At 38.8% G+C, this 57,671-nt stretch carries 51 protein-coding genes (2 of these 51 only partly in view); 15 read left to right on the plus strand and 36 right to left on the minus strand.

What is annotated here, in order from left to right:
* From addA to ACAN53_RS11455, 10 genes are all read right to left on the minus strand, one after another.
* A protein-coding gene (addA, locus tag ACAN53_RS11410; protein WP_379970032.1) for a helicase-exonuclease AddAB subunit AddA crosses the window boundary here: on the minus strand, positions 1–591 show its 5' end (the start). It extends 3,099 nt beyond the left edge of the window; the window shows 591 of its 3,690 coding nt (coding positions 1–591); it begins with the start codon at positions 589–591; its stop codon lies beyond the left edge, outside the window.
* Entirely contained in the window at positions 588–4,067 is a 3,480-nt protein-coding gene (gene addB / locus ACAN53_RS11415; protein ID WP_379970034.1) for a helicase-exonuclease AddAB subunit AddB, read from the minus strand. The genes addA and addB overlap by 4 nt, the downstream gene beginning before the upstream one ends.
* Positions 4,068–4,124: 57 nt before the next feature.
* The gene (lepB, locus tag ACAN53_RS11420) at positions 4,125–4,667 is read right to left on the minus strand and encodes a signal peptidase I (protein ID WP_379970036.1); all 543 of its coding nucleotides are present in this window, start codon (positions 4,665–4,667) and stop codon (positions 4,125–4,127) included.
* A 211-nt stretch (positions 4,668–4,878) separates the two neighbouring features.
* A complete protein-coding gene (locus ACAN53_RS11425) occupies positions 4,879–5,466 on the minus strand; it encodes a competence protein ComK (protein ID WP_379970038.1) in 588 nt (195 codons plus the stop codon).
* A 433-nt stretch (positions 5,467–5,899) separates the two neighbouring features.
* The gene (aceA, locus tag ACAN53_RS11430; protein ID WP_379970040.1) at positions 5,900–7,177 is read right to left on the minus strand and encodes an isocitrate lyase; all 1,278 of its coding nucleotides are present in this window, start codon (positions 7,175–7,177) and stop codon (positions 5,900–5,902) included.
* A 52-nt stretch (positions 7,178–7,229) separates the two neighbouring features.
* Positions 7,230–8,819 (minus strand): malate synthase A, encoded by a 1,590-nt coding sequence (gene aceB / locus ACAN53_RS11435; protein ID WP_379970042.1) that lies wholly within the window; start codon positions 8,817–8,819, stop codon positions 7,230–7,232.
* Positions 8,820–8,991: 172 nt separating this feature from the next.
* Positions 8,992–10,251 (minus strand): M48 family metallopeptidase, encoded by a 1,260-nt coding sequence (locus tag ACAN53_RS11440; protein ID WP_379970044.1) that lies wholly within the window; start codon positions 10,249–10,251, stop codon positions 8,992–8,994.
* A gap of 134 nt (positions 10,252–10,385) precedes the next feature.
* A complete protein-coding gene (locus ACAN53_RS11445) occupies positions 10,386–11,912 on the minus strand; it encodes a fatty acid--CoA ligase family protein (RefSeq protein WP_379970046.1) in 1,527 nt (508 codons plus the stop codon).
* A gap of 147 nt (positions 11,913–12,059) precedes the next feature.
* Positions 12,060–13,046 carry a lipoate--protein ligase gene (locus ACAN53_RS11450; protein ID WP_379970048.1) on the minus strand — a complete coding sequence of 329 codons (987 nt, stop codon included), beginning with the start codon at positions 13,044–13,046 and terminating at the stop codon, positions 12,060–12,062.
* A 9-nt stretch (positions 13,047–13,055) separates the two neighbouring features.
* Positions 13,056–13,790 carry an MBL fold metallo-hydrolase gene (locus tag ACAN53_RS11455; protein ID WP_379970050.1) on the minus strand — a complete coding sequence of 245 codons (735 nt, stop codon included), beginning with the start codon at positions 13,788–13,790 and terminating at the stop codon, positions 13,056–13,058.
* A 204-nt stretch (positions 13,791–13,994) separates the two neighbouring features.
* On the opposite strand from ACAN53_RS11455, the gene yhfH reads away from it, so the two are divergent.
* Positions 13,995–14,126, plus strand: a complete 132-nt coding sequence (yhfH, locus tag ACAN53_RS11460; RefSeq protein WP_379970052.1) for a protein YhfH — start codon at positions 13,995–13,997, stop codon at positions 14,124–14,126.
* Positions 14,127–14,239: 113 nt separating this feature from the next.
* On the opposite strand, the gene ACAN53_RS11465 is transcribed toward yhfH, so the two are convergent.
* The 4 genes from ACAN53_RS11465 to ACAN53_RS11480 all read right to left on the minus strand — a co-directional run bounded on the left by ACAN53_RS11465 (position 14,240) and on the right by ACAN53_RS11480 (position 20,026).
* A complete protein-coding gene (locus ACAN53_RS11465) occupies positions 14,240–15,541 on the minus strand; it encodes an arsenic transporter (protein ID WP_379970054.1) in 1,302 nt (433 codons plus the stop codon).
* Between the two features lie 127 nt (positions 15,542–15,668).
* A complete protein-coding gene (locus ACAN53_RS11470) occupies positions 15,669–16,685 on the minus strand; it encodes a LacI family DNA-binding transcriptional regulator (RefSeq protein WP_379970056.1) in 1,017 nt (338 codons plus the stop codon).
* Between the two features lie 201 nt (positions 16,686–16,886).
* Complete coding sequence (locus tag ACAN53_RS11475; RefSeq protein WP_379970058.1) at positions 16,887–19,373, minus strand: YhgE/Pip family protein; 2,487 nt, start codon at positions 19,371–19,373, stop codon at positions 16,887–16,889.
* An 80-nt stretch (positions 19,374–19,453) separates the two neighbouring features.
* On the minus strand, positions 19,454–20,026 hold the full coding sequence (locus ACAN53_RS11480) for a TetR/AcrR family transcriptional regulator (protein WP_379970060.1): 573 nt from the start codon (positions 20,024–20,026) through the stop codon (positions 19,454–19,456).
* A gap of 208 nt (positions 20,027–20,234) precedes the next feature.
* Here ACAN53_RS11480 and ACAN53_RS11485 point away from each other — a divergent pair, with 208 nt between their 5' ends.
* On the plus strand, positions 20,235–21,674 hold the full coding sequence (locus ACAN53_RS11485; RefSeq protein WP_379970062.1) for a cryptochrome/photolyase family protein: 1,440 nt from the start codon (positions 20,235–20,237) through the stop codon (positions 21,672–21,674).
* A 66-nt stretch (positions 21,675–21,740) separates the two neighbouring features.
* On the opposite strand, the gene hemY is transcribed toward ACAN53_RS11485, so the two are convergent.
* The 7 genes from hemY to ACAN53_RS11520 all read right to left on the minus strand — a co-directional run bounded on the left by hemY (position 21,741) and on the right by ACAN53_RS11520 (position 30,405).
* Entirely contained in the window at positions 21,741–23,159 is a 1,419-nt protein-coding gene (hemY, locus tag ACAN53_RS11490; RefSeq protein ID WP_379970064.1) for a protoporphyrinogen oxidase, read from the minus strand.
* Positions 23,160–23,187: 28 nt separating this feature from the next.
* Entirely contained in the window at positions 23,188–24,120 is a 933-nt protein-coding gene (gene hemH / locus ACAN53_RS11495) for a ferrochelatase (RefSeq protein WP_379970066.1), read from the minus strand.
* A gap of 27 nt (positions 24,121–24,147) precedes the next feature.
* On the minus strand, positions 24,148–25,194 hold the full coding sequence (gene hemE, locus ACAN53_RS11500) for a uroporphyrinogen decarboxylase (protein ID WP_379970068.1): 1,047 nt from the start codon (positions 25,192–25,194) through the stop codon (positions 24,148–24,150).
* Between the two features lie 200 nt (positions 25,195–25,394).
* Entirely contained in the window at positions 25,395–27,512 is a 2,118-nt protein-coding gene (locus ACAN53_RS11505) for a transglycosylase domain-containing protein (RefSeq protein WP_379970070.1), read from the minus strand.
* 193 nt (positions 27,513–27,705) lie between these two features.
* Positions 27,706–28,425, minus strand: coding sequence for an EcsC family protein (locus ACAN53_RS11510; RefSeq protein WP_379970072.1), 720 nt, complete (start codon positions 28,423–28,425; stop codon positions 27,706–27,708).
* Between the two features lie 23 nt (positions 28,426–28,448).
* A complete protein-coding gene (locus ACAN53_RS11515) occupies positions 28,449–29,669 on the minus strand; it encodes an ABC transporter permease (protein WP_379970074.1) in 1,221 nt (406 codons plus the stop codon).
* Positions 29,656–30,405, minus strand: a complete 750-nt coding sequence (locus ACAN53_RS11520; protein WP_379970076.1) for an ABC transporter ATP-binding protein — start codon at positions 30,403–30,405, stop codon at positions 29,656–29,658. Before ACAN53_RS11520 ends, ACAN53_RS11515 begins: the two co-directional genes overlap by 14 nt.
* 629 nt (positions 30,406–31,034) lie before the next feature.
* Here ACAN53_RS11520 and ACAN53_RS11525 point away from each other — a divergent pair.
* From ACAN53_RS11525 to ACAN53_RS11535, 3 genes are all read left to right on the plus strand, one after another.
* The gene (locus tag ACAN53_RS11525; protein ID WP_379970078.1) at positions 31,035–31,466 is read left to right on the plus strand and encodes an HIT family protein; all 432 of its coding nucleotides are present in this window, start codon (positions 31,035–31,037) and stop codon (positions 31,464–31,466) included.
* A gap of 39 nt (positions 31,467–31,505) precedes the next feature.
* Positions 31,506–31,868, plus strand: a complete 363-nt coding sequence (locus ACAN53_RS11530) for a YtxH domain-containing protein (protein WP_379970080.1) — start codon at positions 31,506–31,508, stop codon at positions 31,866–31,868.
* Positions 31,869–32,009: 141 nt separating this feature from the next.
* On the plus strand, positions 32,010–32,567 hold the full coding sequence (locus ACAN53_RS11535) for an HTH-type transcriptional regulator Hpr (protein ID WP_379970082.1): 558 nt from the start codon (positions 32,010–32,012) through the stop codon (positions 32,565–32,567).
* 274 nt (positions 32,568–32,841) lie between these two features.
* Here the strand turns inward: ACAN53_RS11535 and ACAN53_RS11540 are convergent, their stop codons facing one another.
* The gene (locus tag ACAN53_RS11540) at positions 32,842–32,931 is read right to left on the minus strand and encodes a YjcZ family sporulation protein (protein WP_379970084.1); all 90 of its coding nucleotides are present in this window, start codon (positions 32,929–32,931) and stop codon (positions 32,842–32,844) included.
* Between the two features lie 315 nt (positions 32,932–33,246).
* Between ACAN53_RS11540 and prsA the strand changes: the two genes are divergently transcribed.
* Positions 33,247–34,131 carry a peptidylprolyl isomerase PrsA gene (gene prsA / locus ACAN53_RS11545; RefSeq protein ID WP_379970086.1) on the plus strand — a complete coding sequence of 295 codons (885 nt, stop codon included), beginning with the start codon at positions 33,247–33,249 and terminating at the stop codon, positions 34,129–34,131.
* Between the two features lie 39 nt (positions 34,132–34,170).
* On the opposite strand, the gene ACAN53_RS11550 is transcribed toward prsA, so the two are convergent.
* The 7 genes from ACAN53_RS11550 to ACAN53_RS11580 form a co-directional block, all read right to left on the minus strand.
* On the minus strand, positions 34,171–35,838 hold the full coding sequence (locus ACAN53_RS11550) for a glycerol-3-phosphate dehydrogenase/oxidase (RefSeq protein WP_379970318.1): 1,668 nt from the start codon (positions 35,836–35,838) through the stop codon (positions 34,171–34,173).
* A 133-nt stretch (positions 35,839–35,971) separates the two neighbouring features.
* Positions 35,972–37,462 carry a glycerol kinase GlpK gene (glpK, locus tag ACAN53_RS11555; RefSeq protein ID WP_379970088.1) on the minus strand — a complete coding sequence of 497 codons (1,491 nt, stop codon included), beginning with the start codon at positions 37,460–37,462 and terminating at the stop codon, positions 35,972–35,974.
* Between the two features lie 49 nt (positions 37,463–37,511).
* Positions 37,512–38,066: a glycerol-3-phosphate responsive antiterminator gene (locus tag ACAN53_RS11560; protein ID WP_379970090.1), complete on the minus strand. Its 555-nt coding sequence runs from the start codon at positions 38,064–38,066 to the stop codon at positions 37,512–37,514.
* 105 nt (positions 38,067–38,171) lie between these two features.
* A complete protein-coding gene (locus ACAN53_RS11565) occupies positions 38,172–38,363 on the minus strand; it encodes a sporulation YhaL family protein (RefSeq protein ID WP_379970092.1) in 192 nt (63 codons plus the stop codon).
* A gap of 72 nt (positions 38,364–38,435) precedes the next feature.
* Positions 38,436–39,380 carry a 3'-5' exoribonuclease YhaM gene (gene yhaM, locus ACAN53_RS11570; RefSeq protein WP_379970094.1) on the minus strand — a complete coding sequence of 315 codons (945 nt, stop codon included), beginning with the start codon at positions 39,378–39,380 and terminating at the stop codon, positions 38,436–38,438.
* Positions 39,381–39,445: 65 nt separating this feature from the next.
* Positions 39,446–42,196: an ATP-binding protein gene (locus tag ACAN53_RS11575; RefSeq protein ID WP_379970096.1), complete on the minus strand. Its 2,751-nt coding sequence runs from the start codon at positions 42,194–42,196 to the stop codon at positions 39,446–39,448.
* Positions 42,193–43,425: a metallophosphoesterase family protein gene (locus ACAN53_RS11580; protein WP_379970098.1), complete on the minus strand. Its 1,233-nt coding sequence runs from the start codon at positions 43,423–43,425 to the stop codon at positions 42,193–42,195. The genes ACAN53_RS11575 and ACAN53_RS11580 overlap by 4 nt, the downstream gene beginning before the upstream one ends.
* A 137-nt stretch (positions 43,426–43,562) precedes the next feature.
* Here ACAN53_RS11580 and ACAN53_RS11585 point away from each other — a divergent pair, with 137 nt between their 5' ends.
* Positions 43,563–43,748: a YhzD family protein gene (locus tag ACAN53_RS11585; RefSeq protein WP_379970100.1), complete on the plus strand. Its 186-nt coding sequence runs from the start codon at positions 43,563–43,565 to the stop codon at positions 43,746–43,748.
* A gap of 33 nt (positions 43,749–43,781) precedes the next feature.
* Here ACAN53_RS11585 and ACAN53_RS11590 read toward each other — a convergent pair whose 3' ends face one another.
* The 3 genes from ACAN53_RS11590 to ACAN53_RS11600 form a co-directional block, all read right to left on the minus strand.
* The gene (locus ACAN53_RS11590) at positions 43,782–44,570 is read right to left on the minus strand and encodes an enoyl-CoA hydratase (protein WP_379970102.1); all 789 of its coding nucleotides are present in this window, start codon (positions 44,568–44,570) and stop codon (positions 43,782–43,784) included.
* A gap of 349 nt (positions 44,571–44,919) precedes the next feature.
* On the minus strand, positions 44,920–46,476 hold the full coding sequence (locus ACAN53_RS11595) for a fatty acid--CoA ligase (protein WP_379970104.1): 1,557 nt from the start codon (positions 46,474–46,476) through the stop codon (positions 44,920–44,922).
* Positions 46,477–46,649: 173 nt separating this feature from the next.
* On the minus strand, positions 46,650–47,522 hold the full coding sequence (locus ACAN53_RS11600; protein WP_379970106.1) for a Cof-type HAD-IIB family hydrolase: 873 nt from the start codon (positions 47,520–47,522) through the stop codon (positions 46,650–46,652).
* 96 nt (positions 47,523–47,618) lie between these two features.
* Here ACAN53_RS11600 and ACAN53_RS11605 point away from each other — a divergent pair, with 96 nt between their 5' ends.
* A complete protein-coding gene (locus tag ACAN53_RS11605) occupies positions 47,619–48,233 on the plus strand; it encodes a DNA-3-methyladenine glycosylase (protein WP_379970108.1) in 615 nt (204 codons plus the stop codon).
* A 59-nt stretch (positions 48,234–48,292) separates the two neighbouring features.
* On the opposite strand, the gene ACAN53_RS11610 is transcribed toward ACAN53_RS11605, so the two are convergent.
* Entirely contained in the window at positions 48,293–48,649 is a 357-nt protein-coding gene (locus tag ACAN53_RS11610) for a YlbF/YmcA family competence regulator (RefSeq protein WP_379970110.1), read from the minus strand.
* A gap of 164 nt (positions 48,650–48,813) precedes the next feature.
* Between ACAN53_RS11610 and ACAN53_RS11615 the strand changes: the two genes are divergently transcribed.
* The 6 genes from ACAN53_RS11615 to ACAN53_RS11640 all read left to right on the plus strand — a co-directional run bounded on the left by ACAN53_RS11615 (position 48,814) and on the right by ACAN53_RS11640 (position 55,925).
* Positions 48,814–50,175, plus strand: a complete 1,362-nt coding sequence (locus tag ACAN53_RS11615) for a YheC/YheD family endospore coat-associated protein (RefSeq protein WP_379970112.1) — start codon at positions 48,814–48,816, stop codon at positions 50,173–50,175.
* The gene (locus ACAN53_RS11620) at positions 50,175–51,242 is read left to right on the plus strand and encodes a YheC/YheD family endospore coat-associated protein (RefSeq protein ID WP_379970114.1); all 1,068 of its coding nucleotides are present in this window, start codon (positions 50,175–50,177) and stop codon (positions 51,240–51,242) included. The genes ACAN53_RS11615 and ACAN53_RS11620 overlap by 1 nt, the downstream gene beginning before the upstream one ends.
* A complete protein-coding gene (locus ACAN53_RS11625; RefSeq protein ID WP_379970116.1) occupies positions 51,239–52,597 on the plus strand; it encodes a YheC/YheD family endospore coat-associated protein in 1,359 nt (452 codons plus the stop codon). The genes ACAN53_RS11620 and ACAN53_RS11625 overlap by 4 nt, the downstream gene beginning before the upstream one ends.
* The gene (locus tag ACAN53_RS11630) at positions 52,594–53,748 is read left to right on the plus strand and encodes a YheC/YheD family endospore coat-associated protein (RefSeq protein ID WP_379970118.1); all 1,155 of its coding nucleotides are present in this window, start codon (positions 52,594–52,596) and stop codon (positions 53,746–53,748) included. Before ACAN53_RS11625 ends, ACAN53_RS11630 begins: the two co-directional genes overlap by 4 nt.
* 63 nt (positions 53,749–53,811) lie before the next feature.
* The gene (locus ACAN53_RS11635; protein WP_379970120.1) at positions 53,812–54,690 is read left to right on the plus strand and encodes a PucR family transcriptional regulator; all 879 of its coding nucleotides are present in this window, start codon (positions 53,812–53,814) and stop codon (positions 54,688–54,690) included.
* Positions 54,691–54,815: 125 nt separating this feature from the next.
* Positions 54,816–55,925, plus strand: coding sequence for an ABC transporter ATP-binding protein (locus tag ACAN53_RS11640; RefSeq protein ID WP_379970122.1), 1,110 nt, complete (start codon positions 54,816–54,818; stop codon positions 55,923–55,925).
* A gap of 51 nt (positions 55,926–55,976) precedes the next feature.
* Here the strand turns inward: ACAN53_RS11640 and ACAN53_RS11645 are convergent, their stop codons facing one another.
* Together ACAN53_RS11645 and ACAN53_RS11650 are read right to left on the minus strand one after the other, a co-directional pair.
* Complete coding sequence (locus tag ACAN53_RS11645) at positions 55,977–56,198, minus strand: hypothetical protein (RefSeq protein ID WP_379970124.1); 222 nt, start codon at positions 56,196–56,198, stop codon at positions 55,977–55,979.
* Positions 56,199–56,250: 52 nt separating this feature from the next.
* Positions 56,251–56,448, minus strand: a complete 198-nt coding sequence (locus ACAN53_RS11650; protein WP_379970126.1) for a small, acid-soluble spore protein, alpha/beta type — start codon at positions 56,446–56,448, stop codon at positions 56,251–56,253.
* A gap of 203 nt (positions 56,449–56,651) precedes the next feature.
* Between ACAN53_RS11650 and ACAN53_RS11655 the strand changes: the two genes are divergently transcribed.
* Complete coding sequence (locus ACAN53_RS11655) at positions 56,652–56,855, plus strand: small, acid-soluble spore protein, alpha/beta type (protein ID WP_379970128.1); 204 nt, start codon at positions 56,652–56,654, stop codon at positions 56,853–56,855.
* 88 nt (positions 56,856–56,943) lie between these two features.
* Here the strand turns inward: ACAN53_RS11655 and ACAN53_RS11660 are convergent, their stop codons facing one another.
* Positions 56,944–57,671, minus strand: the end of a protein-coding gene (locus ACAN53_RS11660) for an ABC transporter ATP-binding protein (RefSeq protein WP_379970130.1). The gene runs 1,276 nt beyond the window's last position; the window shows 728 of its 2,004 coding nt (coding positions 1,277–2,004); the start codon falls outside the window, past its right edge — the gene reads right to left on this strand; it ends in the stop codon at positions 56,944–56,946.

The raw sequence follows: 57,671 nt of genomic DNA on the forward strand, positions 1-57,671 counted from the left end.
CCATGCATTCGGACTTGGATGAGCTCGGGATTCCAGTAATAGACGGAGGATCATCTTTTGAATGTCGTCATCACTGCGATCATTCGTATACATATCGACTAATTCAAAAAATAGATCATTTTGCTCCGTTCCGTACTGCTCTTCCAGTAAATCGCCAAGTACTTCTTCTTTTAACAATTCAATTTCTGTTTCATTTGCAATACGAAAACCAGGATCCAGCGAAATCATAAAATAATAAGAACGAATTACCTGCAAACAAAAGGAGTGCAGCGTTGAAATAGAAGCACGATTTAACAAGGTAAGCTGTTTTCTAAGATGATATGAATCCTCATGAGAGGACAATTCCTTTTCTAACGCTTCCCCGATACGCTTTTTCATTTCCTGGGCAGAAGCATTCGTGAACGTTACAACAAGGAGACGATCTACGTCCTGCTTCCCTGTGACAATTTTTTTAATAATCCGTTCAACGAGAACAGCTGTTTTTCCAGATCCTGCCGCTGCAGCAACAAGAATATCACGATCAGCCTCGGTAATGGCCTTCCATTGTTCGTCTGTCCATTGACTGTCTTGGGGTTTACCTATTTCGGTCATCTTGATTCCTCCTCTCCCATTTTTTCTAATGCTTCTTTACTCTTGAGATGAGCAAGTAAACGATAGTCCGTTATACTTTCATCGAATTGACAAATTGAACGAAATTTACAAAAGGTACACGCTGTTTTCTTATTCATTTTGTACGGTGCTATATCAATCTTTCCATTTGATATATTATTTCCAATTGTTTCAAATGTACGGTGGACATGCTTCTTTAGTACATCGAATTCCTGCTCGCTAGCAACGGATGAATTGCTATAAAAGCTGCCATCCTTTTTTAAACCCGCAGAAACGATTTGGGACATACCCGTTTCTAGTGTTTTATCCATAACGTGCATAACCTTTGTATCTGCTAGCATTAACCCCTTCATCTTAAACTGTTTGACAATTTCACTTTCAATGTCTTCCTCCGACAAATTTGCCTTTACATCAATAATTGGATTATGAATATGAAAATAAAGAACACCAGCTGGTACGACCTGATTGCCATTTCTTACCCATTGATTCGCATTTTCTATAACTACATCCAAATACGTAAGCATTTGCAGTGATAATCCATAATACACTTCCGTCATATCTAATACTTTATTACTTGATTTATAATCAATAATCCGCAAGAATGTCCCATTTTCTCCTTCCGCACGGTCCACGCGGTCAATCCTACCAACAATATTCATATTTACTCCATTTTTCAACTGCAATTTAACAGGTGGCAAAGCAGCTTGTCCCATGCCAAACGGTACTTCTAAGCCTACGGGAACAAATCCACTCGCTCTTTCATGCTCACTTAATACAACAGAGGCACGGTACACAATGTGCTGTAATTTTCGTTTTAAATATTGATGACGGTTCGAACTAAGTAAAATTTCCTTTTGCAATAGAGGAGCTAATGTTTCAATGGATTCATCTGCTAAATGTTCACATTCCTTCTTCGTTAAATCTCCCCAGCTACGCTTATGTGATAAAAGCTGCTCGGCAATATTTTTCAAGGCAGCATGAAACAGTTCTCCAATGTCAGGTGCTTCTATTTTATATATATCCCTCTCACGAAGCCCTAATCCATATTGAATGAAGTGCGCATAAGAGCAACGCTGAAATAGCTCCATACGTGACACACTCCCCGTCATTTCATCCCCGTACAATTCCTTGCTTACGGTTGGACCTAGCTTACGGGCTTCATTTCGGTAAAATAAACTGGACAAAACACGTTTACTTCGTACCTTCCACGCATCGTTTGTCACATAAAAATTGTATACATCCCACCAAAACGATAAATCACTTTCATACTGGTATCTTTTCCACGTTTGCAGTTGTTGTGTTACATACGTTAAAGTAGCAGCTGGTGTTTCCACGAAGGAAAGTTGTTGTTCCTTCGATACATCATTTACATCATTCGTTGCAAATACTTCTTGGACGAGTGGAAGCATACCTCGTATTTTCTTAAATAAGCTCGATGCAAGCAATGTTTTTCCTTCTTCATCTGCAAAGGGACAGGAAATAAAAAGCATTCGGGAAGGCTTTGTCAAAGTTTCATAAATTAAGAACTGCTCTTCTAACAAGGATTGTCTACTCGTAGATGCCATTTCCATCCCATTTAGAAGCAACATTTCTCGTTCCTCATCTGAAAGAACTCCTTCATCTGATGGAACCGCCGGCACAACCCCTTCGTTTACCCCAATGAAAAAAAGAGCAGAGATATTCGTTACACGAGACGTATCCATATTTGCGATAAGTACTTGATCCAGCGATGGCGGGATGTTCGCAAATTGTAAAGATTCTAGTCCTGTCGACAAAACATGAGTAAACAAATCAAGAGAAAGCTTCTCATTCCCTAGCATTTCTACAAAAGTATCCAACAGATGTATAACCTCATCCCAAACTTGTTCATGATCTTTCGCGAATAATAGCTGTCCCTTTTCTTCTTCTTTTTTCCGAAGTTCTTCTAGTTTTTTCGGAACTTGTAATTCTTCTAAGAAAAGATAAAGTGCCTCGCACATACCTAGTACGGATTTTGCACGCTTCAACCTGTTTTTCAACGCTAGAATTGGCTTTGCAATCCAGTCACGAACTCTGTTAATCTTCTCTTCCATTTCTTTATCACGATCTGTTTGCCCGGCACTTATACCATCTAATGATCGATATCTACGGTATGTCCATCGTTCAGTTGATGTCCAACGACTACCTTGCACACCATATGCAAGACAGTAGTTTTCAAATTCATCAATTTCTTGCCGTATCGTTTCTATATCAGAATGAAGAGGGTATAAAAGCTCTGTTTTTACACAGCGAAAGATAGCATCATAGCGCCAATTTCCATTTATCACATCGAAAACGGAGCGAATCAATTCTATTAGCGGGTGATGTAGCATCGAACGCTTTTTATCGATAAAATAGGGAATATTATAATCTTGAAACATCGTTTGAATGATATCGTAATAGCTTTCCCCATTTCGAACTATTACCGCTATATCTCGGTACCTGTATCCATCTCGAACGAGCTGACGCATTTCCCTTGCAATGGTCTCTACTTCAGCACGACGGTTCGTAGCTGCAACTAATGTAACATCCGGTTTTTCCCCAAAATAAGGATAAGGACGTACATCATAATTTTTCTCTATATGAGCGAGCGAGCGGCTTGTTTGAAAACGTTCCTGCCTAGTTAATTTCACCGGTTCTTCTACACGTACCCCAACTTCTTTAGCAGCACGCAATAAGCGATTATAGGTATGCCATGTTCGATAAAATAGATTCAACTCATTCTTCTGTTCCTTCTCTTCATCAAGAGTTAACGCAACCGTAACGTGACAGCCACTGCGCATCAGCTGCTTTAACACATCGAGTTCTTGCGGCAAAAAGGTATGAAATCCATCCACGTACACCATAGCATCTTTAACATAATTCGATTGCGGAACTTTTTCAATTAATAGCTGGATATAATCTTCTGCATCTAAATATTTACCTACTAATGCGCGTTCAAAATCCTCATATAAAAGCTGTAAATCATGAAGTTTATTTGCAAGCAACGGTTGTTCTCCCGTATCTAGCTCCTGTGACAGTAGGTATATATCGGATGGTGTAACATTATGACGCTTCCATTCTGCAATCATCGCACTCAACTGATCAAAAAATCCATTTTGATCAGCTGCCTTATGAAAAATGGTAAGTTCATCCTTGCGTCCTTCCACAATTTTCCGAAGAAGCATATTGACACCGGCACCATCAATATGAAGACGACTTGACCCTCCTACCTCCTGAAGCACACGCCAAGCAAGCCGGGAAAAACTAAATACTTGCGCACGTATGGAGCTTCGTACCGTGCGATGCAACGCTTGTTGTGCTTGAAATGTCATTTGTTCCGGAACCAAATACAAAATCGAAACTCCCTGCGGACTAGATTGCATTTCCGTCTGTATTTCATGTAATATGGTTTTACTTTTTCCACTACCAGCTCGTCCAATTATAAAGCGAAGTGACATACAGCTTCTCACCCTTCCTTAAAGAAAAAAAGGTAACTCGATAGAATCGAATTACCATCAAAATGTAACTTGTAACTCATCAATCGGCCAATATCGTAAGTCTACTTTCCCAACAATTTGATGTATATCTACGAATCCAAACTTTCTGCTATCCCAACTCTCTAATCGATTGTCTCCGAGGACAAACAGACTATAGTTAGGAACTACAATTTGTCCAGTTACTTCCTTAAGTGTAAAGTCTTCCGTCAGTAATCCTTTCGAAAGTCGTTGTTTGTAAGATTGTAAAAACGGTTCTTGTATGAATACACCGTTAATATATAGTTTATCCTGTTTATATTCGATGCGATCTCCCGGCAAGCCGATAACACGCTTTACATAATCTTCCTCGCTGCTTGCATGAAAGACAACAACATCAAAACGATGCAGTTCTCCCACTTGGTGAAATATTTTATTGATAACGATTAAGTTTCCATCCTGAAGTGTGGGCATCATTGATTTTCCTTGAACGACATAAGTTGAGAGGAAAAAGGTTCGAATGGATACGGCTAAAAGAATAGCTACTCCTAATGTTTTCACCCAAAACAAAACTTCTTTCTTCATAACGATTCCTCCTCGTTACCATTGCCAAGGCCAAAACTGGTAAACCCTCAGTCTTTTTTCTATTGTATCATTATTTGAGATATTTTCTAAGCAGAATACGAAGATACCTGCTGCGTGAAAATCAATTCATTATATAGGAAAAAGTACCAAGAAAAATGCATATCATGCGTTTTTCTTGGTACTTTATTATCCATTCACCGTAAGATAAATCTTATTCGTCATGCTCGGCAACATATATATTTTCATCCTCCGATGCGTGTTCAAATAGTTCATCTTTGTCAGCAAATTGAAAGGACTTTAAATTTTGCCTATCTTTACGATCTTCAAAAGCTGAACGTAGCTGTGCAGTTCGATGCAGTTGATTTTCAAATGAGCCTTTTGAGATTTCAAAATTAATCACTTTACTATTACTAAATGTAATAAGTAGGGTATTGTGTGGAAGAGATTTACTAGATGTGACGTGATAGTGGGATACCCATGCACACTCTTTTCGTGTGTATGACGATGTTGGAAAAAAATAAATATTGTCTGTAGGACTAATGCAAATCGGGGCTTTGTGAGTTACGCCAATAAGTTCCTTTGTTCCTTCTTTTCGACCAGCAAAACTGCTACCAAAATAGCGACAGCTTTTTTCAATGATTTCAAATGGACTCTGTAAGACGAAAAATTCATCCTCTTCCTCAATGACGCTCGAAATAATACGCTCATCCCGAATGACTACTGGAAGAATAGCAATTGTTTTTCGGTTCAAAACATATTCTTTTAAAAACTTTATAAGCTTTACGTTCAACCTCTTCACTCCTTTTCAAATTTGTAGAAATATAAGGCTTATTGTTACATTTGGATTATACTATTTTCCATTCTATCAAAATGTTTATTTTCAATATTTTTACATTTTTATAACAAAAGAGGGTACGATTCTCCTTTGTTATAAATAGCTTTTCATACATTAGAAATCAGCGAAATCGTTCCCTTATACAAAGCGTAAACTAATTCGATTATTAAAAATCTGATTTCTATTTTTACTTGTACCAACTGTTCATAGGCATGTACTTCACGATTATCAATTACCTTGACTTGATATTGTAAATTGTATTTACAATATCACAGCTTCCTCGGTGGAATGCCAATTGAATGATTTTGATAGTTGGAATTTCCAGCACGACTTTTGGGGAACGTGCGCCAAAAAAAAAAGAAGGATAGGGGTTAGCCCCTATCCTTCTTTCATTCTCTTATTTTGTAAATTGTGCTTCTTCTGTAGAACCTTTCAATGCCGTTGTGGAAGAAGTTCCACCTGTAACAACTTGAGCAACTTGGTCAAAGTAACCTGTCCCTACTTCGCGTTGATGACGAGTTGCAGAGTAGCCAAATTCTTCTGCAGCAAATTCTCTTTGTTGCAATTCAGAATAAGCAGCCATACCGCGCTCTTTATAGCCACGTGCAAGATCAAACATGCCATAGTTTAATGCATGGAAGCCTGCAAGCGTTACGAATTGGAATTTGTATCCAAAAGATGCGATTTGTTTTTGGAACGTTGCAATCGTTTCATCATCAAGCTTTTTCTTCCAGTTAAAGGAAGGTGAGCAGTTATACGCAAGCAATTTGTTCGGGAATTTCTCATGAATCGCGTCAGCAAAGCGCTTTGCATCTTCCAAATTTGGTTCAGATGTTTCGCACCAAATTAAATCTGCATACGGCGCATAAGCAAGACCGCGAGCAATTGCTTGGTCTAAACCAGCACGAGTACGGAAGAAGCCTTCAGCTGTACGTTCGCCAGTAATAAATTCATGGTCAAGCGGATCAATATCACTTGTGATCAAATCAGCTGCGTCTGCATCTGTTCTTGCAACAATTACAGTAGGTACGCCTGAAACGTCAGCTGCAAGGCGTGCTGCAATTAGATTACGAACCGCAGTTTGCGTTGGAAGTAAAACTTTTCCGCCCAAGTGGCCGCATTTTTTCTCAGACGAAAGCTGATCTTCGAAGTGAACCCCAGCAGCTCCAGCTTCAATCATACCTTTCATCAATTCGAATACATTTAATTGCCCGCCAAATCCAGCTTCTGCATCAGCTACGATTGGTACGAAATAATCAACGTCTCCGCTACCTTCCATATGCTGAATTTGATCCGCACGTTGAAGTGTTTGGTTAATTCGTTTTACAACAGCCGGTACACTGTTTGCAGGATATAAACTTTGGTCTGGATACATTTGACCAGAAAGGTTTGCATCAGCTGCTACTTGCCAGCCGCTTAAGTAGATTGCTTGAAGACCAGCTTTTACCTGCTGCATCGCTTGGTTCCCCGTTAGTGCTCCTAATGCATGAATGTAATCTTCTGTATGAAGAAGATTCCATAATTTTTCTGCGCCTCGGCGAGCAAGTGTATGTTCAATTTCAACCGAACCACGAAGGCGAAGTACATCCTCTGCAGAATATGGACGAACCACACCACTCCAACGATTATCTAATTCCCACTGTTCTTGTAATTGTTTTGCTTTTTCATTTGTCATTTTATTTCATCCCCTTTTAAAATTTTATAAACCGTAAATCGTTATATACCCCTTATAACAATTCATACCCTGGTATCGTTAAAAATTCAGCAAATTCATTATTTTCGATTAATGAAGTAAATAGTTTAGCAGCCTCTTCAAATCTACCATTCTCAAATGCTGCATTTCCTACTTCAGCTTGAATTGCTTCCATTTCTTCCCCTTGAATGGTTGCAACCATATCTGTTGTAATCTTTGTTCCATCCGTAAACTTTCCTTCCGGATGACGAATCCATTGCCAAACCTGCGCACGTGAAATTTCTGCAGTTGCTGCATCTTCCATAAGATTATGGATGGGAGCGGCCCCTCTTCCGCTTAGCCATGATGCAATATATTGAATCCCTACATTAATATTTGTACGTAAGCCTTGCTCCGTAATCGTTCCCTTTGGTACTTCTACTAATTGTTCTTCGGTAACATTTACATCTTCACGTTTTCTATCAATCTGATTTGGCGTAAGCATTATACGGTCAAATACTTCCTTTGCTACTGGAACGAGTGCTGGATGTGCAACCCATGTTCCATCATGACCATCATTTGCTTCACGCTCTTTATCCGCACGAACCTTTGCAAATGCTTCTTCATTTGCCTCTGGATCATTTTTAACCGGTATTTGTGCTGCCATTCCCCCAATAGCAGGAGCATTCCGGCGATGACAAGTTTGAATAACGCGTAAACAATAGGCACGCATAAATGGTGACGTCATGGTTACCTGTGAACGATCTGGAATCAGAACGTCAGGACGATTTACAAATGTTTTGATATAGCTGAAAATATAATCCCAACGACCGCAATTTAATCCAGCGGAATGATCACGTAATTCATACAGAATTTCATCTACTTCAAAAGCTGCATGGATGGTTTCTAACAATACCGTTGCTTTAATACTCCCATAAGGAATTCCAATATATTCCTCAGCGAATGTAAATACATCATTCCATAATCTTGCTTCTAAATAACCTTGTAATTTCGGTAAGTAAAAGTATGGACCGCTTCCTTTTGCAAGCAATGTCTTTGCGTTATGAAAGAGGAACAGAGCAAAGTCAAACAAACCCCCTGATACTTCTTCCTCGTTAATATGAACATGCTTTTCATTTAGATGCCAGCCTCGCGGTCTAACCAAAAGCACCGCTACTTTTTCATTTAGCTTATATTCTTTCCCATTTGGATTGGTAAAGGAAATTGTGCCATTAACTGCATCATGCAAGTTGATTTGGCCTTCAATATTATTTTCCCATTTCGGAGAGTTTGCATCTTCGAAATCTGCCATAAAAACACTTGCACCGGAGTTTAACGCATTAATTACCATTTTCCGATCAACAGGTCCCGTAATTTCTACACGTCGGTCTTGCAAATCGGCAGGAATAGGAGCAATACTCCATTCACTGTTGCGTATACGTTCGGTTTCAGGCAAAAACCGAAGTGCTTCCCCGTTATTGATTCGTTCTTGCTTTTCTTTACGCGCTAGAAGCAGATCCTTTCGGCGCGGATTAAAGCGTTCATGTAAAGCTCTAACAAAAGAAAGTGCTTCAGGTGTTAGGATTTCTGAAAATTCAGATGTAATAGATCCAGAAATCGAAACGCCAGACGTTTCTACTACCATAGTATTCTCTCCTCCACTTCCAACTGTTTTATAACACATTTGATATTACTTTTTTATTATATAACAACTTTCACAGAAAGAAAGGCTTTTTTCTGAATTTTTTAACAAAAGAAATCTACATTTTTTTACAAGCTTTGACAAAAAAATAAAAACAGCGCAAAATGCACTGTTTTTATTTTTTTTCTTCGTATTTTTCTAAATATTGGATTCTCTCTAAAATCGTTGGATGTGTATACAGAAAGAACTTCACTAACGGAGGTGGATTGACTTGACTTAAGCTCGTTTTCGATAAATCTTGGAATGTGTCAACAGCTGCTACAGAGTCATGCGTCATCTCCATCGCATAGCTATCGGCTGCTCTCTCCTCTATTCGCGAAACATAATTTGTTGCTGGACTAACTGCAAATGACAGGACAGACGAAATGAGAAAGAAAAGCGGAAGTATGGACAAACTACTTAATGACGGGATATGTAGGATGTGTTTCCATTTTCTTATACTGAAGGAGAGAATATGTTTCAGTACAAACAAGCCTATAAATGACAGAACAATAGATCCTGCGACTCCTAAGTAGATGTGCTTTTTCACGTAATGGGCCATTTCATGTGCCATAATAAACAGGATTTCATTATCGTTTAATTTCTTTAACGTCGTATCCCATAAAACAATCCGTGAATTGCCGCCAATTCCTGTCACATACGCATTCAAAGAGTTTGTTTTCTTAGACATATTCACTTCGTATACATGACTTGCAGGAATGTCTGCTTTCGCAGCCATCGTTAAAATTTTCTGCTCTAACTCTTTATTCTGCAGAGGCGTAAATGTATTATAAAGCGGATCAATAAAGACAGGCTGAATAAATGTTAGAAAAATCGTAAAGGGAATCGAGAGCGCCCATGCATATAGCCACCAACGCTTTTCGCTTTTTTTGATAAGCCAAAGAATAACGTTGATTACAACAAACATAAGAGCAAAGTTAATCCAAAAATCGATAACTTGATCCTTTATCCAGCTAGTCATTGACTGCGTTGCGATATGATACGATTTTGATACCTCATAGCCGACCACTTTCAACGGAAGAGCTAGCAATGTAGTCAAAAGAGAAAGCTGAAAATAATAAAGAAACGTTTGCAAAACTGTGATTTTCGTTGCTTGCTTTGCCCATGTTTCAAATCGTTTTGAGATTCCAAAGATGAGAATAAACAATAAAAACATCCATTCTAAAGGAGTAGATAAAAAATATAATACATATTTAATACGCGAATATTCCTGACTAAGCAAAAGCTCCCTTGCATTCATGAATGTTGCTGGATCAGCACTCGTTCCTTTTAATGCAGTAGGAATCATACCATTCGTTGCATAGAATAAATACCAATAGATAAAAAGAGCAAATAATACATACGCAAACAGTGACCAACGCACTATTTTTTTCATGTCTTACCTCCTTGATGTCCAGCCGATACTGTACTACTATTGTAAGTCCCTGTCCATCATAATAGAACAAAATGCTAAAAAATGAAAAAACTATCAGAAGAATCCATCCTCTGATAGCTTTACCTTCCCATACTTTATTTATTATGTGACAACGATTCTCGAAGAGCACGACGTAATATCTTACCAGTCGTATTTTTGGGGAGCTCATCTAAAAATGCAATAGCAGATGGTACCTTATATTTAGCAAGATGAGCGTTGCAGTAATGAATCAGTTCTTCTTTACTGACTGAATCTTCATTCATTACAACGTATGCTTTTACTGCTTCTCCAAAGCTTTCATCTGGTACACCAACCACAATAGCCTCAGCTACCGCTTTATGCTTATACAATACTTCTTCAATTTCCCGCGGATATACATTATATCCTCCGACTAGAATTAAATCCTTTTTACGATCTACGATATAAAAGTACCCTTCTTCATCCATTCTCGCAAGATCTCCCGTATACAGCCAACCTTCGCGTATAGTTGCTGCTGTTTCTTCCGGCATTTTATAATAACCTTTCATCACATTAGGACCTCGGACGATTAGTTCTCCTACCTCCCCAATTCCTACTTCCTCTCCTAATTCATTGACGACCTTATTTTCCACATTCCAAATGCTTCTGCCAATGGATCCCGCTTTACGAGGTTGATCAAGCGGATTAAAGCAAGTAACCGGAGACGCTTCTGATAGACCATACCCTTCTGAAATACGAACATGAAAAGCCTTCTCGAAATTTTCCAGAAGTGCAACCGGCAAAGACGCTCCTCCTGATATGCAAAGACGCATATTATGAAAATCAACAGTGTGACCATTACGAGTTTGATATAAAAAGTTATACATCGTCGGTACACCTGCAAATACTGTAGCATCATATTTACTCGCCACGCGAAATACTTCTTTCGGACTAAACTTTGGCAGGATAAGAATAGTACTACCGCTGACAATTGGGGCATTCACCACAACCGTTAAGCAAAAAACGTGAAACATTGGAAGAGTAGCAATCAATTTATCCTGTTCAGTAAATTGCAAATACGAACCGATATCACGAGCATTACTATACAGATTATTGTGAGTCAGCATAGCACCTTTTGGCTTTCCAGTTGTGCCCGATGTATACAAAATAACAGCTGGATCATCAGCTTGAATATCTGGCTTATCTACTAGAAGATTTCCCTTTTCTATCACATTTGTAAACGTTTTCATTTTTTCGTTAAATGGTGTTATTAATGGCGTACATACAATAATATGTTCCAGTTCAGGCAATTGGTGCTCTAATCCTTGGAGAACAGGCAACAGTTGCTCCATAGAAATAATTGCTTTTACATCTCCATTTTGCAAAATATACTGAAGCTCGTCTATTGTATACGTAGGATTAATCGGAACAACGGTAGCGCCTGCACGTATTGCACCATAGAATCCAATAATAAAATATGGGGAGTTTCCAACAAGCAAAGCTATATGATCACCTTTACGTATGCCAAGATGATACAATCCACTCGCAAATTTTGTCACTGCATCGTGTAAATCAAAATAAGATGTTTCCTTATCATCAAATATGAACGCCGTTTTGCTTCCTTTTTCTCTCGCTGTTTTCTCTAGAGAATAAACAAGATTCACGAAAAAGCCCCCTCTTTCATAAATTTTACCATTAATTACATTTTTATTATAATCTATAAGAAAATAAACAAGCAAGCTATATTCATAGAAGAAAAAAAGAGACCGCTATGCAAGTAGTTTACATAACGGTCTCTTTTTACTATTCATTTAAAAGAAAAGTGTTAGAAACTCTTCTGTTGTAAGACTACCAAAATACTCTTTTACATGAATATTGTGTAGTGCCTGTGCAAAGCTTTCCTTATCAAATTTACTACCGACAAGGGCGGCTTCAATATCTTGTACATCCTCAACGCCAAAGAAATCACCATAGATTTTACACATTTCTACGATTCCCTTATTCACTTCTAAGCGTACATCAATTTGCCCGACCTTAAAACGATGAGAATGCTTTAAATTAAACTTTGGTGATTTTCCATAGTTCCAATCCCAGTTTCGATAGCGTTCTTCCGATAGCTTATGTATAGCAGACCAATCTTCTTCTGTAAGCTCATAGGTTGGCACTTCTTTGCCATCAAAAATCGATTGCAGTAACAATTGTTTGAACTGTTCAACTGTTAGATTCTGGTCCAATAATTCACGAATATTGGCTACTCGTTGACGAATGGATTTAATTCCTTTGGAATGAATTTTATCCATTTTCACATTAAGAGCCCCTACTACATCCTCCATATGAGAATCAAACAATAGGGTACCATGGCTGAACATTCTTCCTCTTGTAGAGAACTGCGCATTTCCCGATATTTTTCGTCCATCAGCTAAAATATCATTGCGACCACTTAATTCAGCATGCACGCCAAGAATACGGAGGGCCTCAATTACTGGTTCCGTGAACTTCTTAAAGTTATGAAAACTTTCTCCATCATCTTTCGTAATAAAACTAAAGTTTAAATTTCCAAGATCATGATAGACGGCCCCACCACCAGACAAGCGTCGGACAACATGAATGCCATGATCCTTTACGTAATCTGCATTAATTTCTTCGGCTGTATTTTGATTTTTACCAATAATAATAGACGGCTCGTTAATATAAAACAGTAAATACGTTTCGTTTATGTCTAGATTCTTCAAACAATACTCTTCGATTGCTAAATTAATGGTCGGGTCTGTAATTCCTTTATTGTCTATAAAACGCATTTCTTCACCTCATTTAATCCAAGTATATCCGCCGTGTGCTAACACGGTAGGACCATCAAACATTTGACTCGCTTCTTTTACTAAATCAGATAGATCTCCAACATGAGGAAGATGTGTAAGAAGTAACGTATGAACACCTGCTTCCTTGGCAATCATTCCTGCTTCTGTACTATTTAAATGACCTGCTTTACTTCCATCCTGGCTGGCATACATATTACATTCGCAAATAAAAAGCTGTGCTCCGCTTGTAAATGGAATGAGCTCAGGGAAAAAGCTCGTATCTGCAGTATAGACTACTGTATCCTCTCCTGCTTCGATACGCATCGCAAAACAAGGAGCAGGATGGATTGTTTTTCTAAAGGTAATCGAAAAAGGTCCAATTTGCAACGATTCTGCTGGGTTATATGCTATCCCTTTCGTATACACCTCATGTGTTAACGATTGAAATCCTTTTTCATCCACTGTATGACCATAAATAGGTAACTCCTTCATTGCCGTACCTGTTACAGATTGAATCAGACGTGCGTATTGCAATACTCCGATATCTGCTACATGATCGTGATGATAATGAGACAGAAGCACTGCATCTAAATCCTTTACATCTATGTATGATTGTAGTTGGGATAAGACGCCGCTTCCACAATCAATTAACAACTGAAATCCTTCATGTTCAAATAAATAGCCGGATGTCGCACCACCTGCTTCTGGATATCCGCCCCAAAATCCTACTACCGTTACTTTCATTCGTCGTCATCCTTTCTGTTAACAGTTTTCTCATATCCCCTTAACTATAATCGATTTTTTCGTAAGTTTCACTTTTTCTTCACATTTGTTATAAAACAGTTGTTGACTTATACCTATTGTACTACTACAATAGGTATTACAGACAAAGAATATTTAAAAAGTAGTTGATTACTAGACCAAACAACGGAAGGGAAGAAAACAATCATGCTACAAAGCCCAATGGAATTTTTCAGAACGTTACCTGCGAAAAAATGCGAAGAATGTGGAAAAGAAATTAACGAGCAAGCAGAAGCATACCATAACCATTGCGAAGATTGTAATCATAAGGAAGCTTAATACGTTATCTATTCCATCTCACATAATTTTAGAAAATCAGATTATTTTTAAATATATGAAGCTCCCTAAACAGGGAGCTTTTTTCTGTACCATTATCTGTACTAATCTAATTATTAATGAATGTATCCTAACCAAACATATAAACCGACTAATGTAAGAAACAGGGTCGGGATTGTAAGTATGATACCTACTTTACTATAATACACCCACGAAATTTTGATTCCCCTCGTTTTTAATACGTGAAGCCAAAGAAGAGTGGCAAGTGATCCAATTGGTGTCATTTTCGGTCCTAAATCAGAGCCAATCACATTTGCATAAGCAAGAGCCTCTCGTACCAAATAGGTTGTATGTGTGTCAGTAATTGCTAACGAATCAATCATGACTGTAGGAAGATTATTCATCACAGAGGAAAGGAATGCTGCTATAAAACCCATACCAATAGTAGCTGCAAATAGTCCATGATTGGCTGTCCCTTGAATGATAGTGGCTAATACACTTGTTAATCCTACATTTTTAAGTCCGTACACGACTACATACATACCGATAGAGAAAAACACAATTGCCCACGGTGCTCCTTTTAACACTTTCTTTGTTTCAATGGCAGAACTCTTGCGCGCAATTAGTAAGAAAAGAATGGCAACCGTCCCTGCAATAGAGGAAACGGGAAGATGAAGATATCCACTACTGTAATAACCGAAAAATAGCATGGTAAGAACGGCCCATGATAAACGAAATAGCGTGCGATCTTTGAGCGCTTCTTCAGGCTTTTTTAATTGACTACTGTCATAACGTTTCGGAATACTTTTGTGAAAGAATACGTATAGAAATAATAGAGAGGCTCCAAAGCTACATAGAGTAGGCACCACCATGTGCGATGCATAGGTAGCAAAATCAATATGATGATAATCTGCAGAAACAATATTCACCAAATTACTTACTACTAACGGTAGAGATGTTGTATCTGAAATAAATCCCGATGCCAGAATAAAGGGCAAAATCATTTTATCTGAAAAATGCAGCGCACGCACCATGGCTAATACGATAGGTGTTAAAATAAGTGCCGCACCATCATTCGCAAAAATAGCTGCAACAATTGCTCCTAAAATTGTGACAAGGAAAAACATAGAGTATCCATTTCCTTTTGCAAAACGAGCCATATGTAAAGCTGCCCATTCAAAGAAACCAATTTCATCAAGAATAAGCGATATGATAATAAGTGCTACAAAGGTTAACGTAGCATTCCATACAATTGCTGTTACTTGAAGCACATCTTGAATAGATACCACTCCAGCTACAAGTGCTACTACTGCTCCTCCACAAGCAGACCAACCAATTGACAACCCCTTCGGCTGCCATATAACAAAAACTAGTGTCACTAAAAAAATAAGAATAGCAGACGTAACCAATGTACACATTCCTTTCTTCCCTATCCTACATACAAAATTCTAATAGCCAAAAACAGTTCCATTATATAACTGAAACATTATATAAGCAAAACTGTTCAACAGGTAGAAAACAAATAAAAACCTAGCAGATAGACTGCTAGGCTAATCGAACCATCGTATTTGAAATTGAGGATTCTTTCACAAGAAGCTCAAGATTAAATTCATATACTTCCTTTTTTCGATAAGTTCGAGTATGAATTTTTTCTATCATAAGTTTCATTACTTTACTTGCCATTTTATCTACTGGCTGACTAACTGTCGTAATAGTTGGATTCATAATTTCTGATAGAATTTGATTATCAAATCCTACAATAGCGAGTTGATCTGGAATACTCCATTTACTTCGCTTTGCCTCCGAGATAATGCCTGCCGCAACTTCATCTCCGCCTGCAAAAACCGCTGTAGGAGGCTTTTTCATCTTTAAAATAGTGTGAAAGACATTTTTTCCGTCTTCAATGTCGTAAGCGTTATGAAGAAAATCAACTGCATCCACTTGACTTTGGTACTCAGATATAGCTTGTACAAAGCCATCTTTACGCTGCTGTACAACCATACTTCCTTCGCTACCACTACAAAATAATAAACGACGATGTCCTTGTTCAAGCAAATGTTTTGTGGCTATGTAAGCCCCTTCTTTTTGATTAAATGTAACAGTAGGAATCTTTGCTTCTTCCGCATATTCGTTGCATAAAACAATGGGACCATGTTCTAAATAAGGCTCTACCTGCTCCCACTTGTTTTGTAAAGAACATAAAATAATTCCGTCTACTTGCTTAGAAGAAAGAAGCTGTAAATATTCCATTTCTTTTTCTGGCAAATATCTTGTTTGGCAAATAATGAGCTTATATTTATATTCTGAAGCTTCAATTTCAAGTGATTCTATTAATTTACTAAAAAAGGGATCTGTTACCCGAGGAACTAACACTGCAATCGTTTCCGTTTTCTGATTTCGCAATCTTCTAGCAGCAGAATTCGGTACAAAGCCAAGCGTGTTCATTGCAACGATTACCCTTTTCTTTTTGTCCTCAGATACATATGGATGGTCATTTATGACTCGTGATACCGTTGTCCGAGATAACCCGGCCAATTTTGCCACGTCTTCAATTGTTGACACCAATCTCTCCCCCTCACATGCTGAAAGCGCTTACCATTTTAAAATTATATAGCAATCTATTTTAAATTTCAATAGCATATCCTATTTTTCTATATGTGTTAAGCTAATAATCAAATACAGTGGAATTAAATAAGAAATCAACTTGAATATACAAGAAAAGAACTTCTAAAGGTAAATCTTTAGAAGTTCTTTTTCATATTATTATTTTTCTTCTGTTAATCTAGTAAACTGACGCTTGTGAACAAGGGATAAGGTTGCAATGGTTCCTGCTGCAAACACTACGATATATAGCATAAGGATACCGATATTTTGCCACATGAAACTATAATCTCCGCTAGAAATCGCTGCTTTAAATCCAAACACACTATAAGTCATTGGCAACCAAGCATTAAATGGTTGTAAGCCGCTTGGGAGTAATTCAAGCGGGAAGGTTCCAGCACTCGTTGTAAGTTGAAAAATCAAAATGATAATCGCTAGGAAGCGACCTGCATTGCTAAGAGCCGTTACGAAAAATTGGACAAGTGCTAGGAACGTAAGGCTCGTGATCAAACTTACTAACATAAAATACGGAATACTTTGTACATGAATTTGTAATCCTGCCAGCATAATAACATCTGCGATAAGAGCTTGTAGAATACCTACTCCTAGTAATATACCAAACTTACTAATAAACCAGCTGAATCCTGTTTTTGGTATGCCAACTGTTTCACGCATTGGGAACACAATACTGATAAGGAGTGCTCCTACAAACAAACCAAGTGATAAGAAATATGGTGCAAATCCTGTTCCGTAGTTTGGAACTTCTGCAATTTTCTCTGTTTTTACTTCTACAGGGTCTGCGAACATTTGGTATTTCGCTTGATCACCTTTCACACTACCTGTTTCTTTTGCAGCATCGCCTAGCTTTGTGCTAAGTTCACCGCTACCGTCACTCGCTTTTGTTAAACCATCAGTAATTTTAGAAGAACCATCTGCCAACAACGGCGCTCCGTCTTTAACTTCGCCAAGTTTTCCTGTTAACTGGTTAAGTCCATCTGCTAATTGGTTGGAACCATTTGCTAATAACGGGGCTCCGTCCTTCAAAGTACCAAGTTTTTCAGTTAATTGACCTGAACCTGCTGCTAACTGACTTGCTCCTGAATTCACTTGACTAAGTCCTGCTGCCAGTTGGCTTGAGCCTGTTGCTAATAACGGGGCTCCGTCTTTTAATTCACCGAGTTTACCAGTTAACTGTGCTGATCCACTAGCCAATTGGTTTGCTCCGGACGTTACCCCACCAAGCCCGGTAGTAAGTTGGCTCGCTCCGTCTGCTAATAGCGGGGCCCCATCTTTTAATGTTCCAAGTCCTGCTGTTAATTGATCAGCTCCTGCTGTAAGAGAAGACGCTCCTTGACTAATTTCACCAGCCTTTTCAGCTAATACACTTGTGCCGTCTGCCACTTGCTTTGTACCAGCAACAACTTGATTATTACCATCAATTGCTTGCTGCATCGCCGCTTTTAACTGACTCTTATATGGCTCTGGAAGTGTATCTAACTGTTGATTGATTTGCGTTAGGCCTGCGCTGACTTGTTTTGCTCCGTCAGATGCTGTTTTTGCCCCGCTACTAGCTTGCTCAGCACCCGTTTTCCACTGGGATGCTCCGCTTGCAAGAGAAGAGGCTCCGCTGCTAATGCTCTGCGCGCCTGCATACAGCTTCGGTGCATTCATATTTAATTCGTTTAATTTAGATGTTAATTGCAAAGATCCATCATATAGTTTAGATGCTCCGCCGCTTAATTCACCCAATTTATTTGTAATTTGTTGTGAGCCTGCATATAACTGCGGTACTCCTGAACTTACAGTGCTAAGGTTACTCGATAATTGCTGAGAGCCCGTTAATAGCTGTGATGCTCCTCTACCTAGTTCCCCCAACTTATCTGTAATCGTTTGTGATCCTCCGTATAATAACGGTGCTCCGCTACTCACTTCGCCTAGCTTACTCGATAATTGCTGTGAGCCTGTCAATAACTGAGCTGATCCACTATAGAGAACCGGCGCTCCGTTACTTAATTCTCTTAGTTTGTCAGTTAACTGTTTCGATCCATCTGATAGCTGTGTGGATCCATCGTGTAATTGACCAGCTCCGTTTGCAGCATCATTAAGTCCATTAGAAACCTTCTGAATGCTAGCAAACATTTTTTCTGCATACGTTTCAGATAATGTATTTGCTACTTTTTCTTTAATCTTTTCAACCGCTGATCCTCCAATTTGTGAGGATAGGAAGTTAATACTCTCATTTGGAACATATTCCAGTTGAAGTTTTTCCGGATGATCTTTAAGCAGTGTAGTCGCATTTTCTGAAAAATTAGTTGGAACACGAATCATCATATAATATTTACGACTATTCAATCCGTCCGTAGCCGTTTTTTCATCAACAAATTCCCATTTAAAATTTGTATCCTTCTTCAGATTATTGATGAATTCATCCCCAACATGTAGCGGCTCCCCATCATTTACGGCACCTTTGTCTAAGTTTACCACTGCTACTGGAAGATCCTGCAAATGACTATATGGATCCCAAAACGCCCATAGGAACATCCCAGCATATAGTACAGGAACAAATAGTACAGCAATGATAGGAATTAGTAATTTCTTGTTCTGAAAAATGGCTAAGAATTCTTTTCCTAACAACGTGAATCCTCTCATCGTTTGTGTCTCCTCCTATCTAAAAAAACAATTGACCACTTCGTTCATATAGTCATTTTTGTCGTAAAAAGAAGGACCATCTATTTTGACAATCCCTTTAGCAAATATTGCTCGAATAACTGAGCAATATGCTCCTTTTCTAATGGCTCATGAGTCTTTTCCCAATCAAATATAAGAGAGATGTAGAGACGAACCATGATAAACGCAGTAATCTCCGTTTCACATTCCTGAATCTCGCCCTTTTCAATCGCTTTCTCCAACTTCGTTTTAATAAATGTAATCATTTCTTCATCGAGTTGTCGCATTACATCTTGAACTTCTGGAGTCCCTATATCCTTTTCTTCTTGAACAAGCTTAATCATAAGTTGATGTTGTTTACGAAATTCAAGAATACTATAAATTGCGCGATGAGCGTTCTCAAAGAATGGTTTCTTCGGTTCAATTGCTTCATTTGCAACCTTCTTCATTTCTTCAATAAGACGAGAAATAATTTCTCCAAAAAGTTCCTCCTTATTTCGAAAAAAAGTATAAATCGTCCCTTTTCCTACATTTGCTAATCTAGCGACTTGCTCCATAGTCGTCGCTTTATAGCCAAAGGATGCGAACGATCTTGCAGCTGCTTCCAAGATGGATCGTTTTCGATCTATCGCCATCTTCCTGCCTCCTAAAATGACCAGATGAACAAATCAGTCAATCAGTATGTTTTGAATGTTATCATAACATTATAAAAAGCGCAAGAACTATGTACTATCTTTTATTTCGGATTCGTTTTCATTTCTCTGACATCCAACTATTGCTATACTTATTACAAATAAGCTGTACAAAATTCATACATACTAAGCAATAAGGAGATGATCTCTAATGACAGATACACGAATTCTTGTATGGCTTCGTAAGGATTTTCGTTTATATGACAATCCAGCCTTGCTCTTTGCTGCCAAGGAAGGTAAAATATTGCCCCTATATATTTATGATGAACAATATGAAGGGAGCTGGCCGCTTGGATCGGCTTCCAAATGGTGGCTTCATCATGCCCTAGTAGATATGAAGGCACAATTAGAAAAGCGACATATCCCCTTTGTTATTCGTACAGGCAACGTGCAATCGCAGCTTCTCGAACTTGTGAAAGAAACAAATGCATCTGCTGTTTATTTTAATCGACGCTATGAACCTGATGTGCTCACTCATGATAAAGAACTTATCAATATGCTACATCAGCAAGGAATCATATGCAAAACGTTTGAATCTCATATTCTTCTTGATCCAGATACAATTACAAAACCGAACGGAGATCCGTACAAAGTATTTACTCCCTTTTATAAAGCATTGCAAAAACAAACTGTACCTTTTCCTGTTAAACGATTGGACGATGCAAGTGTCATGGAAGGAACATTTGAAAGTGTAGCAATTTCAGACTTACATCTCCTGCCTGCCGTTCATTGGATGAAGGAAATAGAGAGAATATGGATACCTACAGAAGAAGGAGCTTACAAAACGCTAAACCAATTCTTAGCAAAGCGGCTTGGACATTATCAAGACGGACGTGACTTTCCAGCCATAGCTATGCATTCATCATTAGCTCCCTATTATGCATTCGGGCAGCTTTCTCCTCGTCTTGTATACTATTATATAAAGCGAAAGCTTTCCCCAAGCATAGGGGTACAAGGGGAAAGCTATTTGCGGCAGCTTGTATGGCGGGAATTTGCATACCATCTTCTGCTCCACTTTCCGCATACAACAAAGGAGCCTTTGCTACCCGCTTTTCAACATTTCCCTTGGAAAGAAGATGATGCCCTGTTTCAGGCTTGGACAAAGGGACGAACCGGATATCCATTTGTCGATGCGGGGATGCGTGAGCTATGGAATACCGGTTTTATGCACAACCGCGTTCGTATGGTTGTTGCTTCATTTTTAGTCAAGCATCTACTTATCCCCTGGCAGCGGGGCGCGGCTTGGTTTTGGGATACACTGTTAGATGCAGACCTTGCCAATAACACAATGGGATGGCAATGGGTAGCGGGAAGCGGCGCAGATGCTGCCCCGTATTTTCGAATATTCAACCCGATTACACAAGGGGAAAAATTTGATACGGATGGTGAATATGTACGGCGCTGGATTCCTGAACTAAAGGATCTTCCGAATAAATATATACATAGGCCGTGGGAAGCAAATAATGACGTATTACAAAGTGCTAAGATCACACTTGGCGTTACGTATCCGTATCCAATTGTGAATCACGTCGTGGCACGCAAGCAAGCACTTTCAGCTTATGAGGAGATGAAAGCAAAAGTATCGAAATAACTACTTAATCAGAACCCGAAAATAAAGACATCCACAGAGACGGTTTTCTCTGTGGATGTTGGTCTTCTAGCGTGTTTCCATTAGTTTTTGTATACTCGTAACGTACGTTAACACATGCCGAACTGCTGCTTCCCCTTGATCAATACAATCAGGTAAGCCTGCTCCTCGGTATGAGCTCCCTGCGACATAAACCCCTGGTAGTTCTTTCTCCATGAAGGAGGTAATGAATTCCATACGTTCCTTGTGTCCAACAGTATATTGTGGCATCGCTTCTCGCCAACGTGACACAATGGAAAATTCAGGATCCATATCTATTTCCATTGTTTTCTTTAGATCTTCCATGACAATACTGATGATCTCTTCATCAGATTTCTCAACAATCTCTTCATCACCAGGTCTCCCTACATAGCAGCGAAGCAGTACCTTTCCTTTTGGCGTCGTATGCGGCCACTTTTTGTGAGTCCATGTACACGCTGTAATTTTAAAATCGCTATTCCTTGAGACAACAAAACCCGTTCCTTGAATATCACGAGTAATCGCTTTTTCTGGGAAAGCCAATGCTACATTTGCTACGGTAGTGGAAGGAATTGAATGAAGAAATTGAAACTCGTCGTATTGCTGGAATAGATTGGCGAGTGACTGATGCGGCGCTGCTACGATGACGGATACAGCTTCGATTGTTTTTCCATTACTAAGATACAAAAGGTAGCCGTCTTCCTTTTTCTCGATTCGTTCCACACGTGTACTTGTTAACAATGTTCCTTCTTCGAGCCGTTCTTCCACATGCTCTACAAGTGATTGTAAACCTGTGCGCACTGTTTGGAAAATTCCTTTCGGATTCGCTGTTTTACGTGTTGGCGGAGCTAGTGTTTTCATCCCAAGTACAATGCTTCGATATTTTTGCTCGACCTGATAGAACTGAGGGAACGTTGCCATCAAGCTCATCTCATCTATATCTCCTGCATAAATGCCAGAAAGAAGAGGTTCAATTAAATTTTCTACCACTTGATTTCCAAGCCTTCTACGGAAAAAATGGCCAAGCGATTGATCTTCCATAGCCTTAGAAGTAGGCAAAATAAAATCGAATCCTGCTCTTATTTTTCCAAGAGGAGAGAACATTCCAGAAAATAGAAAAGGTTTAATTTGCGTCGGTATGCCCATCATACTGCCTTGTGGAATGCTATGAAGTTTTCCGTTCACTAATACGTAAGATTTCCCCGTTGCATTGTTAACGAGTTCATCTTCTAATCCGACTTCTTTAGCCAAACGGCTAGCACTTGTCTTACGTTCTAAAAACGAGTCTGGTCCTCTTTCAATAACAAAGCCATCCTTTTGCAACGTTTTTATTTTTCCGCCAATTGTACCGGTAGCTTCGATGAGCAAGGTTTGCAAAGGTAAATTTTGCTCACGGATTTCTTTTTGTAAATAGTAAGTGGCTGTAAGTCCAGCAATACCAGCGCCGATAATAACAATCCGTTGTTCCATATGTATTTCCTCCTCTTGCTACATCTATTCAGATAGTATATGTCTTTTTCATAACAACTTGTGCTAAGCAATCAATAAATGCATCCTGTGCATTTGGCATGTCTGGACGATAGTAGCTTGCTCCTACTTTATCCGTAACCGCCTTACATTCAACATCATTGTCGTATAAAACCTCTAAGTGATTGACAATAAACCCTACCGGCGCATATACGAAAGCTTTATAGCCATATTTATTATATAAGTCTAATGTTAAGTCCTGTACATCTGGCCCAATCCAAGGGTCCGGTGTATTTCCCGCACTTTGCCAGCCTATTGCATAGTCCTTAACCCCTGCAGCCTCGCTAATTAGCTCTGCAGTTTCTTTCAACTGATCTGGATAGGGATCACCTGCAGCGATAATTTTTTCTGGTAAACTATGTGCAGATACGATTAAAATGGCTTGTTCCCGTTCTTCCTGTTGCATAGATGCGTAGGTTTCTTTAATCTTGGTCGCCCAGTAACTAATAAATGTAGGCTCTTTATACCAGCTTTCAATACTATGAATAACAGGACCACCAAATTTGGCTGCTTCTTCCTTTGCACGACCGTTATAGGATTTCACACTAAATGTAGAATAGTGAGGGGCTAATACAAGACTAATTGCTTCCTCAATTCCATCTTCATGCATTTGCCGAACGGCATCTTCTATGAATGGTTCAATATGCTTTAGTCCTAAATACATATGAAATTCAATTTCTTCTTGTATTTCATTTAATCTCGCTTCGAGCTTAGTAGCCTGTTCTTCGGTAATTTTTGCAAGAGGAGAGATTCCGCCAATTGCGCGGTAACGTCTTACTAAATCTTCAAACATTTCCGGAGTTGGTTTTCTCCCTCTACGAATATGTGTATAATAGCGTTCGATATCTTCTTCCTTGTATGGCGTTCCGTATGCCATGACAAGCAAACCCATTTTCTTTTTCATGATTCGAATCCCGCCTTCTATTATTCTCTATTGTTTCTGATGGAGCGCCGTATACTCATGAATAAACGATGTTAAACGCTGCAATGTTTCTGGTTTAACCTCAGGAAATACCCCATGCCCAAGATTAAATACATAACCGGGTTGTTTCATCCCTTCATCCAAGATGCTCTTCACGTTTTTCTCAATGACATCCCATGAACAAAGTAAGACAGCAGGATCTAGATTTCCTTGTATTGCTTTCTGGATGCCGCGTGCACGTGCCTGCTCAATCGGCAAACGCCAGTCCAATCCTACAACATCAAGCGGCAATTCATTCCATTCGTTTGCCAAGTGACTTGCTCCCACGCCGAACATAATGAGAGGGACTTTCAAAGGACGAAGCTCAGAAAAAATACGTTGCATGACAGGCTTAATATAGGTGCGATAATCTGCTACATTCAACGCACCTACCCAAGAATCAAAAATTTGAATGGCTTTTGCCCCTGCATTTACTTGAGCTGTAACATAGGTAATCGTCATTGTTGCTAATTTATCCATAAGCGCAAACCACACTTTTTCATCCTCATGCATAAGTGCCTTTGTTTTATTATAATTTCTGGATGGTCCTCCCTCAATCATATAGCTCGCAAGCGTAAACGGAGCACCGGAAAAGCCAATTAACGGAACATCTAGCATTTCACCAGTTAATAATCGTATCGTATCCAGTACATAAGGAATATCTTGTTCTGGATGTATTTCACCTAAAAGCTCTATGTCTTGTAACGAGCGAATGGGATTGCTTATAACAGGACCAATACCAGCTTTAATGTCAACGTCCACTCCGATAGATGGCAGCGGTGTCATAATATCTTTATAGAGTATCGCAGCATCTACACCGTAATTGTCTACCGGTAACTTCGTAACGTATGCACACAATTCGGGCTGATGCGTTATTTCAAATAAGGAGTATTTTTCCTTGATTTTACGGTATTCGGGCTGAGAACGTCCCGCTTGTCTCATATACCATACTGGGACATAATCTGTTTTTTCCCCTTTGCATGCTCTTAATAGCGTGTCGTTGAATTGTCGTACCACAATCCCAATCTCCCCTCAATTACATTTTTTACAAAAATGATAGCGTATTTTAAACCGTATCTTTTCCTACTATACCGTTTTAACAATAAAATTGCACAGCAGAGTGTTTAAGTTCAACAAATCGACACTTTTACGATTGGCGATATCAATATTTCAAATCAGGATAAATTCCCTTACGCATTATACCATATTGCTATTTACTAAGATTTGACTATGTCTGTTTTTTCCCCTTCGCGATTGGTCTGTGGATTAAAGGGCACGATATATAAACTAGGTACAGCAAACACATTTACGTATTTCATTTCATACTCCGATTGTCCAGTAACAGTTGTTAGCAAAGTACTCGTATCTCCTTCCTTCTTATAAATACGGTACTGCACCCGTTTGTCTGCAAGTGGATTCCACTTGATATTTACCGTAAACAACCCAATAGGTGTAAAAGTCAGCTTTGCCTGTGCATTGGTTAACTTTGCTAATCGTATAGGCTCTCCAATGTTTTCTACTCCGTCTGGCATTGTAAATGCTGTTTGTGTCTCAGCATGAGAAGCCGTTAAAATTTTTTTTAATAGTCTCGTTGGATAATCGCTACCCTCGGTTATATAATGAGTATCATCGGTGTGGTCATACCCCATCCATACAGCCCCTACCATATTGGGAGTATATCCAACGAACCATGCATCTCTCGCACCTGTATCACGGTTAGGGAGCGAGGTCGTTCCAGTTTTCCCAGCTAACGCTCCGTTGTAAGTGCCAGATTGAGCTGTTCCATCCTTTACTGTTCCTTCCAGCATACGTGTCATGAACCACGCGGTTTGCTTTGAAAACACATTTGTTTCTGTTTGCAGGGTCTGTCCAATGATGGCCCCTTTTTGATTCATTACTCTTTCAATCACATGGGGCTCAGTCACATTTCCTTCTGCAGAAAAGGCACGATACATTTTTACTAGTTCAAGCGGAGACACACCCTCCTGCAAACCACCTAGTGCCGCACTTAATCCCGTATCCCGAATGTTCACGTTCGCCTTTGCTAAGTAAGATTTCGCTGTATCTATACCGATTTCATTTAAAAGCGAAACAGCAGGGACATTGGCTGAGTCTTTAACTGCATCAAACATCGTAATTTCCTTAGAATAGATATCATTATAATTACGAGGAATGTACCCGTTAAATGACTGCTTTTCATTTGATAACATAGAATAAGGCTGGTATTTCTTCGTTTCAAGAGCAGGGGCATAAACAAGAAGCGGCTTAATCACGGAGCCGGGCTGTCTTTTCATATACAATCGATTATAGCCCCTTGGAACATAATGGCGTCCACCAATGGCCGCCTTAATCCCTCCCGTCTTACTATCCATCAGAACAAACGAACCTTCTATATCTGTACTACCACTAGGAAAGTTACGATTGTCCTGAAATAGATTGTAAGCCGTTTTCTGTATGGTTGGATCTAACGTAACGACAAACGTATAACCCCCTCTTAATACTTCTTCATAGGATAGCTTATACGTATCCGCAGCTTCTTGAAATACCATATCAATAAAAGGTAAGAATGCTTGCTCTTCTTTAGAGTTTTGTACATCTAGCGCAAGTGTTTTTCCCTGTTCACGGACTGTTTCTTCCGCACTCAAAAATCCTTGCTTATTCATTAAAGACAAAACCAAATCACGACGTTCCTTGCTCTTATCAGGATGCAAAATAGGAGAGTAGCTAGTAGGTGCCTTCATTAAACCAGCCAATAACGCCCCTTCGGAAACAGATAGATTCTGTACATTTTTATGAAAATAAAATTGAGAAGCGGTTTGAATCCCATACACCCCATGACCAAAATAAACTTGATTCACATACATTTCTAGCAGTTGATTTTTCGTATAACGCTGTTCTAAATTAACTGCGATGATTAGTTCTTTCGTTTTACGAAGCCACGTTTTTTCATTTGTTAAAAATATATTTTTAGCAAGCTGCTGCGTAATCGTGCTCCCGCCTTCTACCTTCGAACCAGCGAGAATGTCCTTATATAATGCACGGAATATGGAAGTGAAATCCACACCATGATGCTCATAAAACCGCGTATCCTCGGCTGCTACAAATGCATGCTGTACATAAAGCGGAATATCATCAATAGAAACGAGTTCCCTATTTTGATCATACATTTTTGTTATTTCATTTCCTTGTTCGTCTACGATGCGTGAGGTAGACTCAAACACCAGCTTTTTATCATCAATAACAAAATTACCCAAAAAGATAATTAATAAATAACCGATAAGTGCAACTACGCAGACGATTGCCGAACTTCCTGCTAGGATAAGTCCCTTTTTCAAGGCAGTAGGTCTCCTTTACCATAAGATGGTTTGTATTAGTATTAGAAGAATATATTCCTTTATGTATAGAATCTCAATCTTTTTTACAACAAAAAAGGAGAGGAATAAAGGAGAAACATATTTATTTCTTACTATAATAAAGCACACTGCCTTTATGGGAGGGAGTTCTTCACACAAAAGGGAGTAGGTTTCCCTACTCCCCTTTTGCATGTAGCCATCGTAATTGATAGCATTTCATTGCGATTTCACCAAGTCGATCCAATAAGTTGTAGTTTGCATATGCTCCTACGGCTGCTCCAATAATTGGTACGAGCTGTAACATTTTTGCTAAGTCAATGTAATCACGGTACTCTTGCTGTAACGTTCGCCAATCTACGTTACGCCCCTTTTCTCTGCATGCTTCCCAGCCTTCTATAATGGTAAAAATATCACGACGATGCTTGTCACTAGAAAATGCTAGCTGAAATACATGAAGAATAAAAAGACGCTCCTCTTCTTTACTCGTATCATGACCGTAAATCGTTGCTACCTCAAATAAAAATTTAATTTTAATCGATACAAGTAGTGGAAAATCTGCAAGGCCTAGTAAGATGCCACCTGCACCGGTACCGGCCCCTTCTACAGCAGCAATTTTCTTATAATCTTCCCGTTTCCGATTGACTCGTTCATCTCGCTGTTGCAATGACAGATGATGCTCCTTTAACGTTGGCTGGATAAAATCAGATCCTACGAGAATTCCTTGAACCATCTTTTTTATACTTTCTGTCAGCACAATATTCACTTTTTCAGGCGTTAGCTGCTGCACTTTTGTTTGTACTTTTTTTGATACGCGGTTCATAAAAGATGAGTTTTTTAGCATTTCTTCTTTCCATTCCATGAGCCGGATACGTATAACTGTTTCATAATCTGTCAACGAGTTCACTTCCCTTGTATTACTTAAGGTAAGAGGATCTTCATTCGCTTGCTACTATATCCGTACGTAAATCCGTAGCTAAAAACCAGATTACAAAGAAGGACGATCGCTGTCATGATCCAATCATGTGTAGCAAAGGCAAACACGATTGAAAACACAACAGACGATAATACGAGTAATCGCATAAGTAATGTTAAAAATGCTCGTTGCTGTACTATGGCTGCTATTGGATATAAACTTACCCAAAGTGTGACGTGATAATGCTTCGCCAAGCTAAGTAACTGGTATGCGATTATATAAATAAATAAAAAGCTTATAAACATCCTTGCGTATAGAAACGGTACATAATAGACAATCACACTACCAAGAATAAGTTGTCTTACAAACATACCGAAATAGCTACCTGATCTTAAAAATGTTCGAATATATAGGAAAGAGTACGTATTTTGTTTTGAAAAGGAAACCGTTTTAGTCATAATATCAAGCCATTTTCTTCTTTTCACTCGTTCCTTTAATTGCGGTACATCCGTAAATAAGTTAGCAATTCGATATAACAATAGCATTTTTTTCTCTTCATCATTGATAAGATACTCCCAATTATATCCTTGTTTCCCTTTTCTACGATATAACGAGAACAAATACACACCCATGCCGAACACTATAACTACCGTGTATATAACAGACACTTTACTTAGAAGGCTAAATGTAAAGGCAAATGATAGTCCGAACCGCATAACGTAATCGATGATCCGGATTCGTTCATCCAATATATACGTTCGTTCCCATACGATAAGTAAATTCCAGCTTGCAACAATTGCCAATAAAACAAGCAATATAACGTATGTAGACATCGCTTCCTTATATTGATGGCTATAAAGCGGAGCTAGCACCAGTCCAACCACTAAAACCAGCAGTAATTGAACGAAATAAGAAAAAGAAAAAGCCATTCTAAAATAGGACTTCATTTTTTCTTCTATTGGAAGTAAAAAAACAATATCGGGTCGCTTAACGAAAGTTTGAACACTTCCATTGGTCACAATGAATGAAAAAATGATGACCATAAGCCAAGTAGTGGGAAAGGAGGGCGACAATGTTTGCAGCCATGCATGATAATAATAAGCTCCAATTCCAATTGCAAATATAAGTACAAACTTAAGATGATCATTGAAAATATATTTCCCGTACGTTCTCATTTCTTTCACAAAAAGTTTAAATCTCTTCTTCCACAATTCAACTGTGTTCATGATTTTCTTCCTTTGTTAGTTCAATATAGAGATCATCAAGCGATGCCCCTGGCATGGAGAATTGTTGCTGCAAGTCTTGCAAGCTCCCCTTTGCCACCACCTGTCCGTGATGCAAAATAATAAATGAATCACAATATTTCTCTGCCGTTGTTAAAATATGTGTACTCATTAAAATGCCAGCTCCGTTTTTTTTCATTCGCCCCATTAGCTCCAGTAAAGATTGAATACCAAGCGGATCTAGACCAAGAAAAGGCTCATCGATAATATAGAGCGATGGCTGCACAAGAAAGGCGCACATAATCATAACCTTTTGCTTCATTCCTTTTGAAAAATGAGAGGGAAACCATTTTAATCGGTTACTCATCCGAAATTCTTCTAGCAACGGTTTTATTCTTTCTTCATATTGCTTTTCCTCAACACCATACGCCATTGCCGTTAGCTGTAAATGTTCCTCCAATGTCAATTCATCATATAAAATCGGGGACTCTGGAATGTACGTAAAGCTACCACGATAAAGAGTTGGATCATCTTGAAATGTTTTCCCATGAATCGTGATGCTCCCTTGTCTTGGTGTCATAAGGCCGATAATGTGTTTAATTGTCGTACTTTTCCCTGCACCATTTAGTCCTATTAGTCCCACAAGCTCGCTAGACTTAACAGAAAATGAAATATCTTGCAGTACAGGTCGTTTTGAATAACCTCCGGTAACGTGTTGCACTTCTAATAATGAATTCATAGTTCCATCCTTTCTTTATGTGGATGATGTATCCTTATCTTACCAAAAAACAGGCCCCTCTACCTAGGATTTCTAACATGCATGAAAAAAATCGGGTGTATATTTCTTTTTGAACTGGTTACATTAATGAAGGAAGAAGGAAGTTGTTGAACAAAAGTCCCAGAAAAGTAATGAAAATGAATGTTTCATTCTTTATCATCGAAATGGGGTGTCCGCTAAGGACTATTTATGGAAAACAACGCATTTTGTTCGAAATGAGGTGTCTCGAGGAGAGTAGATCTGTATTCCACAAGAGTTAGATGCATTCTCTAATAGGACAAAGAAAGAACAAAAAGGAATTCACAGGAAAATAGCATATACTTCAACTACAAATGAGGTGTTTCTAGCAGAGTAGCGAAGAAACAATGCAACCATTTTTCCAGTAAATGAGGTGTCTCCAAAAGGTACACAAGCGATGATTCAACATACCTTCTTCATTAAACAGGAAGCTTTGCTTCCTGTTTTTTATTTATAGCTTGAATAGGAACTTCTGCCCTCCAGAGCTGACCAAGCCGATTCCACTTTTCTTATTTTGTCTGTTGTGTAATTATGGTAAGATACGGGTAAGACAATTAGAAAGGGTGAACGATATGAATCATTCAGAGAAAGATTGTATTTTTTGCAAAATTATTAAGGGAGACATTCCAAGTGCAAAAGTGTATGAGGATGAACATGTGCTCGCTTTTTTAGATATTAGTCAGGTTACAAAAGGTCACACGCTCGTCATTCCGAAAGTACATAAACAAGATGTTTTTGCGTTAACACCGGATGTTTCTGAAAACGTATTCAAAGCTGTACCAAAAATTGCAAATGCCCTTAAAGCACAATACGAGCCAGTTGGTTTAAACGTGCTTAACAATAACGGTGAAAAAGCTGGCCAAAGTGTGTTTCATTTCCATATTCATTTAATTCCAAGATATGAAAACGACAATAGCTTTGGCCTGACATGGAAAACGCATTATGATACCTACACACCTGAAGAACTGAAAAACATGGCGGATTCCATCGCAAGTCATCTTTAAAACCACATTGCTATAGTATGTATATAAGGAGGTAGAATCATGTCAAATTATAAAGCATTTCTTACTGGGCTTCTTTGCGGGGGAGCCGTTGCCGCTGTTACTGTTTTACTTGCAGCACCATCATCAGGAAAGGATTTTCGGTATTCCATAAAGCGGAAAAGCGATGACTTAAAAAATTCTCTAGATGAAATTAAATCAGACTCTATTCAGCTTAAAGATCAAATTATTCAAACAGCTGAAGAAAGTAAAGATGTCTTTATTGAACTTAAAAATGATATTCAAAAAACATTTTCTTCTTGGAAGCAGGAAACAGAGCCAAATAAAGAGAATATTCAAAAAGAAATACTAGAAATTCAACAATCGCTTGATTCCTTGCAGAAAAATATCATACAAAAAAATTAAGTACATGAATAACGGGCCAGAACTGGAAAGTTTTGGCTTATACAAAATTTTTTTACAATTCTTACAAAAGTACTTTATTAATTTTTATTTTACTGGCATAATAGATGCTATAGTAGATAAACAAAAAAAGTAGGTGAGTCAATGAGTAATGGGGAAAAAAACTATTCAGTTAAAGAAGCTCTTATATTCAGCCAACGTATTGCTCAGCTTTCCAAAGCATTATGGAAAAGTGTAGAAAAAGATTGGCAGCAATGGATTAAGCCATATGATCTAAATATAAATGAACATCATATCCTTTCGATTGCGTATCATTTAAAAGGAGCTTCTATTTCTGAAATTGCAAAGTTTGGTGTAATGCATGTGTCTACTGCATTCAACTTTTCAAAAAAGCTAGAAGAACGAGGACTTCTTGTGTTTTCAAAGAAGGAAGATGACAAACGTAATACGTATATTGAAATAACAGAAAAAGGCGAAGAACTAATTCTAAAACTCATGGAAGAATACGTACCGGAGCAAAACTCCATCTTCAATGGTGCACTTGCACTACGTGATTTCTATGGTAAATTTCCAGAAAATATTGAATTAATGGCCATTTTACGAAATATATATGGGCAAGAGTTTATCGACATTTTTGAAAAATCATTAGAGAACATTGAAGAAAATTTTATTGAGAAGGACAAAAAGCTAATAAAGAAATAATCTCTACTCTTTATTATCAAGCTTTCTCTATCCTTCTTATCTTTTTTTGGAAGCGCTCTATTTACATAATTGATTAATGACGTTCCATTCACCAATCTTTCCTTCGATCTCTTCATCTACGAATATTATATCCACCGTAATCCCACATACTAACGATGAAATACATTTCGAAATGAAAGCTTTCTAATGGTAACTCTCCATTATGTACTAGTTAATAAAAGCATCCGGTCAACAATTGCTGACCGGAATAGTTTTTAATCTTTACATTATTGCCTTATAGCCAAGCTGCGCCAACGATAATTAAAAGAATAAACAAAACAACAATTAACGCAAAGCCACCAGAGTATCCGTATCCACCGCTCATTACTGACACCTCCTTTACGCTCTGTACCCTATACTATGCATCGCTTGAAACAAAGGAGTAGGCAATGACCCAGTTAAGTTGATTAATATAAGCATACAACGCTCAATATAGTGAAAAATTCTAGCCTTTCAAGAAAATTATTTATGCACAATTAAAAACATTGTACAAGCTCATAATCCATCCTATTCTTTAACGTACTGTTAAGAATCAGCCATATTTTGGCTTGTCCATATGAAAACATTGGGAAGTATGTTATATTATTTGTTGTACTATTTGAACATACTGATACTAAAAAAATATGTAGGAGTGTTATAAATGAAAAAAGTACTAATTGCGCTAGCAGCTACAAGCGTACTCGCACTTTCTGCCTGCGGTAGCTCTGATGTGGTAGTAAAATCAAATGCAGGAAACGTGACGAAAACTGAGTTTTACGACGCTATGAAACAACAAGCTGGAGCTAGCGTACTAAAACAACTCACAATCCAAAAAGTATTCTCAAAAAATTACAACGTAACCGATAAAGAAATTTCAACTGAATTTGATAAAGCAAAGCAACAATACGGAGATCAATTTGATACCCTTCTAAAACAAAGTGGTATGACGCAAGCTTCGTTCAAAGAGCAAATTCGTGCAAGCCTTGCACTTAAGAAAGCGGTTGGAGCTAGTATTACAGATCAGGAGCTAAAGGATCATTACAAGCCTGAAATTAAAGCAAGCCATATTCTTGTGGCTGATGAAGCAACTGCAAAAAAAGTAAAAGATTTATTAAATCAAGGCCAATCCTTTGAAGATTTAGCAAAACAATATTCAACAGATACAGGTTCAAAAGATAAAGGCGGCGATTTAGGCTACTTTACTTCTGGCAAGATGGTAGCTGAATTTGAAGCTGCTGCTTATAAATTACAAAAGGATCAAGTTAGTGATCCAGTTAAAACACAATATGGTTATCACATCATTAAAGTGACTGACATTAAGCCATTACAACCATTTGATCAAGTAAAAGAAACCATTCGTTCCCAATTAGTTGATACAAAAATGCAAGATACTACATTTATGAACGATTTCGTTGATAAAGAATTTAAGAAAGTAAATGCAACTGTAGAAGATAGCGATTTGAAAGATGCTTTAAATCCAGCACCAGCACAATCGACTGGTCAAACAACTGGTCAAACGACTGGTCAAGCAACAACTGGTCAATAATAGAAATGCAAAAGGGAGTGATTCAATCACTCCCTTTTTTTATGCTCCTGCTGAAATATTCTGTTCATCAATAGGTACAACTGCATCTCGCAATGCCTGTTCTAATTCATCTGTATATTTCTTCTTCACGTCTGGACTCCAATGTAAACGTCTTTCCATATAAGCAATAACACCATCCTTCCATGTATGAACCCAGTTAATTTTGAAGAATAATGCGCCTGTACGACGAATGAAAAAATCAATTGGCTTTGTAACCATTTCATAATCCATGCTATAAATAAGTGGTAAAAATACGTCTAAAGGCATACCCACCTCTTGCTTGCTATATTTTTTTGCCAATTTAAATAAAATATCGGCATTCGATCCATAAAAGCTAGCAAAATAATGTGATTGTTCCCTTGTTAATCCGTAGTCTTTACCTTCCTTTTCTTTTTTCTTTATAAAGGATTCATATCCTCCTTCCATATTACCACCTGATATAGGTAAGTGCTTCGTTTGACATGCAAGGTACGAATCATCCCCTTCTTGTTCTAAAAGGGAAACAACTACATCCATTACCATTTCTGCCATCTTTCGATACCCAGTTAATTTTCCACCAGCAATTGTAAGAAGTCCACTGTCCGATTGCCAGATTTCATCCTTACGAGAAATTTCAGAAGCATTTTTCCCTTCTTCGTAGATAAGTGGGCGAACCCCTGCCCAGCTAGATTCAATGTCCCGCTCAGTGATATTCACGGATGGGAACATGTAATTAATAGCATCGATTACATATTTTCGATCAGCAATCGTCATTTTTGGGTTGGTAGCATCCAAATCATAAAACGTATCGGTAGTGCCTACATATGCTTTTCCATCTCTTGGAATGGCAAACACCATTCTCCCGTCTGGCGTATCAAAATATATAGCTTGTTGTAAAGGGAACCGCTTTTCGTCAATAACAATATGGATTCCTTTTGATAGCTGTAATCGTTTTCCTATTCTTGAATGATCTTTTTCACGTAAGTGATCTACCCATGGTCCTGTTGCATTTATAATTTTTTTTGCATACACTTCGTACGTGTTCTGATCAAGCTGATCCACAACACGTACCCCCACTACTTTTTTCCCTTCATACAGAAGTTCTTCTACCTTTGTATAGTTCACTGCCTTGGCGCCGAGCGCAACTGCTTCCTTCAAGACTTCAATGGTTAACCTAGCATCATCGGTACGGTATTCCACATAATAGCCGCCGCCCTTCAGGTTTTCTTGCTTAATGAGCGGCTCTCGTTTCATAGTTTGCTCCCGATTTAGCATGGAACGACGTTCACCACGTTTTACTCCCGCTAAAAAGTCATAAACTCGAAGACCGAGCGACGTACTAAATTTTCCAAATGTCCCGCCTTTATGAATGGGAAGAAGCATCCACTCTGGTGTTGTAACGTGCGGTCCGTTTTCATATACAATTGCGCGTTCCTTCCCCACCTCAGCCACCATTTTTACTTCATATTGTTTTAAATAACGTAACCCTCCATGAACAAGCTTAGTAGACCGACTGGATGTACCTGCAGCAAAATCCTGCATTTCAAATAAAACCGTTGACATACCTCTTGATGTCGCATCTAAAGCAATTCCTGAACCCGTAATTCCTCCGCCGATTATAATGACATCAACATGACACTGATTTACACTTGTAAGAATTTCTTTTCTTTGCATAGTTGAAAATAGTATGCTCATCCTGTTTCCCCCTTAAAAAAAGAAAAGACCGCAAATAACACTATAAAATATGCTTTCATAGCGCAATGCGGTCTCTCTCATTCTCCTGCCAATTTATTAACTTATGTTTAGTATACTACACCATTTTCTATTTGAAAACTTTCGTTGCTTCAATCGCCTTTTTCCAACCTGAATATAGCTTCGTGCTTTGCACTTTCGGCATAGTGGGTATAAACGACTTGTCAATCTGCCACTGCTGTGCTATTTCCTCTTGACTATCCCAATATCCAACTGCCAGACCAGCTAAATACGCTGCTCCAAGTGCAGTCGTTTCATTTACTACAGGGCGTTCCACTGGTACACCTAGCATATCTCCTTGAAATTGCATAAGAAAATTATTTTTCACTGCTCCGCCGTCTACGCGCAACGCTTTTAAAGCAATTTTAGAATCCGCCTCCATTGCACCAAGCACATCCTTTGTTTGATAAGCCAATGATTCAAGCGTAGCACGTATAAAATGTTCCTTTGTTGTACCGCGTGTAATTCCAAATACTGCACCGCGTACATCACTATCCCAGTACGGTGTACCTAATCCAACAAAAGCTGGAACCACGTACACCCCATCAGTTGAATCTACTCTTTGTGCGTATAATTCACTTTCTTTCGCTTCCTTAATCATGCGCATTCCGTCTCGAAGCCACTGAATTGCTGATCCTGCTATGAAAATACTTCCCTCCAACGCATAGACTACGTCTCCATTCAATCCCCATGCAATCGTTGTTAGCAATCCCCTTTTAGATGCGACTGCCTGTTTGCCTGTGTTCATGAGCATAAAGCAGCCCGTTCCATATGTGTTTTTCGCCATTCCTGCTGTAAAGCAAGCCTGTCCAAATAACGCAGCCTGCTGATCTCCGGCAATACCCGCAATCGGTACTTGCTGTCCAAAGAAATGATAGGTTGCCGTATATCCATAAATTTCTGAAGACGGACGAACAGTCGGGAGCATATTTTTCGGAATCGTCAACATCGCAAGCAATTCCTCATCCCACTTTAAATCGTAAATATTGTACATCATCGTACGAGATGCATTGGAATAATCGGTTACATGCGTCGCTCCGCCTGTTAACTTCCAAGTAATCCACGTATCAATTGTTCCAAATAGCAATTCACCGCGTTCTGCTTTTTCACGTGCTCCCTCTACATGGTCTAATATCCATTTCACCTTTGTTCCAGAGAAATATGCGTCAATGAGTAGACCGGTCTTTTCTCGCACCATCGAAGAATACCCTTGTGATTTTAACTCTTCACAAATGGCTGCCGTTTGACGAGATTGCCAAACAATCGCATTATAGATTGGTTTACCTGTATGCTTATCCCAAATAACGGTCGTTTCTCGCTGATTCGTTATACCAATCCCCTCCACTTGGGAGGGACGAACATCAGCTTCGCTCAAGCAGCTCGCGATAACAGCAAGCACGGATCCCCAAATTTCATTAGCATTATGCTCTACCCAGCCAGGCTTAGGAAAATGTTGTGTAAACTCCTTCTGTGCACTATGGATGATTTCCCCTTGCTTATTAAACAAGATGGCTCGTGAACTCGTAGTTCCTTGATCGAGTGATAACATATAAGTTTTCATGAAAGATACCCCTCTCATCTATGTATTTTCAAACATAAGAGCATATGCGCTAATTTTCTATGTACTCTTTCCATAGCTTCTCGTTTGAGGTGGTTACAGCGGTTGCTCCCGCATCAATTGCCTGCCGGACGTCTTGTAACGAACGAATAAATCCACCTGCTAAAATGGGAATACCCGTATGTTCCTTAACCTCAGTAATAATATCACTAAGCAAGCCAGGAAGTACTTCAATATAATCTGGCTTCGTCTTTTCTAGCAAGGTATAGCTTTTTGTAAGGGAACTAGAATCAATTAAAAAAATGCGCTGTATCGCTACAACTCCTTTTTGCTTTGCCTTTACAATCACATTTGCCTTTGTTGAAAGAATACCATAGGGATGAAATTCTTGGCATACGTATTCAACTCCATAGGAATCACTTTGCAGACCATGAATTAAGTCTAAATGTAAGAAAACTTTCTTCCCATGTTTTTTTGCTAGCGTCATGATACTTTTCAACTGTCCCACATGCAAATCTAGCAAGACTATATATGTATACTTGCTAATTACTAGTTTTTCTAAATCCTTAATATGACGTACAGCTGGCAAAATCTCATGAAATTCCATTGGCCTCTCCTTTTTACACCAAAGTTTTCTTACGTGAATGTAATTTCATTGTATACAAAAAAGACGTACAGAAAAAGAAGCTTTCCTTTTTCTGTACGTAGCCATTTATAGCAAAACGGAATGATCATCCTTTTCATCCATACGTTTTTCTTGTTCCGCACGCATTCTTTCTATATATATTTCGCCTTCTCGTTCAATAAACTCACGGTCAAGATTCTCTTCTTTTTTGGACGTATACAAAGTCATAAATCCACTTATAACAATTCCAATAATTACAACATACACCCATAAAGGCATCTCATTGTTCTCCTTTCATTCGTAGACAAGCTTTATACTACACTGTATGAAAGGAGGGCTAGATGTATACCCTTATTCGTGAAATTTTGGTTTATAGAAGGAGCGATTGTCTAGCGCAAATATACGATCGGAGAATTCGCCTGGTTTCACACGGCTGAGCGCACGATCCATCATGTTCATTTTCGCATCTAGATTATCTATATAATGAAGAATTTCTGCTTCGCGAATCATCGGTGGCTTCGGACTGCCCCATTCCCCTTTACCATGATGGCTTAGAACAATATGTTGTAAAATTACCACTTCTTCGCCTTCAATGGAAAGTTCATCAGCAGCTTTTGATATTTCACTAACCATGATGGAAATATGACCTAATAAATTTCCTTCCACCGTATACGTTGTTGAAATCGGACCGGATAGTTCAATGACTTTACCAAGATCATGTAAAATAACACCTGCATATAACAAGTCTTTATCTAGCGATGGATATAATCCCGCTATCGCTTTCGCTAAATTTAGCATAGACACGACATGATAGGCCAAGCCAGATACGAATTCATGATGATTTTTTGTAGCAGCTGGATATTCCAAGAATCGATCCTGGTATTTCTTCAACAGATGTCTTGTGATTCGTTGAAGCGTTGGATTGCGCATTTCAAACACATATTGGGTAATCATATCTTGCATCGTTTGTTTCGGAATAGGAGCCCGTTCTACAAATTCTGATATTTCCGGTGCTTCTTCTGGCTGAAGTACGCGAATTTGCTTTAGTTTAAGTTGAATGCGTCCTTTATAATTTAAAATATCACCTGCTACCTTTACGATTTTCTCAGGTGCATAGCGCTGTTCATCATCCTTTGAAATGTCCCATACCTTAGCTTCAATTTCTCCACTTTGATCTTGTAGCATAAGTGTTAAAAAGGGTTTTCCATTGCTGGCAATTCCCCGTACCGATGATTTAATGAGCAATAGTATATCTACCTGTTCTCCAACGTCATATTCCATAATCTTCTTTTTCATGTGTAGTCCTCCAAAATGTCCAATTATCAATAGTATATCATACAAAAAACTTCCATATCACAATATCAGACGACATTTCTCTTCTCTTGCAAGCGTATCGTCTCATCCTCTGAAAAATAAGAAAGAAACCCTTCATGACATGTGAAAAATAGAATTTGTCTTGTACTAGAAAGATCTCGCAATAAAGATAAAGTCTGCTTTGTTCGAACCTTGTCAAAGTGCACAAAGCTATCGTCAATAATTAATGGAATATTTCCATCAAACGTATCCGCTAATGCAAATCGCAAACATAAGTATAGTTGTTCTGCCGTTGCTTGGCTCAGCTCATAGGCAGCAAAACGCATCCCATCGTATCTCTCTACAAGAAAAGATTGTTCTTGATTTGGCACAAATAGCTTCACATACTGACCACTTGTTACATGGTTAAAATATTTCTCGGCTCTTTCTAACATGCGTGGTAATTTCACCTGTTGATATCGTTCCTTCGTTTTCATTAGTACATTTTTAGCAGTTGCATAAGCCGCCCATTGCTTCATTTGCTCACGAATAATCGATTTTTTTGCTTCCCATTCATGTAGTAAATCGGAATAGGTGCTTCCTTCTTCCAGTCCTGCAATTTCCGCCTGATACTGAGCTAAATTACGCTGCATCGTTTGCTCTTCCAGAAGCAATGTATCCAGTTGACTACGCTGTTTCTGTAGCAGATCATGATAATCCTCTGTCCATATTCGATGATCCGATATATTAAGTTCCGTTAACCGTTCTTGTAATAACTGTATTTGTGTCGTGAGAAACGATACTTGCTTCAGAGTAGTTTGTTTTTCTTCGTCCTGTTTTCCCCGTGCATAAAATTCCTCTTCGGTATGAGAAGAGGATGCGTTCCAAAGTACATCTCGTTCGTGTTGCAGTATCTTATTGTTATGAAGCAGCTCCTGTTGTTCCTCTTCCCATTCGGTAATTTTTTCAAGAAGCTGCTTGTATTCCACCTTCTGTTGCTGCTCTTTCTTTACAATTTCTCTCATCTGATAGAGACTGTCGCTCGCTCGTTCTTCCTCTATTTGAAAAAAGTTTTGCAGCTCATCTAGCTTATTTTGAAATTGCTGAATTTCTCTTTGTAATGAATTCTTTTTCTGAGAAGCCTTTTCATATTCTCGATATAGATTTTTAATTTTTTCAACTCGCTCCAATATAGTCAGAAGCTGTCTATAAGAAAGAGAATCAGCTAATCCATACTGTCTTTTCCATGTTTTTAAATTTTTCTCTACGCTAAAGGAAGACTGTTCCCACTCTTCATACTGTTTTAGAATTCGTTCATAGTTTTTTTCTGCCTGCTGCAGTTTAAATTCTTCTCGGTCCATGACTTGCCTTAGTTCCATATCCTGAACATTGGAAGGTTTTCGGTAGTATACAAAAAAAGCAACAATAATAAGTAAAAAAACAAGCGTTCCGTACATAATCTGATTCGTAAGAAAGACAACTAGACTACCAGCTAGAATTGCAAGTATAAAATATAGAAAGGGTACATTCTTTTGCTTCACAGATGAAGATCTCTTATTCGAATTCTGCATACGTTCCTTTATACCACGGAGATGCTGCTCTTGCTCGTCTAACTCATCCTTCGCATGCGAAAATCGTTCATCCAATTGCTGCTTTTGTTCCTCTAAGCGCTGCGATTGCTGCAACATACTAGTCAAATTCTCCTTTGCAGCCAAACTTGTATCAAGTTGCAAAAAGAAAGCTTTCTCTTGCAGCAAGCCTATACTACGTTGCAATCCTTCTATTTCTTCCTTCATTTGCTCCATTCTAGTTTCGTTAACCGTTTGTTCTTTCATTGCTTGTTCGTAAGAGAGTTGCTTAAGACGACATTCTTCAATCTGTACTTCCTTTTGCAGGAGCGCCTCGTTAACCGAGCACATCCTTGCTTCTTTCTTTCCTTCTTCTATTTTATCAGCTAATACTTGCAGACGAAGCTGCACTGGTCTCCACTTTGCAAGCAATTGTTCATAGCGCAGCACACCTTGTGCTGGAAATGACGTTTCGGGTATTGTAGCAAGAAAATCCTCATGCTTTTGTTTTTCTAACAATAGCGGTGCAAGGGTAATCATCGTTTCATCGTCTTTTATCAAACGATTTCGTCTTTTCTTTTCCTGTTGCATCTTCTCTACTTGTAGTTCGCCCTCTTTTTTCAATTGCTGCCATTTTTCATACTGTCCAATTTTCTTTTGCCATGCTTGAAAGGAGTCTTTCAATTTATGTAAATCCGACAAACCAACGTTAATAGATGGCTTTCTTCCATTTGGTTTAAACAATGCTTCCATTTCACGATCAAGTTTTTTCTCCATTTGTAGCAGCGTATCCGTTCCAACAGCGCCCGCAGAAAACAGATAGTTTCCGAGCTCTTCCTTTTTCACTTGATGGATGTTTTGAAGTCCATGCATATCAAAACAAAACACCGATTCAAATAAAGAGCTATCCAATCCTTGTAGCAGCTGCTTTAGCTCTTGTTCTCCGCCCATAGAGCCATCTTCAAAATAAACCGTGACCTCTCCGCTTGCTGTTTTAGGAATTCGTTCCACGCGAATGTGTCCATATTGCTCGCTTTGTATCGTAATGGCCCCGCCGTATGCACCGCCTTCTTTCGGTTCATAGCGAAGTTGTCCCCTTGTAGGAAATCCAAATAAAATACTTTTAATAAACGAACGAATTGTCGATTTTCCTGCTTCATTTTCTCCGTACAAAATCGTAACGGAAGAGAGAGACAGCTGTACATCTTGTAACTTTCCGTATCCGTATATATGGAGTTTTTCAAGCTTCACCTTACATCCCCTCTTCCTGCTACTAATTCACGTAACATAATACGTTTTGCTTCTTGTAGTATTTCCTCTTTTTCTTCCTCATTAAATGCATCGATTGCTTTTGCTACCCCGCTTTGCCAAAGTGGTTTTACAATTGACTCCAAGTATGTGCACGATTCTACTTCCTGCAGCAGTTCTCCAATAAAATGACTTTCTTGTTTCATTGCTTCCATCGCATCATTAGAAAGCGTGTGATTGTAACACTTTACTACATAAACAAACTGTCTATCCTCTTGGCTTTGCAAAAGCTGAACGATTTCTTCAAGCTGTTTTGGATCTTGCAAATAAATCGATAGCTCCCCGTATCCAGTAAAAGTTAAAATGACAAGCGTTCCTTCATTTTTTCTACGCATATGCTTAACCATGGAGTAGCATCTCTCTAGCAATTCATCTATGTACTGCAATCCGTCTATGGAAATAGAAGCTTCCTCCCAAATAACATCTGCAGTCGATACAAACGTATAAGAAGCACTAGGCCCAAGGGTAACAAGATAACAGCCTTTCTCCCCTGTTTCTTTACGATGTCTTCCTTGAATGTTTCCAGGATAAATAATAGGCGGCTGCTCATATAGCACATTTCGCTTATGAATATGTCCGAGTGCCCAATAATCAAATTGTTTATCGAGTAATTCCCGCACTAAAAACGGAGCATAGCGACTATGATCGCTCGCTTCCTCCACACTTCCATGAAGCATCCCAATATGAAAGGGAGCTTGCTCGGTCTTTTCATATTGGGATGTCATATTTTCAAGTACTGCCTGTTGTAAATAACTAAAGCCATATATGTATGCAAACAACTGATTATTTTTATAAAAGGGCTTATACTCTACCGTATCTTTTTCAAACACAGTTACATTAGAGGGAAACTCTATTTCTGCAAAGCTTCCACCCAGATGATCATGATTGCCATGAATAATAAAGACGGAAATGTTATGATCATCTAATCTCTGTAATTCATTGCGAAGAAAAAGTTGAGCCCGAATACTTCGCGCATCTGCGTCATACAAATCTCCTGCTAGCAAAACAAAATCGACCTTCTCTTCAATAGCTACTTGTACAATTCGTGAGAAGGAAGAAAACGTACTCTCCTTCATTCTAGCAAAAAGCTCCTGTGGCAATTCCCCTTCCATACCTTTAAACGGACTATCTAAATGTAAATCCGCTGCATGAATAAATCGTAACGGTTCCACCTACACAACTCCTCTACCATTTCGCTGTATCTTATTGTAGCACTTTATTCTAGGAATTTCTTTTTGCACAAAATACATAAATATGTAAAAATAGTATAAAGATTCAATTTATTTTACAAAGGAGGAAATATATTAAAATGGAAACGTATACAGTAACTGCATTTGATAAAGGCGGGCATGTCGTATTAGACCAACATTTTACAGCTACTAATGATAACGAGGCAAAGAAAAAAGGGGAACAACTCCTAGTAGACAACAATGTACTAGAACAAACGCATCGGTGCATTAACTCTCGTGGAAAACTATTATTATTTCATTCTTAATAAAGAGCCGGCGCAATAAAGGCCGGCTTATTATTATCTTCCTATAAACCCTGGTGGACGTTTTTCTAAGAAAGCTTGAATTCCTTCCGCGTGATCTTCCGTCTTTCTCATTTGTATTTGTCCTGCTTTTTCAAGTGCTAATGTATGCTGCAATGTAGCTTTGTTCAATTCTGTGAAAATATTCTTTGTTTGCAGCATAGCCCGAACCGGCTTTTTGAGCCATCCCTCGGCTTTTTTCTTTACGGTTTCTTGGAAATCCTGCTGCGTGATTTCATCGATAATTCCAAGTTTCAATGCTTCAGGAGCTGTCATTCTCTTTCCTTCCCAAATGAGTTGTTTGGCCACAACTTCTCCTACCCGCTGATTGAGAAAGAAATGCCCCCCTCCATCTGGAATTAATCCAATTCCGATAAAATTCATCGCAATGAGTGATGAGGCATCTGCAATCACATAATCGGCCGCTAATGCTAAGCTAAGACCAAGTCCAGCAGTTGGGCCATGAATGGCTGCAATGACAAGCTTTTGCATAGTATAGAGAGTCACAACTAGCTCTGAAATTTGATTCATAATCGGCTCGAACTTACTTTCATCCATGTCAGTGAGCATCGATTTAATATCTCCGCCTGCAGAAAATCCTCGGCCCATTCCGCAAAGAACGACAACATCCACATCACTAGCTGCAACAACTTGACACGCACGCAAAAGCTCCGCTATGGTTGGTACATCTAACGCATTTAGTACACTCGGACGATTTAACATAATGGTTGCGATTCTGCCCTCGTATTTAATAATCACATTTTCCGCAGTACTTGAAACATTCATTTTCTCATCTCCCTCAAATGGTTAGTCTTATATACAATTTGAGGAAGAAATGAAAAATCCTTCTTTTTATATATTGGTCAATTTTTTTAGATTGCCTTTCATGATGCAAGATACAAACTTTGCGATAGCTTTTCGTATCATGCTATTTGCCCCGCTATTCTTATTGCTTCACACGTTCTTGTACTTGTCTTACGAGTGTCGTTACCGTTTTGCGTGGTAAAAAGCGAACGATATTCGCTAATAATTGATTTTGAAATCCTGGAATAACAACAGATTTACCTTTTTTTATCAATGAAATAATACGGAAAAAGTGGAGCAGAGATAAAGGTTCTCTGCTCCACTCCCCTATTTATTTCACCGATTGCGCAAACATTTGCCGTAGTACGAACTTCTGCATTTTTCCGCTCGCGTTTCGCGGTAATTCATCTAGAAAAACGTAGTGACGAGGGCGTTTATAATCAGCTAATGCATCACTATGTTTGCAATAAGCATCTAGTTCTTCTGCCGTTATACTTAGGTCCTTCTTGACGACAACTGCAGTGACCCGTTCTCCCCAAAGTTCGTCAGGCTCACCAAGTACAGCTACATCAAGAATCCCTTCATGACTATGCAAAAAGTCTTCAATTTCCCGCGGATAAATGTTCACTCCTCCGCTAATTACCATATCATCAACGCGATCAGCTACGTACAAATATCCATCCTGATCCATATAACCAAGATCACCGGAGTGATACCATCCATTGTACAATGATTTTTCCGTAGCCTCTTCTCGGTTATGATAACATGCCATCATTGTTGGACCTCGCATAATAATTTCTCCTACCTCATAGGGAGGAAGAATATCTTCAGGATCCGATGGATGATCTTCCTGTGCCTTCACAATTCGAATTTCATGGTTAAAACAGGGTGTACCGGCTGAACCAGCTTTTGTTAACTGATCTTCTTCTACTAGAAATGCAACAACCGGTCCCATTTCTGTCATACCGTAGATTTGAACTAAATCGATGTTTAATCGTTCCTTACATTCCTTCACGAGCGACGGAGCCATAGCTGCACCACCATAAACACCTAGTTTCATAGAAGATAAATTATAATTTGTCACATTCTCTTGCAAAAGCATATTCCACATCGTTGGCGCTGCAAAGAAGGTCGTAATGCCTTCTGTTTCAATCGTGTGCAATACTTCCTTTGCTTCAAATTGGTGTAAGATTACATTTTTTGCACCTGCATGTACGCGTGATAATAGCCCTGCATGAAGCTCCCCGCAATGATAAAGAGGTGCTACAATAAGACCTACGCTATCTCGCGTATATTTTTCATAGTACATACAAATGAGACTGTGCTCCGCCATTTCACGGTGGCGATGAAGCACTCCTTTCGGTCGTCCTGTCGTGCCGCTCGTGTACATAACCGAGCAATAATCGGTTTCTACTACTTCTATTGGCGGAAGTATGGATGAAGCCTTCGAAACCGTATCATGATAAGAGACAGCATAATCGGGTGCGTTATTTTCAATATACCAAAATGAGACGGATGGAAACTCCTCTTCAATACTAGCAATTACAGGTTCAACCGCTTTTTCAAATATAACAACTTTAGGACTTGCATCAGATAGAATGTACGCTACTTCTTTAGATTTTAACCGATAATTAATTGGGTTAAAGATTGCGCCTACTTTCATACAAGCAAAGTAAACGGTTACAAACTCACTTGAATTATAAAGAAAGACGGATACGGTATCTCCCTTTGTAACTCCGGCTTCTAGTAGTGCCGTTCCCACTTTATTTACTTGCTCATCCCATTGTGTATACGTATAGCGGATTTCTTTTGATGTTTCTACGAGGGCTTCCTTATTTGGATAGTTTCGCACAGCTAAATCGAAAATTCTGCCTATAGTCATGTACACGATAAACTTCCACCTCCTACATAATTTTACATTTATATACATTCTATTTGTAGGATGGTGCTTCCTTCTCTTGTATTCATTTAATTTTTTTCATGTAATCGGAGCGGTTTCCAAGAGCAAAAAATTAAACGCAGGGGACGCAAAAAAACTCCTCATAAATTGAGGAGTTTTGATTAGATTTTTTTACTATTTGTATATCCCTGTAAAAAAGTAAGTGGAAATTGCTTACGAAAATGTTCCTTAATCATATAAGTTACCCCATTTTCATTGTTAGAGCGTGTAATCCAGTCTGCTGCATGTTTAACAGCAAGAGGTGCATTTCCCATTGCCACGCCTAATCCCACATGCTCTAGCACCTCAATGTCATCTATACTGTCGCCAATTGCTACCATCTCGTGCAGCTCGATATTCAAATGTTCACCAAGAAGCTGCAGACCGTGAAGTTTTGAAGCGCCAAGAGGCAGAATTTCAATCCGATAATCGGAACATTCACTTACGCTAACATCGTCAAATTCTTCTCGAATTGTCTGAAGTGTACGATCCTTTTCTTCCTTATTGGAAAAGAAAACATCAATTTTCGGCGCAGAAACTGGCTCATCTCGAAGGGTATCTCCCAGTGATTCCACAAATTGAATCGGATAAAAGACAGGATCTGCATTCGAAAGAACGGCACGTGCAATAACGTTTGAAGATAGCTTTCGGCGGTTTCCTAGTGAAAATCGTTCATGTGTAATACGTATGTTACAATCAAAATGTTCCAAAACCTGCACAAGGTTAAATGTTTTTTCCTCTGATAATCGATTTTGTATAAAAGGAGTGTCGAGCGAAGAGGATAGAAATGAACCGCTATGTGTAATAAGAATGGATTCCAGCTTTAATGCTTTTGCTATCCGCTCTGCCGATTGAAAATTACGGCTTGTGTATAACGTAACGTATACTTCCTTGTCACGAACAAAGTCGATAGCTTCCTTCGTTCCCTTTTGTAATCTACCATTCGAGCGAAGCAGCGTTCCGTCTATATTAATAGCCAACAGACGATAAATCATAGCACGCCTCCTTTTCTGTCATACCCTATACTTAACTTATGAATTGGAAGCCTATATTAGAACGATACGTTATCGTTATAAGAAGGAGGTCATACAATGAAGCTACCAGAATCCTCTTATGTAGGAAATACACTTGAAGTTGCACAGGGCTTGCTTGGGCATAAACTTGTACATATTGTAAATGGAATTAAGCGTAGTGGGTATATTGTAGAAGTAGAAGCGTACCAAGGAACAGAGGATAAAGCAGCACATAGCTACGGAGGACAACCAACGAAACGGACAGAAGTAATGTATGGACCGTCTGCCCATGCATACGTCTATTTCATTTATGGTATGCACTATTGCTTTAACATCGTCACCGCACCAGTAGGAGTCCCACATGCTATCCTCATTCGTGCTCTTATGCCCGCCGAAGGAATGGAACATATGCTACAATCCCGATATGGAACAGTGGATGTAACAAAGCAGCAACTACGAAATATAACAAACGGTCCCGGAAAACTTGCAAAGGCAATGGAAATTACAACCGAGCAAAATGGACAATCGCTTATTAGCGATACGTTATACATCGAAAAAGTAGCTCCGCAAGACCATTTATCACAGCAATACAAAATTGGATGTGGTCCACGCATCAATATTAACTATGCAGAAGAAGCCATTCACTATCCGTGGCGCCTTTATTTCATCGGACATCCTCATGTTTCCAAATAAAATATTTCTAACCAAAAAACGTCTGCAGGCGGATGCAGACGTTTTTTACAAAGCTTAGCTTATGCAGGCATAATTGTGCCGTATAAATCCTCTAATGGCTTCAAAATAATTTTATTTAAGTCAGTAATAAGTAAATTCATACGTTGTTCCGCTTCCATTAGCTGTGAAATTTTCACATTTTGTTGAACCTGTTCCACAATTTGTTGTGCACTCGCGTTATCAGCTTCTGAAAGCTGCTGCCCTTGCATCATTTTTTGTTGTAGCACCATTTGCACTTCACGAAACTGTTCAAAAAGCTGCTTAGCCTCAGCATCAGCTTGTACAGCTTGATATTTTTGTTGTAACGTTTGAAAATCAGAGTTTTCGATGATCGCCTTCTGTAATGCATACGCTTCATCGTACATATTTGCTGCCATCTTTTTTTCCTCCTTATACGTTGATAATCACTCTAACTATACCAGACTATGTAACATATGTATAATTCTTTCGGATTATGCCAGTAGGTATATATCCGTGTTCACCAGCCCTTATTCCCCATCATACTATAACTTTATAATCTTGGAGAGAATGAGGGAATGTAATGTTTACAGCATCATCATTGAAAATCGTCAGTCATAATGAACTGGAATATCACAATATTCTTCTATCTCGCCGCCTTGCAAAACAATGGAAGCTCAGAAAAGGTGATACCATCACTATTTTTTTTGGTCTAACGAGCGTATTAGTGAATATTACTTCAATAGACGAGAAAGAAAATACTCTCTTTGCTTCTCCTTCTCTTCTTTCTTACCTTACTCTATACAATGTGCAGCAAATTCGCTACCGTTATCTTTCTTCCCAGCAGCAGCTATTTCTCGGTCCAATTATTGCCATCGTAACAGACATACAAAGTCTAGACCCCCTTTCATTCGGTTCTATATCCGAATTTTGTGAGGAGGTTGCCGTATTAAGTGAACAAAGTAGCTGTTTCTTCTATGTTACCTCTTTATCTCTTTGGGACAAAGAGCACATAGTCGGCTATTACTTTCAAGAGGGACAATGGAGAAAGGAGAAAATGCCGTTTCCTTCAATCGTGTACAATCGGATTCATTCTCGGAAAGTAGAACAAAGTAACATCTTTCAAAAATGGATAGACGTACTACAAGATTACGGCATTCCTCATTTTAACAATCGATTTTTAAATAAATGGGAAGTATACGAAACACTTTTGACATTTCCGCATCTAAAGCCATTCCTTCCTACTAGTTACCTATTCACAGATTGTAAGGTACTAGAACAAGTGATTTCTGAATTTCCATGTATATTTGTAAAGCCTATTTACGGTAGTAAAGGAAAGCATATTTTTAAAATAACGGTGTCACCGGAGAAATTTTTAGTAGACTATACGACGTTTCAAAGAGATATTTCCAAAGAGTATGCTACTCTTCCTGAACTGTTTGCAATGTTAAAGCAGCATATCGGACGACGACCTTACATCGTGCAGCAAGGGCTCTCTCTTTATACGTACTTTGATCGTTCCGTTGATTTTCGAATTCTCTGTCAAAAAAAAGACCATTATACATGGAACGTAACCTCTGTAGTGGCACGGGTTTCAAACAGAGGTGAATTCGTTTCTAACATAGATAGAGGCGGAGAAATGTATAAAATGGATGAAATATTGCAGTGGGGATTTGAAACGAACGACATCAGGCATGTGAAAAAATTAATCATGGAGCTCTCTCTGGAAATAGCAAAATATCTAAGCCAAGCTTACGATGGCTTATATGCAGAATTTGGAATGGATATAGCGCTGGATCAGCTAGGAAATCCCTGGTTGCTTGAGGTCAATATAAAACCATCTAAAAATCACCTACCAGCTACCTCATCTGCAAGACCATCTGCTCGTGCTCTTCTGTTATATTGTACGATAGCAGCAAAACAACCGATAAGGAGGATGGAATAATGCTAGGTTTACTTTCCCTTCGCATACATCAGGAACATGAATATTTTACTGAAATTGCAAAGCGCAGCAAGCGGTATCAGATTCCTGTCGTTCGTTTTACTCCTTCCCACATTGATCCAAGTACAGAAATGGTGACAGGACTTCTATTTAATCATGAGACGCAGGATTGGAAAAAGGAAACATTTCCTTTACCTTCCTATATTTACGACCGTTGTTTTTATAATCAATCGAGTGCTTCCAAGGCGGCAAAGCCAATCGTGGAATGGCTGAAGAAACGACCACAGACCGTTTTTTTAGGGCACGGGTTACCTGATAAGCTCCAATTATATTCAATTTTATCGAAAAATCCAATGATTTCCCCCTATTTACCAATCACAAAACAAGCTACGATTGATCGCGTTTGGAATACACTTCTCAAAACGCGTGAACTTGTACTAAAGCCCATGAATGGCTCTCAAGGAAATGGCTATTGCCATCTATCTCTCCGCCGCCATGAAATAAACATAAAGATGCAGCAAAAGGAAATACAAAGGTATACATTTTCATCCAAAGATGCATTCTTAACATGGTTATCAAAGCTTCTACAAGACAAACCTTATATACAACAGCCATTTCTTTCTATTCAAGAAAACAGTCAACCATTTGATATTCGAATATTATTACAAAAAAATGAAGAAGGATTATGGACCGAAGCTGGCCGCGCGGTTCGAATTGGCGAAGCACACTCCCTTGTTTCCAACCTTGCCGCCGGGAGTCAACCCATTTCTTATGATGAATGGAAACGAACATTAGCAAAGCATACAGGGATCATGCTAGAGGAAGCAATTGTAACTCTTATAAAAACAGTACCTGAAACATTGGAAAAAGAACTTCCACCATTATTTGAACTCGGACTCGATCTTTCATTGGACCGCGGTCACGCAGTTTGGCTCTTAGATATAAACTCAAAGCCAGGGCGAAAAGTACTGCTAGCATCCAATCCATCCTGCAAAGAACAATTATACGGAGCCCCACTTGCCTACTGCCGCTATTTAGCACGCCATTCTAAAGGGGCGGATGTACGATGAAAAAAACGGTATTTTCTATTCAAGTAAGTGAACACAATCCAAATACAGTGTATCTTCCTTATGTGTTCCCATCCACTGTGAATCTAAAAGAGATTTCGTTTGGTACGCGTATCCTACCATGTGATGTCATTACAGATTATTTATCAGATAACACAGTTACGATTGGTAGTGAAATTTATGCTGAATTAGGGCTTCCTTTTTCGTCTGACGTTCATATTTTTCTACATGAAGAAAGCATTCACATTGGACCGTTAATTGGAATTTTCACAGCTGGGTTTACGGAATCTACTTTACGACCAATAGGAGAACGTTCCTTATTTTTTGCGAATTTACTTTCTTCAGTAGAGGGTGCTTACATCTTTGTATTTGGCTCCCATCAAATTAACTGGAAGGAAGGATGTATTTCAGGCTACTTTTACAATGAAAAGCGCTGGGTACAATATGATATTCCGTTTCCACATGTTGTCTATGACAGGTTGCCAAATCGAAAAACGGAACATCATCGTGCGATTGCTCGCGTTAAGCAGCGCCTGCAAAGCGAGTACTTAATCCCCTGGTTTAATCCAGGATTTTTCAACAAATGGGATGTATATCAATTACTTAAAGAAGATTTCAATGCTTCGTTATACTTACCAGAAACACAGCTATTTGAATCATTCGAACAAGTCGAATTCCTTCTTTCAAAATATAAACATGTCTATATGAAACCGATGAATGGTAGCTTAGGCATGAGTATTTATCAAATTCGCTACTCCACCTCGCAAAACGAGTACTATTGCCGCTTTCGAGATGAGGAAGGAAACAAGCTGCGAAAGTATCAGTCTCTTGAAGTACTCATCAATCATTTACTTTCACAGCATGATTTACATACCTTTATTGTCCAGCAAGGAATTTCTCTCCTACGCGTGAACGGACATCCTGTTGATTTTCGCATTCATACCAATAAAAATAGAAACGGTGAATGGAAGATGAGTGCATTAGCGGCTAAGATTGCTGGGCAAGGTAGTATGACCACACATGTAAATAACGGGGGCGACATTAAAAGTATGGAAGAAATTTTTCCAGATGAAGAGTTGCGAACATCCATCCTCTTTGCTATGCAACAGGCAACACTTCTACTAAGCGAAAAAATCGATGAAAAGATGGAGGGGTATATCGGGGAAATCGGCTTTGATATCGGAATGGACCATGAGCAACGCATTTGGTTATTTGAAGCAAATTCTAAACCGGGTCGCTCCATTTTTGATCACCCAAAGCTAAAAACAAGTGATCAATTAACGAAGGAGTTGTTTCTTCAGTACGCTATTCATCTAACAGAAAAATCACTTATGTTCCCGGAGGAAATGTTTCCATGACCGTGATCACATATAACCAAATAACAAGAAATTGGACGCATCCTGCATATAACTTTCATTTTGGACGTGGAACAGTTATGGTAGCGTCCCCTGCTCCTTCCATCTCATTTGTTATGCAACGACAAGGTGAGCGAGTTGGACCTCTAGTCGGAATTCTAACGAGCCGCTCATCTACTGGAAAGATATGCGGAGATTGGAAACGCTTTGCTAGGCTGCAGAAGGAGCTCCGCTTACGGGGCGGGATTAGTTTTGTTTTCACACCTGAAGATATATATGACTCAGTCATTACCGGTTACGTTTTTCTAGAAAACGAGACATGGAGAGCTTGTTCATTTCCTTATCCAGATGTTGTTTATAACCGCATTCCGTACCGATCGCATGAAAAAAGAGAGAGCTGCCAGCATGCACTCTCTCTTTTTACTTCGATGGGAATCTCAGTAGTTAATCCTTATTTTTTCTCAAAATGGGATGTTCATAAGACATTATATCAAAATGAGAAAGTAAGACCCTTTTTACTTCCAACCTTTCTGCTTGATGGCGAGCGACTCACCAGCATGCTGCAATCCCATAAATCCTTGTATGTAAAGCATTGTGAATCTTCAAAAGGAAAAAATTTATATTTCATGAGATACGCCCAAGGAGAAGTAGCTATTACATCAGCAAATGGTACCACTGTGCACAGCAAGCTTTCTGAAGCTTGGGATTTGATTGCCGGAAATGCGATGTACCTAGCTCAACCTGCACTCGATTATGATACGTACCACAATCGGAAATATGATTTACGTATCCTTGTCCACTCTCTTTCTGGTTCGTTTACCATTACAGGTGTTGGCATTCGCGTTGCAGCTATAGACCAAATTACAACGCATGTTCATAACGGGGGAGAGCGTATACACGAAACCGAATTATCTCGTCCAATCCGTCATGATATTCTGGCAGAGTTAGTCCAGCAATGTGGAAACAGTCTGTGCCGGCATTTTGGAAATGTTAGAGAATTCTCAATGGATATCGGCATCGATAAGCAAGGAAATTATTTTATCTATGAGTGTAATGCAAAACCAATGATATTTGATGAAAAAGAAATTACGATGCGTGCCATCGAAAATATTGTCACAATATTCGAGGAAGAAGCTTTTGCAAGCGACTCTTGATTCTATTTTCACCCTAAGAATATGGTAGAATATCGATAACTCAGGTTGCAAGGAGATGCAAAAATGCTTGAAAAACTACTTCAATATTATGACGATGTTGTAATTAATGACATTCCGAAGGAATATAAGGAATACGAATGGTACACCGATGAAGAAAATCGAATCATTGGCATTGAGAAAAAACAACTAACAATAAAAGATAAAGAAATGCTGTCTCTGTTTTTAACTTCTATTTCAACAGACGAATTCTTCATCACGCCCGCCAAGCGTATGTGGAAGGAGCTATTATTTCAAGAAGGAAAAATAATTCCTACGTTGCAGCGCGAATTTCAATACGTGCGATTCCTTCATTTTTCCATGAAGCAACCCTTTTTTGAAAAGAAAACATGGGAAGAGGCATTACAAGGCCTACTATCCACTTCCTTCGTTGTCCTGTGGAAGGACCATCGGCATGGAATCATCATTGAAACCTATCCCTTCGAAGCTTCAACGGAATCCCTTGATCATGAAATGATTGCCACATTAACAAGTGATTTTTTCATATCCCTTCGTATACTTGCTGGAAAAAGACAAATGATAGACGGGTCCCTTCCTTCAGCTTTTGTGTGGGAAGAACAAATTTTCGAACAAGCCCTACCATTTATGACAAAGCAAAACATTTATCAATTAGAGGATGTACTCCCTTATGTACTCATAAGTAATCCACAATTAGCACAACCGCTATTGACACGGGTGAAACAGGATACCGAACTGCTCCGCACAATCCGTACTTATTTAGAATGCAATATGAACCTGACGCTTGCAGCGAAAAAACAGTACATGCATCGAAACAGTGTACAATATCGTGTGGATAAATTTATAGAAAAAACAGGAATCGATATTAAAACATTCACAGGTGCTGTAACCGTGTATATTGCCCTCCTGTTAAATGAAATGTCATAATTTATTTGTACAGTTTGCACAAATAAAGGCCGTCTTTTTATTCAGTCTGCCCATTTACGCTTGTCGGTCATAAACGTTACACTACAAATACGATAACGATTACAGACTAGGTAGGAGGAAGTACCATGGCTGAATTAAAATTAGAACATATTTATAAAATTTATGATAATAATGTAACAGCTGTTTCAGACTTTAACCTTACTATTGCAGATAAAGAATTCATCGTATTTGTAGGCCCGTCTGGTTGCGGAAAATCTACTACACTTCGCATGATTGCAGGATTAGAAGAAATCTCCAAAGGTGATTTTTATATCGATGACAAACGTGTAAATGACGTTGCCCCTAAAGACCGTGATATCGCAATGGTATTCCAAAACTACGCCTTGTATCCACATATGAGTGTATATGAGAACATGGCATTTGGCTTAAAACTTCGAAAATTCGCAAAAGATGAAATTGACAAACGTGTAAGAGAAGCTGCCCGTATTCTAGGTTTAGAGCAGTATTTAGATCGAAAACCGAAGGCTCTTTCTGGGGGACAACGGCAACGCGTTGCTTTAGGACGTGCGATTGTTCGTGATGCAAAAATATTCCTAATGGATGAACCGTTATCGAACTTAGACGCCAAGCTTCGTGTTAGCATGCGCGCCGAAATTGCCAAACTCCACCAACGTCTATCAACGACAACGATTTACGTAACTCATGACCAAACAGAAGCAATGACAATGGCAACACGTCTTGTCGTTATGAAGGATGGCTTGATTCAGCAAGTTGGTTCCCCTAAGGAAGTATACGACAAGCCTGCAAACGTGTTTGTCGGTGGCTTTATTGGCTCTCCTGCTATGAACTTCTTTAAAGGAATCATACAAGATGATGTATTTGTTAATGGGAATCTTGTATTAAAGGTACCAGAAGAAAAGCTAACATACCTACGTGAACAAGGATATATTGGCAAAGAAATACTCTTGGGAATTCGTCCAGAAGAAATTCATGATGAACCTGTTTTCGTTCAAGCTGTACAAGGAGCTAATATAGAAGCTACTATTGAAGTTGCTGAATTACTTGGTGCAGAGTCAATGCTATACTCTTATATTAACGGTCAAGAATTCATTGCTCGTGTTGATGCTCACTCCGAATATAAACCAGGTCAGAAGGTATTACTAGGCTTTGATATGAATAAAGTTCACTTCTTTGATACGGATACAGAAGCACGCATTCATAGTGGAAATGAATAATTTGTCAAAGGGGACAATGATCTACATATAGATCATTGTCCTTTTTCATTGTTACAAAGTAAATAACATAATTTCAAATTCTTGTAAACAAATTTTACAATATAATATATGTATACATTGTGAATCCTTATCCTCTTCCATATCTATTTCTTCATACGGACTATACGAATCGACATAATCGATTGTTTTTCCATAATCCAGCAGTTCATTCCCGCATACAGAACATGGTAACCTAACTGCCTTCAACCCATTACAATAGGGACAAATTTGCATACTTCGTTCCTCCAAAAAGGGGCGGATAATTTCCGCCCCTATAGCCATACTATTAACGTTGTGGATAACCAGTAAATTGTTGCTGAGCCATTGTAACTAAACGTTTTGTAATTTCACCGCCAACGGATCCATTAGCACGAGATGTAGCATCAGGTCCAAGTGTTACGCCAAATTCTTGTGCAATTTCATATTTCATTTGGTCGATCGCAGACTGTGATCCAGGTACTACAAGGTTATTTGTGTTTGCCATATCTATCACCTCCTTAGATGATGTAATTCTATTATGTGAAAAAGAAACCGTTCTATGTATGATAAACAGGTGTTAGTTTTTGGAATTTATATATTTGTAAAATTTACATACTTATTTTCTGTATGTAGTAATTTGTTTCATCCATACTATGAGTGTAAGAGCTTAGCTTTTACGCTTGATGAAAAATCAAAGGAGGAACGAGCATGCCAAATCAACAATCTTCTAATCAGCTCGTCGTACCAGGCTCACAACCTGCGCTTGATTCGATGAAAAACGAAATTGCACAAGAATTTGGAGTCACATTAGGCCCTGATGCAACGTCTCGTGCAAACGGTTCTGTCGGTGGGGAAATTACAAAACGCTTAGTTACAATGGCTCAGCAACAACTGGGCGGTTATTCAAAATAAAAAAAGATGACTCAATACGAGTTGAGTCATCGTATGAAATAGGCCTTGTTGCATCCTTGCACAGGCCTATTTTTTACTTTACTGTAATTTAGGAACCAGCAGCTTGCGTTTCATACATTTGATAGTACCGACCTTTTTTCTCCATAAGTTCATCATGTGAGCCACGTTCAACGATTTGTCCTCGTTCTAGCACAAGAATTTGGTCTGCTTGTTTAATCGTTGATAATCGGTGAGCAATCACAAAGGTTGTTCTTCCTTTTTTTAGTACATCTAATGCACGCTGGATTACAGCCTCTGTTTCTGTATCCACACTCGCAGTTGCTTCATCCAAGATTAAGATAGCTGGATTAAATGCAAGTGCCCGTGCAAATGAAATAAGCTGTCGTTCTCCTGTGGAAAGTGTACTTCCCTTCTCAATTACCGGCTCATCTATCCCATTTGGTAACTGTGAAACAAACCGATTCGCACCTACCCTACTGAGTGCATGCTGCACCATATCTTTCGTTATCTTTTCGTTTTCTAAACTGACATTTGTAGCAATCGTTCCTGTAAATAGAAAGGGATCTTGTAAAACAATCCCCATGTGAGAACGAAGTGCCTGCTTTGACATTTCATTTATATTACGGTCATCAATCCGAATCTGTCCCTTTTGAAATTCGTAAAATCTAAACAAAATATTCATAATACTACTTTTCCCTGATCCAGTATGCCCAACAAGAGCAATCGTCTCCCCTTGCTTTGCTTTAAATGAAATATCCTTTAAAACATAATCATACCCATTGTAAGCAAAACATACATTCTTAAATTCAACATTTC

It is taken from the genome of Ectobacillus soli, from assembly GCF_042610425.1.
GTDB lineage: Bacteria > Bacillota > Bacilli > Bacillales > Bacillaceae_G > Ectobacillus.

Bases quoted from the DNA above. Each gene is read 5' to 3' on its own strand.
- ACAN53_RS11590 (WP_379970102.1), bottom strand. From the start codon at position 44,570: ATGAATGTTTCAAGTACTGCGGAAAATGTGATTATTAAATACGAGGGC.
- ACAN53_RS11465 (WP_379970054.1), bottom strand. From the start codon at position 15,541: ATGTGTACATTGGTTACGTCTGCTATTCTTATTTTTTTAGTGACACTA.
- ACAN53_RS11560 (WP_379970090.1), bottom strand. From the start codon at position 38,066: ATGGAATTTCATGAGATTTTGCCAGCTGTACGTCATATTAAGGATTTA.
- ACAN53_RS11525 (WP_379970078.1), top strand. From the start codon at position 31,035: ATGAATCATTCAGAGAAAGATTGTATTTTTTGCAAAATTATTAAGGGA.
- ACAN53_RS11450 (WP_379970048.1), bottom strand. From the start codon at position 13,046: ATGCGTTTTATAGACAATAAAGGAATTACAGACCCGACCATTAATTTA.
- glpK (WP_379970088.1), bottom strand. From the start codon at position 37,462: ATGAAAACTTATATGTTATCACTCGATCAAGGAACTACGAGTTCACGA.
- ACAN53_RS11440 (WP_379970044.1), bottom strand. From the start codon at position 10,251: ATGAAAAAAATAGTGCGTTGGTCACTGTTTGCGTATGTATTATTTGCT.
- ACAN53_RS11455 (WP_379970050.1), bottom strand. From the start codon at position 13,790: ATGAAAGTAACGGTAGTAGGATTTTGGGGCGGATATCCAGAAGCAGGT.
- ACAN53_RS11605 (WP_379970108.1), top strand. From the start codon at position 47,619: ATGAAGCTACCAGAATCCTCTTATGTAGGAAATACACTTGAAGTTGCA.
- prsA (WP_379970086.1), top strand. From the start codon at position 33,247: ATGAAAAAAGTACTAATTGCGCTAGCAGCTACAAGCGTACTCGCACTT.
- ACAN53_RS11620 (WP_379970114.1), top strand. From the start codon at position 50,175: ATGCTAGGTTTACTTTCCCTTCGCATACATCAGGAACATGAATATTTT.
- ACAN53_RS11655 (WP_379970128.1), top strand. From the start codon at position 56,652: ATGCCAAATCAACAATCTTCTAATCAGCTCGTCGTACCAGGCTCACAA.
- yhfH (WP_379970052.1), top strand. From the start codon at position 13,995: ATGCTACAAAGCCCAATGGAATTTTTCAGAACGTTACCTGCGAAAAAA.
- ACAN53_RS11485 (WP_379970062.1), top strand. From the start codon at position 20,235: ATGACAGATACACGAATTCTTGTATGGCTTCGTAAGGATTTTCGTTTA.
- ACAN53_RS11640 (WP_379970122.1), top strand. From the start codon at position 54,816: ATGGCTGAATTAAAATTAGAACATATTTATAAAATTTATGATAATAAT.
- ACAN53_RS11535 (WP_379970082.1), top strand. From the start codon at position 32,010: ATGAGTAATGGGGAAAAAAACTATTCAGTTAAAGAAGCTCTTATATTC.
- ACAN53_RS11610 (WP_379970110.1), bottom strand. From the start codon at position 48,649: ATGGCAGCAAATATGTACGATGAAGCGTATGCATTACAGAAGGCGATC.
- hemH (WP_379970066.1), bottom strand. From the start codon at position 24,120: ATGAAAAAGAAAATGGGTTTGCTTGTCATGGCATACGGAACGCCATAC.
- ACAN53_RS11475 (WP_379970058.1), bottom strand. From the start codon at position 19,373: ATGAGAGGATTCACGTTGTTAGGAAAAGAATTCTTAGCCATTTTTCAG.
- ACAN53_RS11585 (WP_379970100.1), top strand. From the start codon at position 43,563: ATGGAAACGTATACAGTAACTGCATTTGATAAAGGCGGGCATGTCGTA.
- addB (WP_379970034.1), bottom strand. From the start codon at position 4,067: ATGTCACTTCGCTTTATAATTGGACGAGCTGGTAGTGGAAAAAGTAAA.
- ACAN53_RS11515 (WP_379970074.1), bottom strand. From the start codon at position 29,669: ATGAACACAGTTGAATTGTGGAAGAAGAGATTTAAACTTTTTGTGAAA.
- yhaM (WP_379970094.1), bottom strand. From the start codon at position 39,380: ATGAAAAAGAAGATTATGGAATATGACGTTGGAGAACAGGTAGATATA.
- lepB (WP_379970036.1), bottom strand. From the start codon at position 4,667: ATGAAGAAAGAAGTTTTGTTTTGGGTGAAAACATTAGGAGTAGCTATT.
- ACAN53_RS11480 (WP_379970060.1), bottom strand. From the start codon at position 20,026: ATGGCGATAGATCGAAAACGATCCATCTTGGAAGCAGCTGCAAGATCG.
- ACAN53_RS11625 (WP_379970116.1), top strand. From the start codon at position 51,239: ATGAAAAAAACGGTATTTTCTATTCAAGTAAGTGAACACAATCCAAAT.
- hemY (WP_379970064.1), bottom strand. From the start codon at position 23,159: ATGGAACAACGGATTGTTATTATCGGCGCTGGTATTGCTGGACTTACA.
- ACAN53_RS11600 (WP_379970106.1), bottom strand. From the start codon at position 47,522: ATGATTTATCGTCTGTTGGCTATTAATATAGACGGAACGCTGCTTCGC.
- ACAN53_RS11565 (WP_379970092.1), bottom strand. From the start codon at position 38,363: ATGCCTTTATGGGTGTATGTTGTAATTATTGGAATTGTTATAAGTGGA.
- aceB (WP_379970042.1), bottom strand. From the start codon at position 8,819: ATGGTAGTAGAAACGTCTGGCGTTTCGATTTCTGGATCTATTACATCT.
- ACAN53_RS11630 (WP_379970118.1), top strand. From the start codon at position 52,594: ATGACCGTGATCACATATAACCAAATAACAAGAAATTGGACGCATCCT.
- ACAN53_RS11635 (WP_379970120.1), top strand. From the start codon at position 53,812: ATGCTTGAAAAACTACTTCAATATTATGACGATGTTGTAATTAATGAC.
- aceA (WP_379970040.1), bottom strand. From the start codon at position 7,177: ATGACAAATGAAAAAGCAAAACAATTACAAGAACAGTGGGAATTAGAT.
- ACAN53_RS11650 (WP_379970126.1), bottom strand. From the start codon at position 56,448: ATGGCAAACACAAATAACCTTGTAGTACCTGGATCACAGTCTGCGATC.
- ACAN53_RS11520 (WP_379970076.1), bottom strand. From the start codon at position 30,405: ATGAATTCATTATTAGAAGTGCAACACGTTACCGGAGGTTATTCAAAA.
- ACAN53_RS11615 (WP_379970112.1), top strand. From the start codon at position 48,814: ATGTTTACAGCATCATCATTGAAAATCGTCAGTCATAATGAACTGGAA.
- ACAN53_RS11645 (WP_379970124.1), bottom strand. From the start codon at position 56,198: ATGCAAATTTGTCCCTATTGTAATGGGTTGAAGGCAGTTAGGTTACCA.
- ACAN53_RS11540 (WP_379970084.1), bottom strand. From the start codon at position 32,931: ATGAGCGGTGGATACGGATACTCTGGTGGCTTTGCGTTAATTGTTGTT.
- ACAN53_RS11530 (WP_379970080.1), top strand. From the start codon at position 31,506: ATGTCAAATTATAAAGCATTTCTTACTGGGCTTCTTTGCGGGGGAGCC.